We start from the raw sequence: 57671 nt of genomic DNA on the forward strand, positions 1-57671 counted from the left end.
TTAATAAAGTCAGGCTGTTTTTGAACCTTTATTTTTTCCATTTTTTTGCCTCCTTACTTAATAATTCTATAGAAATAGTGTTATCATTATAGCATTAAAAGTGTAATATTTTATAAAATTCACATAATTGAAATTAAAGTGTCTCCAAACTGTCATAAACCTTCTTTTGTGTCATTCAAGTAAACAGCCTATACTTTGTCAATTATATATCTAACTCTTCATGAAAACTCCTTCCTTAACTACAAATCAGTACTAGTATCCTGCTGGCTTTCAATGGAAAATTTAATTTCATTATTAACAAATTTTCCAGCGAGTTGAGTTTTGGCTGCATATAAAACCTATCGTTTATGAATAATCAGGAAAACACTCGATTCATCTACCTCATGAATTTGGTATTCATACCCTGATAAGCATCCAATCATTTTCAGATCTTCCGGAGTATGTGTAGTTGCTTTAAAGCCATCCTTACAAATTATAACCCCATCCTTTGTTTTATCTAAATCAAGCTCGCCCAGCAACCCCTTCTCAGCCTGCTCTTTAAACCACATTAGCCGATACTCCCAGAATTTTTTGCTGTAAGTACTGAAATAAACTTTTCCGCCACTCACGACCATTTCTAAAATCTTATCAATCAAATCAGATGATGTGACCTTCATTGCAGACAAGCCATTTTGCAGACAAAGTATTACATTAAACTTTTTTTCAAACGTAAGATTATGTATATCCATGGTGATAATTTCGGCATTGGGAGTATTCTTTAAATATTCCTTACCTAACGAAACACTTTCATCAGAAATATCAATACCAATAATTGATTTACAATTACCTGCCAGTTCCTTTACGATACGTCCATAGCCTGCACCTAATTCCAAGACACTTTCACTGCCTGATAAATTATCTCTAACAAAAGAGATTTCCGCATCCAAATACTGTTTTACTCTGGGAATTTTGGTTTCGTACACCTTAAACAGTTTCTGTGAATTCAATTTTTGTGCATAATAATTGTTCTCCATCATTAAGCCTCCTTATATTTTTTAATGGTATACTTATTATAACATCACGTGTAAATGGTTTCTTAAAATTCATAAAATTGAAATTAATGTGTCGCTAAACTGTCATAGTCTCTCTGCTTAGTAGTCTATTTAATTGGAAAACCTTTCTTAAACAGAATCTACATCATTACTATGTAGATATTATCATTCTTCTATGATAGGATAAATTAAGAAGAAAATTGTCTTAAGTAATTTGTTTAATCCATTAGCTAATAATCATCAATTTAAATAACTATGTTGTTTTTAAATTAGATGAAAGGAAGAGAGCAATGATATATAAAATTATGGTAGTAGATGATGATAAGAATATTGTTTACATGATCTCCCAGTTCATGAAAATTTATAATATTGAAGTGGTACCAGTCTTTAATGGGAAGGATGCTATTAAACTACTGGATGAATCCATTCAGCTTGTTATCTTAGATATTAATATGAGAACTCTTAATGGCATTGAAGTATGTAAAACCATTAGAATGAATTATAATATTCCTATACTTTTTCTCAGTGGAAACTCAGCTCAACATGATAAAGTACTTGGTTTAGGTGTAGGTGCCGATGATTATATCACCAAGCCCTTTGATCCTTTAGAGCTAGCCGCAAGAGTAAAAGCCCACATTAGGAGATGGCAGGAGTACAACGTCAACATAAATAATTCTAAGAATAAGATGATTACATTTGATGAATTTTCGATTAATAGAAATACACATAAGGTTATGAAAAATGGAGAAGAACTCTCTCTATCCTCAACTGAATTCAAGTTGCTGCTATATTTTATCGATAATACCAATACAGTACTTACTCGAAAAAAGATATTGTCTGAAGTATGGGAAAGTAACCATTATGATGAAAATACAGTAACTACCTATGTAAAAAGATTGCGGCAAAAACTAAAGATTGATGAAAATGAACAACGTTATATTAAATCTGTAAGAGGTGTAGGTTATGTTTTTGAAATGGAATTATAGAGACAGTTTGGAAAACTCGAAGAAATAAATTTCAATGTTTCTTAAATTAAATTTCACAAAGTGTTAAAGAATCAATCAAAGGGTATTATGCAATTTCCTCAATTTAAGTTGTTGATGAGACTTGCAGTTATAAAGTTATTTAGATCTAACTGCTTTTACCACTATTGGGAAAGTCTTCAGACACAAAAATGCCGTTACTTAGATATGCTTCTCAGTAACGGATTTTTCGTTGGCTTTTTAATATATTCTTAATCTAAATCACCCATGTGCTTACTTACAAAACAACTAACTTTCTTCCAGTACTTGTATATCCTCCGGGAAAAGGCCGCCATAGCAAGATAACAATGAAGTAATCCCTACCCAAATTAAATCAATTGTCACCTTTTTTATAATCTTAATGTTTTAACCATTTATTAAGTTACTTAGCTACAATTAATTGCTTTACAAAGTAATGCCGTTTACTGGTTAGTGGATATTCATCTAATGTGAGAACTTCTTTGTAGCCTGATTTTATATAAAAATCCCTAGCTTGAAAACTAAAGGTGTCAAGAAATGAATACTTACAACCTCTTTTTATTGCTTCTTCTTCAACATCTTGTAATAGCTTTAAGCCTATTTTCTGCCCTCTTAATTTCTCGTCCACCCATAAAAATGATATCTCCAACCAATTACCATGAGTTGTGGCTGAAATTCCTCCTATTTTATTGGCATTTTCATCATTAACGATGATAACTATAGGTTTAACATGTTTTAGCTCAATATGAGATAGATTGTATTTTATTAAGTTGTCCCGAATTTCTATAATATCTTGCTCTTTTGGATTATCTGTCATTATATATTTCATAAGTCCTCCATCAAAATTTTATTTTCTTATGTTAGTTTATAATACTTCGTTTCTTCATCGGTTTCTTTCGGTTTTATAGGTTTATAAACAAAAAAACCAAGTTCATCATCATCAACCTCATATATAGGTGCCTTCTCATAATTCCATTCAAAGCCATGGTTTAGTGGATTCCAACTTTTACTGGTGTTCCAAACAGATTTTATAACCTTATCATGCATTTCAGACCTGTACTTATAATGATGAAACACAACATACCTTGAAGAGTTAATGTTAATTATGTCTAAATCCTTTGGTATTTCACTACAATAATCATATTCAACTTCTATTCCAATAAGGTGTGAAAATACTGGGGCGGTAATTACACAACCAAACGGTCCAAATATTCCTTCCTTTATACTTGTAAGCCTACCAAAAGCTCCTGTTCTTTCGCACATATTATAAAATTCATGGATTTTTTGGGGACTAGGATTTACTTTAGCAATAATCTTACGGTGAGGTTTTTGTATGTAGTAAATTCTTAAATCCTTACATTCATCATAGTGCATATCATTTGTAGTTACATGAGTCAAAGGCTTGATTAAGTCAACCTTCAATAGCAAAGGCAACGGTTGCTTTGTTTTTCTGTATTTACCAGGCATTATAGAAAACATATCGGAAAAAGCCCTTGAAAAAGCTTCTTGTGAATTAAACCCATATTTTACTGCAATATCTATAATGGAATTATTGGTATCTCGCATCTCAATAGCGGCCATTGAAAGTCTTCTCAATCTAATATACTGTTTTATTGTTAATCCAGTTAGTGTGCTAAATACACGGTAAAAATGATATAATGAAAATTTACTAACGTTAGCAACTTCCTCTAGCACTATATCGTTATAAAGGTTATCTTCTATAAAATTTATAGCATTTTGGGTGTTTTTACAGTATTCACTCAATTAATCACCTCATAACTAAATATATCACACGTGCTTTTACTATTTTTGATTTTTTTTGTCATGTTATATAAGTTTTATACTAGGAAAAAAATAAACACATCTTTGTTTTACTTAGGTATGCCTTTGGGAACCTCATTGTCATGTAGGCAAGCAAGGAACTTTTTACAACATGTTGATAAATACTAATTTCATGTAAGCGAACTACTGACTACTATTTAAAGATTATCTGAAAATTATCCTTGGTATCTATTTTTCCCTTTAGCTTACTAACTGAAATAATGGTAATATTTATTCACTATACCACTGTGCATTAGTTAATAACTAGATTTTATCCTAGAATGCTCATTTAATCAACTTTATGTGAAATAACTAAATAAGTTAGAATTTAAATGATTTTAAACTAATACTGAATAATAAAATTCCCCCGGTTATAGGCAAAACTGCTGCTGGCAACAAATTTATCAACATTCCAGATATAATCAATGCTACAGGCAAAATTGCTTTTCCAATAGCTATTCCTATACTTAATACTCTTCCTCTATATTCATCCGGTATTATGGTTTGTAATTCATAGAAAAGCGGAATATCCACTAAAGAAATTGCAAAACCCATGACCACAGTAAGAATAGTATAGTAAATAAACAAAAGATTAGCTTGTAATTCTACTACTCCTAGCAATACAGGTACCCCAACCAGAATCATTGCTAAAGAAAGCAGTAAGCACATTCTATTTAAAAGCTTGTTATAGGTCATTTTTCCTCTTATTCTCTTAACCCCCAGTGCACCAATAATCATTCCTATGGGAAATCCACCTTGTATTATACCGTAGTAGTTAGATTCTAACTTCAATACATTGTTAATAATAAATGGTAGTGGTATAGTAATGGATAGTCCGATAAAAAAATTCAAGTATACAAAGGTGCCCATTAATTTTGTTAACCCTTCTGTATCTCTTATATATTCAAGGCCTGCTTTAATATCCTCAAGAAAGCTTAGACTTTTATTCTCTTGCATTTTTAATGTATTATTATAGTTAAAGTTTATAAACAACTCCGACACACCTGAAAAAAGAAATGATACTCCATTAAGAAAAATAAATAGCCTTATATCTACTAATACAAATACTACTCCTCCCACCATAGGTCCTAATATGGCAGAAATAGAGTCTATTATCTTGCTTATTGAATTTATGTTCATTAAATTGTTCTGTTTCACAATATTGGGCTTTGCCGTCTCTAAGCTTATACCGAATATCGCCGTAAAAATCGACATCAAGAAGGTGCTTATATAAATCATTGCCAAATGCATACCAAATATAAGACTAAGAAAATAAACCCCCAATAGCAGTATTCCATTCAATATATCCATTGCTACTACTAATTTTTTCTTGGCTACTCTATCAGCTAAAACTCCTGCAACAGGGTTAATCATAACCATAGGAATAGTACCTAATACTAAAGTCATGGCAAAATTCAAACCTGAACCTGTAAGCTGTAATACGTATAGCCCTATGGCAAAGGTGTATATTGAGCTGCCAAATACAGAAACCAGCTTTCCCATTGAAAACAATATTATATTTGAGAGTTCTACTTTATCATACCTGCCAATGTTGAGGACTTGTAATAATGCTGTCATTTTAATCACTCCTCTTGTATAATTTATAATTAACTTAATTTTACAAAGTGGTCTAATGACAACATCAATAACATTATTGAAGAATTTTAACGAAAAAAATAAAAAAAGATAGGGTTAACCCTACCTTTCGCCATAGTATATATAAGAAAATACCTTTTCGCCCTTTACAAAATAATTTTCATATTTACCGCCCTTTTCTATATAATCTGATATGCTTTCATCTATTAATTTATATTTTAGCTTTGAAATTGAGTCCTTGATATTTTCTAAATGGAAATTTTTCCTATAGCATTCATCTATTAAGCTATTCCTGCTGAAGTTTTTAAATAATATATATGAACCAATAAGATATGCATTATCTTTAATATAGTTATCAGTTAGCTTTAATAAAAAATCACTATTTTCAAAGCTATAATTACTTGTACCTGAAATATCTAGTAGGATATCTATTGATTTATTCCTTATAGGGATTTTTAAAAAATCTGAACTTATAAAAAATATGTTTTTTCTGCACCCTGACTTTTCTAGAATACTCTTTAAAAATCTTTGTTTATTGATATTATGGTCAACAGCTATATATAAACAATCATCTGGTAAATCATTATATATATACCTCAAAAAATATCCAAACCCTGTACCTAACTCGAGTAGTATTTTACCCCTAAAGCTACTTAACCCTATTTTTTTATATGTCCACTCTAAACCTTTATTAAGATTATCTATGAAGGTTGAATCTGTCAAATAAATATACTCACTTAAATGCTTAGTATACTCCTCTTCATAGTCAAAATCCTTGTCTAATTTCTCCTTGCACCAGCATAAGATTCCAGACTCTATAATATATTCTTCACCGCAATTACATTTTAGCTTTCCATTAATGATTTGATTATTATCAATACTGCCGTCTACAAGAATTAAATGGCCGGAGCATATATGGCAGCATAATATATCTAAAGCCTTTAAGTTAACTCCCATTCTATAATTTTCAAATTTACTAATAGATGTTATATCCTTCAGCTTCACCTCAATGTTTGCCTTATACCTACTTAATATTTCTATATCTCTACTCAAGCTATCCAATTTATTAGTAAACAAACTTACATAGTATTCATCCTCTTTATAGTGAGTAAGCTTTCCTAATCGTTTATATTTGAATATGGTTTTTATCTCATTTAGAGTAAAGCCCATATCCTTCAAACTAAAAATATCCTCTAAATCCCGTTGGCATCTATCATCAAAATCGTAGTGGCCCCCCTGTTTTTCAGGTAAAATTAAGCTCAACTCCATATAATGGCGTATTGAGTCAATTGTAAGATTATTCTGTTTCGAAAATGTACCAATTTTCATTTTATCACCCTATTTTTTCGATATTACTTTATTATATCATGTGGATGTAATTTATTTAATCCTCTATAGCTAAGATTCTCTGACATGATGTTAACACCGTAACATAATAAGGTATATTAATAAACCAGCCGGGTTTCACCGCCTGGTTAAACAACTAAGTATTTAGGATTTTCTTCACAAAAATGACAATGCTGTGGAGCTAGCCAGTCGGTAAAGGTAGTTTTATCTAGCTCATATAGATCCGGTGGTTGTTCATAGACTTCGACGAATTCATCTATAGCCTCTTCTAGGTGCTTATTACATACAACATACATATTACTCACTCCAATTGTAAAGAAAAATATAAATATGATTAATGTTATTATTTGTTTCTTTTCCTCATTCATACCCTAATTACAGTTTTTTCAAAGTAATACAGTTTATACCATATATGCTATACACTAATTAAAAACTATCTGCACATTTTCTTCTCTACCATTTCTTAAAATAGTTACAGTCACCTCATCGCCTGGTCTATATCGATAAAGCTCCCTCTGCAAGCTTCCCATTGCCCTTACTTCAATGCCTTGAATTTTTATTATTACATCACCGGTTCTTAGGTCAGCTGCTTCTGCAGGTGAATCTGCCAAAACTTCAGCTATATAAACTCCGTTGTCTGCCTGCAGGCTTGTACCAGTAGCCCTTTCAAAGACATCAATATTAACACCTCTAATACCTATATAAACCCTAGTGAATTCACCTTGTTCTATAATTTGATCAACTATTGGTTTCGCTGTATTAATTGGAATTGCAAACCCTAAACCCTCACCGGTTCTAATTTTTGCTGTGTTAATTCCGATAACCTGGCCCTGCCCATTTAATAATGGACCACCACTATTGCCAGGATTAATTGATGCATCTGTTTGAATAAGATTTTCTATTGTTTCCTCTCCCTCTAATGGAATAACTCTATTAAGACCGCTTATTACTCCTTGTGTTAAAGTCCTTTCGAAATTTAACCCTAATGGATTTCCTATTGCAATAGCTATCTCCCCTACCTCTAAATTATCACTATCTCCCAGCTCAGCAACAGGTAATCCAATTGCCTCTACCTTTATAACCGCTAAGTCTAGACTTCTTTCATTCCAGACTACTTTAGCAGGAACCTTTTCTCCATCATAAAGAATAACGATAATCTCTTCTACATTTCCATCGCCAACAACATGAGAATTGGTTAAAATATATCCCCTCTCATCAACAATAACTCCAGTTCCAAGGCCGGTTGACCTTCTCTGGGTACCAAAAAAAGCATCCCTTTCCAAAGCAACTGTTGTTATACCAACTACAGATGGCATTGCCTTTCTTGCAACTGCTGAGTATACTGTTAAATCCTGTTGGGGCTCTATAACAATAGATTGACCCTCAAAATTTCTAACCCCTCTTAATGCCATAATTTCAGGCAAATAATAGTAAGTAATTGCAGAGCTTATTGCTCCTCCTAATAAGGCTCCTATAAGTACCAACTTAAAGTATCTAAAGGGCTTTGGCTTTTCTGGCTTGTTATCATCATATCTAGAGACATTATAAAGGGTTTGTTGATCAGATTCCGTTGATGGAGTTTTTATTGGATGCTTTTCTTCCTCCTCAAAGGAATTATCTTCATGCTTATCATTTTCTTGATAATTCATAATCTCCCTCCATTCTTTATTCTTAGCTATTATTTACTAAATTCATATAAATTACTTACCCTGTCCCTATGGGCCAAAACAATTTCTACATCCTCACCAACAATCATTTTATTAAGGGCTAATATATTATTAACTGTTGCGATGGCCAATTCCGGGAAATTATTTTCTTTACTTAGATGGGCCAGCATAACTTTTTTAACGTTCTTTCTAACCAAGTCTACAATCGCCAGGCCAGCAGCATCGTTGGATAGATGTCCTAAATTTGATAAAATTCTTCTTTTTAAATAATATGGATAGCTACCTACCTTAAGCATTTCTTCATCATGGTTAGATTCCAGTACAACTAAATTGGAATCTCTCACATGCTCTATTATTTCATCATTTATATATCCTAAATCTGTCGTTATACTTATTTTAACTCCATTATTAATTAAACTGAATCCGACTGGGTCGTTGGCGTCATGTGAGGTTGAGTAGGGTGTTACTATGAAGTCTCCTACTTCAAAAATTTTCCCGGTTTCGAAAATTTTAATGTGTTCCTCCTTTAACTTACCAAGCTTCTCCTCCATACCCCTCCAGGTTCCTACATTTGCATATATTGGTATATTAAATCTTCTTGATAGAATTCCGGCACTATGGATATGATCATTATGCTCATGGCTAATTAGTATACCTGTAAGCCTACATGGATCTATACCAATTTCTAATAGTTTACTTTGAATTTTTTTGCCGCTTAATCCTGCATCTACCAACAAATTTTCGCTGTCATCGGTAATAAAATGACAATTTCCACTACTTCCACTTGCTAAAGAACAAAACCGTACTGTCATTAAAATGCCTCCAATACCATGATATAAATATTACTAATGCACACCCTCCGGTGTGCATTATATTATTCTTCTATTCGCTTAATTTTTGCACCCAGACTTAGAAGCTTTTCGGCTAGATTATCATAGCCTCTATCTATAAAGTGTATATTTTCAATTTCAGTAACTCCGTCGGCGATAAGCCCTGCCACCACTAATGCGGCACCTGCCCTCAGATCTCCAGCGCAAACCTTAGCCCCCGACAATCTATCTACTCCATAAATTACAGCGGCTCTACCTTCAACCTTAATGTTTGCACCCATTCTTTTTAACTCATCAACATATTTAAATCTTCCATCATAAATAGTTTCTGTTACAATACTATTTCCATTTGCCCTTGTTAGTAAACTTGTCATGGGTTGCTGTAAATCAGTAGGGAAACCTGGATAAACAAGAGTTTTAACGCTAACGCTTTTTAATGGTTTTGAAGCTGTAACACGAAGTGCTTCTCCGTTTTCAACAACCTCAACACCCATTTCCTTTAATTTAGCCGTTATTGCCTCAAGGTGCTTTGGAATTACATTGTTTATTACTACATCGCCATTGGTGGCAGCAGCAGCAATCATATAGGTACCAGCTTCTATTTGATCTGGTATTACTGTATGATTACATCCCTTTAATTCTTCCACACCTTTAATTTTTATTACATCAGTTCCTGCACCCTTTATATCTGCACCCATGCAGTTTAAAAAGTTTGCCACATCAACAATATGGGGTTCTTTTGCTGCATTTTCTATTATAGTATTTCCTTCAGCCATTGTTGCTGCCAGCATAATATTTATAGTAGCACCTACACTGACAACATCTAGATATATTTCTGCTCCTATTAATCTTTCTGCCTCTACGGAAACTAGTCCATGCTCTATTGATACCTTTGCTCCCATTGCCTCAAAGCCCTTTATGTGCTGATCTATTGGTCTACTACCTATCGAGCACCCACCAGGATACACGCCGGTTGCTTTTTTAAAGCGCCCCAACCCAGCTCCCAATAGATAATAGGAAGCTCTTATATCCTTTGCAATTTCGTGCTCAGCATAGGAGCATTCAGTTATGTTACGTGTATTAATCTCCAGTGTCTTTGGGCCTTTTTCCGTAACCGTTGCACCTAAACTTGTAAGAATGCCCGCCAATACCTTAACGTCACTAATTTCTGGCAAGTTATCTATAACACAAATGTCTCCTGCAAGTACCGCTGCAGGTATTATAGCTATCGCTGAATTCTTAAAACCGCTTATATCAACACTTCCCTGTAATTTGCTTCCACCTTCAATTACTAGTCTGTTCATACTGTTGGCCGACAATTGTCAGCTCTCCACCACCCTCTATAGTATTTTTCCTTTATAATAAACATTGTAGTAGATTTTAAATTCACATGAATTTATTATAGCATTTATACAATTATTTGTAATCAAGTTATTATTGGTAATAAATAACTAAAATTTGAATTTGCATTAAAAAAGAAAAAGTCCATTGTACTTTTTCTCCTTTTTTTATAAAAGTCCTGCATTATTTTTAAGATTTTTAATTTTTCAGTGCTTCTGCATAATATATCTTACCATTTTCTAATGTTATTTTCCAAGTTGGTACAGCAGTTCCTGATTCTATATCCTTCCAGTCTGATAGTTGAATGTCATATGGGTTAAGGTAGTAGCCCATCTCTATAGAAGTAATTACTATTTCTTGGTTTTCATTATCATTAACAATATCGTTCATTGTCTTTAATAATGCCTCTGAAGCGGGTATGGTTTTTTTACGATGGGTCTGAGTTTTTTCATGCTTTAGTAGCATTGCTTCAAGACCAATAACCCCCCGGTGGTTAACATATACATGGGCATAGCTCTCACCTAAAAATCTATTCCTATAGGTTTGATTATATACCAGCTTATATAAGGGTGCAGTATCATAGTCATTTATTGTTCCAAAATATACTTGTGTCAATGAGAGATCATCCTTTAGTAATCCTTTGCTGTTTAGAAATTCTTCACTAAGAGAGATAGCTTCCTTTTCATTAATAGCATAAGTTACAACCTCATTACTTAGTTTTTTAAATTTTAGCCTTTTATTACTCTCGAAGGATAGTTGTTTCTCATTCGCAGTATAAATGTTATTGTTCACTTCATAAGAAGTTCCAAGAAAACTCCTTATTATTTCATTGTTATGTAAATTCTCATATTTAAAATCAAGTAATGGCAGAGAGATAATTTCTCTTGGTATTTCTGTTTTAAGCTGTATTCCATTATCGTTAAGAAGCACCTCAACATTTTCTATATAATGGTCATTTATTAGCTGTAGGTCTTCCTTAATAAACAGATCTTTGCTAATATTAAACAGCAAAAATAAGTTGGTTATTATAAAAGCCACTATCAATATATTTTTTGCCTTTGCCCAATCCATCTGATTCCACCACCATTTATTCGAAAACACCACTATGAAGTAATTCTCCCTTATAACTATCAAAATAATATACTCGATTATTTACTTTTATTTGCCATGTCGGTAATACTGTTTGGGAACTTTTCTCTTCCATCGTATCAAAGTAGACCATTTGTATTGAACTGATATTTCTTAAAATATCGTTATTGCTATCAGCTTCTTCTAATTCACTATCTTTTTCAAAGTCAGTAATATCTGATTCGAAAAGCTTAATATTGTTCCCTATAACCTTATGGGGCGATATTATTGACTCAAGTCTAGTCATAGTTGGTAAAGACATGGGCCTTCTTACAAAGCTTCTATAATTTTTAATGGTACTTCCAAACACTTCCACTTCGATGGGGTATTTCATATTATTTGAAGAAAAAGCCATTGGATACCCATCTACAAAATAGTTGAATCCGAAAAAATAACCATTACTATGTTCAGTTTTAATTTGTCTTACCTCTGCCAAATATGCTGTTTCCGGTAATATACCATGCTTTTCTATAAACTCTATTGCTGTATCTAGAGCAGTCATTACATTAGTACTAGAAGAATTAGATACCTCTTCATTATACTCTAACCTACCTCTAGGGCTAATTCTAAGGGTTTTTTCACCATATCCATATAAATACACCACAGCTCCATTGGTTTCTCTGATAATTCTAACAAAATCTAGATTTTTATCGAAAAAAACCTCGGAATGGAAATCTAATATCCTCTCATCTTCCACGTCTATAACACTTTCCATTGTTATTTTAGGAAGTGGTGTAAAATTTAGTGGCATTAATGTATAGTTATCTTTGAAACTAACTAATAATAATCGATAATACTTGATGAAGTCTTGTTCTTCATATTGGTTCATGTATTCATTAATAATTCTATTCTCGGTATAATTTTGAAGTTTAATTTCGTATGTGTTATCATCCTTGCCAACTATATATATTGTTCCTCTATTTATAGCAGGAATTAATATCTTTTTTACTTCTCTTATGTTCCTTACAATTTTACTGTCAATGTTATTAAAAATAGAAGAAACTAAAACCGAAGAAATATTTTCCCCAAATTCTAGCTCTACATGCTTTAATCCCATATGCTTGATATAAGACTCACCAGATATTTGATTTATTTCAGGGTCAAGCATGAAAAAATCTTCTAAAACAAGCTTGCTGTATTCCCATACCTCCTGCGATTCAGCATAGGGTAATATAGTATAGTCGCTGCTCTGTATTCCTCCTCCAAAGCCTAAGGTAATCTTTTTTGGTGAAATTATATTTTCTCTTATGTTATGTGGATTAGCTCCTCTACTGAAAGCTTCAGATTGTAAAATCTCTACAGGTGAGTAAAACCATATTTGCTGGGTCAACAATGCACTCATTACAATTAATATTGATAAAACTATTGTTTTAAGTCTTTCCCTAGTCATTTAATTCACTCCATCAACTATTTTCGCCCTGTATTAATTAGATTTTCTAGAAGCTCTGTAGCCGGCTCGCTTATTTTCCTTTCAAAATTTTGTTTAACCTCTTCGATTCCCTTTACGTCTATTATTCTAACAACTACATCCTCTGACTCATCCTCATAAATAGCAGTTATCTCTACCTTGTTTTTACCTTTTCTTAAAGCTACTTCAATCCAATCTCTACGCAATGCTCCCATTTCAATATTGATAGCATCACCCTCTGCAACAAAGTTTTCTTTACCAATAACTATGCTATTATTATAGTACACTTGAATGATTACCTTTGTTCCTTCAGCTGCAGTAAGTTCAAAGACTAAATTGGTGCTATCTGTAGTAATATTTCTCTCGGGTGTAACCACCTGAATAGTTTGTTTTGGCTGATCCGTCTCATTTCCAAAGGCCGATACACTGGAAAATGCAATTATTAAAAGAATGAAAGCTGTATAATACATGAATTTTTTTATCATTTTAATTCCTCCCGATATTGCCTATTCATATGTCGATAATATTATTATAATGGATTAATATTACAGCAGTATTACAAGGAAATTAAAAATAAATTACACAACATTTTCCTGTAAAATAGGAAGAGTAATTACCACTAGTGTTCCCTCTCCTTCTTTACTTATTATTCTTATTTCTCCATCATGAACGTCAATTATCTCCTTTGCAATGGCTAGTCCAAGCCCCGTGCCACCCATTTCTCGAGATCGAGCCTTGTCAACACGATAAAACCTTTCAAATATCCTTGGCATGTCTGCTTCAGGAATACCTATCCCATTATCCTGAATTTCAAGAGTTATGTCATTACCCATTTTTATCAGATCAATAATAACCTCTCCATTATTGGGAGTATACTTTATAGAATTACTAAGAATGTTTAATAGTACCTGCTCTATTCGGTCTTCGTCTCCAAAAATATATACCGGTTCTTTAAGTAGCTTTAAGTTCATTCTCTGCTGTTTACCATGGGCATAAACCTCTAGCTTTGATGTTGCTTTCTTAACTATATAATTTATATCAATAGGCTTTTTATTCCATTTCGCCTGTTGAAAATCTAAATTTGAAAGTTGTAATAAATCCCTTACTAAACGAGACATTCTATCTGCTTCTGTATCAATAACATTCAAAAACCTAAATAACAGCTCCTGATTTTCAGCAGCTCCATCTAAAAGCGTCTCTGTATAGCTTTTAATTGTTGTTAGAGGGGTTTTAAGTTCATGGGAAACATTGGCCACGAACTCCCTTCTCATATGTTCAAGTCTCTCTTCTTCTGTAACATCTTGCAGCAGTACTATTATTCCGCCAAAATCACCTTTATCATTCCTATAGGGTGCATAATTAGCTCTTAGAGTTATTCCTTCACCCATAGATAGCATCTGACTCCCTGACCAATCGTTTCCACTATTCATAAGATTACATATTGTTAGCTGGTCATTTAGTTCAGCGAAAATTTCATCAAAGACTTTATCCTTTAAGCTTTCTTCATCCATCATTAACAATTCCATGGCTCTAGGATTTGCATGTATGATAGTTCCTTCAACAGTTGCTGCAATAATACCATCTGCCATATAGGTTATAATAGTATCCATTTTTTGCTTTTCACTGGACATTTCCTGTAAAACCGATTTCAATCTGGCTGTAAGAAAGTTGAACATGTTTGCTAATTGTCCAATTTCGTCATCTGACTTCACTTCCACCACCTGATCAAAATCACCCTTTGCCATTTTTTCCGCTTTAACTGTAACATCATTTATTGGTCCTGTAATGCTTTTGGCAATAAAATAACCCAGTACAACTGTAATAAACAAAGCTAGTATAGTTGCTCTTATCAAGATATCCTTAGAATCGTCAAGGGTCTTATAAATATCTGATAAATCACTCCTAAGATAAATAGCCCCTATTATTCGACTATGCTCATCATATAATGGATAAACAATATTTTTCGAGCTTCTTAATCCAGATTTAGGTAAAATATCCTTCTCTGAAAATTCTGCTCCACTAAATGCATTTGTAATTAAGTCCGTCTCTAAAATATCTAATGCATTGTGATTTAGATAGTATGGATTTGTACTGGAGATAATCGTAAAGTTTGTATCCTTATCAATAATATAAATCTCCATTCCCATACGCTCATAGGCTTTAATATTCTCTTGAATATCCTGTTTATTATTCTGCCAGTTATTCTCCCTCAACGTAGCCATAACTGTACTGGCTGTAGAAGTAAGATTGTTTCGGACAACTTCCAGGTGATATTGTTCAAATTGCTGAATTAAAAATACACCTATAATTATCATCGCTATAAAAACCAGCAAAAAATAGATGATTATAAATTTCCATCTTATACTTTTAAACATCCCTATGCCCTCCTAAAGTAGTATCCGACTCCCCTCTTTGTCATAATAAATTTCGGACTACTGGAGTTGTCTTCAATTTTTTCTCTTAATCTTCTAATGGTAACATCTACCGTACGAATATCTCCATAATATTCATATCCCCAAACCTCTTTTAATAATTGTTCTCGCGTAAATACCTGCTCCGCCTGAGTAGCCAGAAACCTCAACAGTTCAAATTCTCTTGATGTTAGCTCTACTACATCTTTATCTTTTTTTACCTCATACTTGTTGAAGTCAATAGAAAGTAACCCTGAGGTAATAATATCGCCTTTTTTGCTGCCATCAGAAATATTTGTTCTTCTTAAATTTGCCTTAACCCTCGCAAGAAGCTCACGCATCCCAAATGGCTTAGTAATATAATCATCCGCTCCCATTTCCAGTCCAAGCACTTTATCAAGCTCTTCTTCTTTAGCAGTTAACATCAGTATAGGCATTGAAAAGCTTTCTCTTATTTTTCTGCAAACTTGAAACCCGTCGATTTTAGGAAGCATAACATCCAAGAGTATTAAGTCGGGTGTATTTATACTAACTTTACTAAGGGCTTCTTCTCCATCGTATGCTACCTCAACCGTATATCCTTCCTTCTCTAAATTAAACTTAACAATTTCTGCAATCGGTTTTTCGTCTTCAACCAACAGAATTTTTTTATCCATGTTTAATACCACCTCAAATTGGGATTTATTAAATCTATGATTCTACTTTTTATATAAAAATCCTTCATTTACACAATATGAATTTAGTTAATTACTATATCAAAAAAAAAAAAGATACCGAATATTTATGTAATCAGGAGCCATAAAAAGAGTGACTCCTTAAAGTCCACATAAATTCTTAATTGTTCTTATTTAATAATTTTCTTACCTGCATAAATTTAATCATCTACTGTGTGAACAAATAATGATATTCCTTAATTTGGGTCCCTTGTCCTAAATCATTTATTAGCTGTATCAAGTCTTCAACTCCCTGTAGTTGAACATAGCTCTTAACCAATCGAAATGACTTTGTATAGGCTTTATATTGATTTAATCGATGAAAATCATAAGTTAGTTCATCAATAGTGAAATCTATCTCCTCATCTGTCAGCTCTTCTCCCCATTTATAACCATCAATCTCATATTCAAAGTACAGACTTACTCCTTCAGTAAACCAAATAGGAAAATTACCTTTAGCCAAACGATCGGTTAAAAGATGTACAAGCTCATGAAGTATTGGCCCCTCGTCATAATATCTTTCTCGGTATTCGGCTTCATTAAACCATATCAACGGGTTAGATATATGAATTGTATTTCCATAATATACTCCCATAGGGGGATTCCCTTTGTTCAGCATTGTAGCAGCCATCATTTGATCAAGGTCATCATAAATTACCATTCTCACCTTTTCTCGGGGATTATGGTTAAATACTTCTGTTGCTGCTTTATACTTATCCTCAGCTGTATCAATTATAAAGCTTAATAGATCTTCATCATAGCCTGGATGTCTAATTATATAGTTATCTGTTTCAATTGTTTCATAATCCCTTATATAATAAGAAACTATCTGATATTCTACTAACCTTAATGCAGGTCTATATAATCCAGCTACAGGCTTAATAGATAGGTGGGTATTAAGGATCAATAATACAAATACACCAACTGCAAATAGCTTCCACTTATTATCTTTAAATCCTCTCATATCTATCTCCTCCTTTAATTTGAGATATGTATGAGACAGAACAATAATATTATAGCACAATTTTATGTAAACTTCCATCTGTGAATTCCTAGCATTTTTTACAAAGGTTTTGTTATCTGCTGTCCCATCTTATTTCTAGCACTTTTTTTATTTTATAGCATAGTCTATATTAGAATGAAGATGAAGGAGGTCCCTTTTGTGTTTGGATATAGTAATATTATTGAAGACCTTGTTGCCGAAAGGCTAATGGTTATGAATACCGATGAAGAAGAGCTTCCTGTCATTATCTCGGCTAAAGACTGTGAGTGTGATGACCTTGAAGCGTTTGTTATTAAAATGGGAGGTAAAGTAAAGCATAAGCTGCATTTAATAAATGCAGTAGCTGCATATATGCCTTCAGTTGGAGTACGTTCAGTCGCTAGAGATAGATTTGTAGAAAAAATTCAATTAGATGATAAAGCCTATAAATTAATGGACATTGCTACAGTCACGGTTGGCTCTGATTATGCTAATGAATACGGTCTGACAGGGAAGGACGTTACTGTAGCAGTAATTGATACAGGTATCTATCCCCATAGTGATTTAGTACGTCCTACTAATAGAATTATTGGTTTTAAAGATTTTGTCGGAAACAAAAAAAACCCATATGATGATGATGGCCACGGAACTCATGTAGCTGGAATAATAGGAGGTAATGGTTTTGCTTCCAGAGGAAAGTACATGGGGATTGCTCCCGATGCCAATCTTGTAGGAGTAAAGGTTTTAGATCATGAGGGAGGAGGAAGCATTTCCGATGTTATTGCAGGGATTCAGTGGGTTATAGAAAATAAAAATAAGTATAATATAAAGGTAATAACCCTATCTCTAGGAACCAAGGCAAAGTCACCTTACCATGAAGACCCTCTATGCAAGGCCGTTGATGCCGCTGTTAGATCCGGTATAACTGTTGTAGGTGCAGCTGGTAATAATGGTCCAGAGAAGTCTACTATTAACTCCCCAGCTATTAGTCCTAATATTATTTCAGTAGGAGCATGTGATGATCGTAGCGGAAGTAATCCTTCATCAATAACTATTGCAGATTTCTCCAGCAGAGGTCCTACTCCTGATGGTATTATGAAGCCAGATATAATCGCACCTGGTGTTAAGATTAATTCTCTTGGTACTGAAAACAATAATTATGTTAGCTTAAGCGGTACTTCAATGGCTGCTCCCGTAGTTGCTGGTTGTTCAGCGTTGATTTATGAAAGCAATCCATCATATAGCCCTGCTCAGGTAAAGGCTCTTGTTACAAATAGTGCCGAATCATTAGGTTATCCCCACCAAGAGCAAGGTGCTGGTCTGTTGGATATAAGAAAAATCCTCAGCACCACAAATCCCAATCCAATTCCTCGTAAGCCCGATAATTCTACGCCTAAAGTAGATAACAGCTATAAGGATTTATACACAGGCTTTCATAGTTGGTACTTTGTTATATTCATAGTTTTCCTCGTTTTAATCTTATAGATAGGCTAATAATAAAAGCGTGACTTCTATAGTCACGCTTTAGTATTCTTAATAACTAACAAAACTTAATGGATTGACAGGGGTTCCATCTTTTCTTACCTCAAAATGCAAATGTGGACCTGTACTATTACCTGTACTCCCTACTGTGGCTATTTTTTCGCCTTTATACACCCTATCTCCTTCTTCTACAAGAAGTGTTTTACAATGAGCATAGTAGGTTTGGTAACCATTTTCGTGATCTATAATAACTAAATTTCCATAGCCACCATTCCAGCCAGCAAAACTAACCTTTCCTCCATCAGCAGCTTCAATATCTGTACCACTTGATGCTGAAATATCTATTCCCTCATGTCGTCTGCCCCATCTAGTCCCGAAACCAGATGAAAGCTTTCCACGAGTCGGATTGGAAAAGTTTCCCGTTGCCATTGTTTTAGGCCTTGGTTTAGTACCTTCGGCTATAACTCTGGTTTTAGGCTCAGACAAAATAATTTCTTCCAATACCTCTCTACCAACTTCTACTCCGTTTTCTTTTATAATATATGCCTTTACTTCTCTCATACCTTCTGTTCCTTGTACTATAATCTTTCGATCACCAGTATATAAGGAATCTGTACTTTCATAGTCAGTATCAAAGGCTATTGTTTCTACTAATTCTGCATATTCCATTGTGACTACAGAAATATATGGCTTTGGTACAATAAGGCTTATCTTTTGTCCAATTTGTAATTTGTCTGGATTTATACTTGGGTTAGCAGTGGCTATATCTTCTACCGAAAGATCATACTTTAATGCAATTGACCATGTGCTTTCACCCTTTTGAACTTCATGGGTTTTTTCTTCATCCGTACCCTTAACTATATAGTTAATTGCATCCTCTTTACTTCTAATTACTCCTGCTTTAGTGAATATTTCTACCAGCTCTACCTTCTCTTTAAAATCAATGGAGGTGTATTTATTTTCTTCCTCGTTAACATATGGTGCCTTTAATTCTTGTAATACAGATTCTGCTGTTCTTTTATCTCTAAGCTGTATTACTTCGTTACCATCAACATATATGGCTACTGAGTTAACCTTGATATCTAATCTATTTATAATATTTATAATGATATCTCCATGGGAGGTTATCATTTCATCATCGGCACTAATCCTTTTTACTTGAATCTCATCGGTAAAGTTTACATCTTGCTCATAGAATTGTTTTACCTGCTCCTTTGCATCTTCAAGGGCATCCCAGAAATCTTCTTGACTTCTTACGATAGCTAAGGAACTTCCTCCAAGCTCGATTTCAAAGGCTCTTAAGGAAGAATTGGCCACTTGATTAAGAAGTAATGCTCCCCCAAGCACTACAACCATTGCAATACATCCTATTATATAAATCAATTGCTTGTTCTTTTTTAAGTCAATTCTATTGAAGCTTTGTAATGCCTTTGTGTTTTTATAAAGCCTAAGCCTTTGAACTCCAATTCTCGAATAATAATCAAATACCTTCAGCATATGCTTTGCTTTCTTTTGGAAAAGCATCATAAATCTATGATTCATATCCTAATCTCCCCTCAAAGTATAGGCTTTTTATATGCTATAACGAATAATCTATATTTCAATATGATGTAAGCATCTAGTCATTTTAGATTTTTATAGGACTTTTGTAATATATTTGTAATAATTCTTTTTTCATTATATACTATTTTTTAACCTGGATACAAGTCCAAACTAATGTTTTTTTATATTTTTTTATTTTATACATGGTTTATAAAATTATTCAAATGTTATATTTAACCATTCATTAAATAATGGTTTAATATCCTTTTTTGTATTTGACTGCATTATTGTAAAAAAGTCAGATGTAGTAGCATTTTTAAATTGATAGGTTTCGAAATATTCCCTCAGACCTTCTATAAAGGCTTTATCCCCTATTTCATTTCTTATTTCCTCAATAAACATAGCTCCTTTGCTATATACTATACTGCTATACTCTAAATTGCTTTCAAACTCTCTTAAGCTTCTTAGTATTCCTTCTCCTCTATCAGGTTCTATTTCAATAAAGTTTTCATATTGAGCCTTAATCATCTTTTCAAAAATTTGCTCCTTTATATGTTCCCCATATTTTTCCTCAAAATACATTAATGTGGAATACTCTGTCAATGCCTCATCTAACCATGGCTCTCTCACCTCATTATTACCAACTATACCATACCACCATTGATGGGCTATTTCATGGGCTATTACATACTCTAGTGGGAAATCCTCCTTCATTTCATATAAATCTTTACTAATCATAACTAAATTTGGGTACTCCATACCGCCAAGAAAAAAATCGCATGCAACAATAGACACCTGTTTATAAGGGTACTTTCCAAATAAGCTGTTAAATATTTTAATAGAATCTATACCATATTGCAGTGCCTCTATCTTTTTCTCTTCTCCCAGTGTAAATGAGTTAACATTTATTCCATCTACTATTCCTTGATGAACTTCAAACCCTTTACTTAGAATTAAAGCAAAATCCCGAACATATTCACCTCTTATTTTATATGTATTATGCTCTTTTTTATTAATTGTCTCTATAATATCTCCCGTTGTAGCCATTTTAAATTCAAGTGGTATGGTTATTGTTACATCATAGATAGCTATGTCGCTATAGAAGGGATCTCCAATGGAATAGTAAGGATCTAAATTCCATCCCCTCTCATCATAAACCGATAGTATGGGGTACCAATTGCTTATGTTAACTGTGTCCTCACCATATCCCAGTCTAGAATTCACATTAGGGATCTTTACATCAAAATCAATAAGTATATCTACAACCTTTCCTACTCTTAAAGGTTCCTTCAGGGTTATTCTTAAAAGATTATCCTTCTCTCCCATTACTTTAAAATCTGCTTTTCTCCCATTTTCCTTAACTGATAATAAATCAATCCAGCCCGCACTAAATCCGTTGGGATATACTAAGTTAATTTCTTTTTTTTCGAAGGGTACAATATCTTTTCTTCGAAAGGTATTTGGATACAAGTGTAGATATATATTAGACAAGTCTTTATCTGTATTATTTCTATATTGCAATCGTTGGTTGGCTGTTATTTTCATACTTTCTTCATTAAACTCAGCATTAATTTCATAAAAGGGTAGGTTTTTTTCTTCATGTCTGCCAATAACCCATTCTTCCTCTATCCCTATGTAATAGCTATGTATAAAAAAGGTTGTAAGAATTATTCCCAAAACAAGTGATGTAGAAATTAATTTTCTCTTTATATTCACAATAGCCCTCCTTTTGTAACCATGTTACTATTAAAATAGTATTTAATATTTATTAAATTATTCCATAATTATTATGGACATAGTCTTTGCACCTTCATTTCTGTGCACTATCTCAGTTTACTTCTCTTCATTTACATAATGTCTACTTAGAAAGGTTAATCTCTTTAAGGTGATGCATGAAATGCTTTAATTCTTATGATATAATAAAGCATTAGAATCTTTATTTAACTGGAGTGATAGTAATGGGATTTATCAAAAGCACATCCTCAATAGACTTAGGGGATACCCCTATCGAAAATATTTTCATAGATGTTTATATGCCAATGTCAAATGGTACCTTTGTAAAAGTATATTTATTAGCTTATAAGTATGCTTGTGACCCCCAAAGGAGTATGGAAATAAGCAATATGACCATTTCAAAACAGCTAGGTATACCCTTATCTGATGTTCTTTCGGCATGGGATTTTTGGGAAGGTAAACAAATAATAAAGAAACACTTCGTTTCTGATAATGACGAAACTGATTATAATGTGGAGTTCGTTAATTTAAAGCAATTATTTATTGATAATAATTTTAAGCTTATTTCCAGTAGCAGAGAAACCCCCTCCGATGAGGACTATTCTCTTTCTACCAAGGAGCTAGTTGAAGCAAATCAAATTCCTCAGATTAAGGAAATGTTCACCGAGGTTAATAAGCTTATGGATCGTACTTTAGTTCCTAATGAAAAAAAACATATTTTAGAATGGTTTTATAATTATAATATTGATCCACCACTCATAATAAAGGCCTTCAGCTATTGTAAGCATAAAAAGAATATAAAAAACATTAAGTATGTTGGTGCTGTTATACGCAATTGGTATGATATGGGAATAAGCAATGTTGAAGCTTTGCAGGAGTACTTGCTTAAACAAGGAGAGCGTTATGGTCTATATGAAAGAGTTTACAAAGCACTTGGCTTTATATCAAGGGAGCCTGCTGAAGCAGACATGAAAATCATTGATACCTGGGTAGATGAATATAATTTTTCGTTAGAAATCATACTTAAAGCCTGTGAAAGCTCTAGTAGAACTTCAAATCCTAATATTAATTATATTAATAGTATTCTATCTAATTGGCATAAAAAAGGAGTAAAAGAGATTAGTGATATACAGTCCCTTGATAAGAAACCCTCTAAACCTTCTGCCAACAGCCTAAATCAAAATACCAGAATTAAAACAAAATTTCACCTTTCTGAAAGCCGCTTTGATGAATACTCTGCAGAAGAGCTTGAAGCTATCATACTTAAAAATCAAAAAAAGAAGTTTAAGGAATAGGAGTGGCATTGATGATTGAGGAAGTAATCAATAATATATTAAGAGAATATGAAAATAAAAGGAACGTTGCAAAAAAAAGGAAGGAACAACGCAGACAAGAGGTTTATAAAAAGGTTCCTCGAATTAAGGAAATCGATGATTCCATTAGTAAATCAGGTATTTCTATAGCTAAAGCTATTATAAGTCAAAAAGATAACCCTGAGGAATTAGTGAATACCCTAAAGCAGAAACTAGATAAGCTAAAGCAAGAAAAGGCCTTTCTACTTACAGAAAATAATATTCCCTTACAATATCTAGAAGAGGAGTATTACTGTCAGTATTGTAATGATACTGGCTTTATATCCAGTGGTGAAAAATGTAGCTGCTTTAAGCAGCAATTAATTAACAAAGCATACTCCATGTCAAATCTTGACAATATATTACAAAATGAGAATTTCAAAAAATTTAATATATCATTATTTTCCGATAGCCCCTTTGAAGGACAAGAGTTGTCTCCTAGGGACAATATGATGCACATTTTACAGGTTTGTGAAGGCTTCGTTATTAATTTTGAAAAAAGGAATGAAGATAACCTCTTGTTTTTTGGTCCTACAGGGCTTGGAAAGACATTCCTTGCCAATTGTATTGCAAAAGCTCTGTTGGATAGAGGAAAAATTGTAATTTATCAAACCGCCTTTAAAATATTTGAGATATTAGAAGATATTCGCTTTCATAATCAACATGACAAAGAAAAGTATAATCTGTTATTTTCTGCAGACCTTTTAATAATTGATGATTTGGGTACAGAGGTAACAAACTCCTTTACCAACAGCGAGCTTTTTAATATTATTAACAGTCGTTTACATTCAGGGAAGAAATCAATAATTTCTACAAATTTAACGCCAAAGGACTTTGGGCTAAGATACGATGATAGAATAGCTTCAAGACTATTTTCCAAATATACGTTATTGAAGTTTTTTGGTAGAGATTTGAGATGGCAAACAGAGTAGAATACTAAAATTCTTTAAAAAAAAGCTTACCATCTGTTATAAAGAAGGTAAGCTTTTATAAATGGTGACCCCTAGGGGAATCGAACCCCTGTTACCGCCGTGAAAGGGCGGTGTCTTAACCGCTTGACCAAGGGGCCAGAGTTTTCAGCAACCCCCAGTTTCCTTTACCAAGAACCGCTGAAATAAAAATTAAATGGTGACCCATCCGCGACTCGAACGCGGGACACCCTGATTAAAAGTCAGGTGCTCTACCGACTGAGCTAATGGGTCAAGTTATTACCCACAGTTATATATATTAAAAGAAATTGGGTTAGAAGTCAACACTTTTTGTCGAAAAAGAACAATGCAAAAATAAAGCACTCCTATGAGTGCTAAAAAATTTCATCTCTAATAATTGTTTGACTTCTTTTGGGACCGACAGAAATGATTTTTACCGGTATATTTATATATTTTTCTATTTCCTCTATATACTTTTTTGTGTTTTGTGGTAAATCTTCATATTTAGTAACGTTGGTTATATCTTCATTCCATCCCTCTAACTCTTTATATATAGGTGTACAGTCTGCTAATACCTTTAAGCTGGCAGGAAAATTATGAATAACCTCCCCTTTATACCTGTAGCCTACGCACATCTTAATTTTCTCAAAGCCACTAAGCACATCTAATAGCATTAATGAAATTGAAGTTAGTCCGTTAATTCTGGAAGTATATCTAACCATAACCCCATCGAACCAACCACAGCGCCTTGCTCTTCCTGTTGTTGTACCAAACTCATTACCCTTAACTCTAATACTTTCACCAACCTCATTATCTAGCTCTGTAGGGAAGGGGCCTCTACCCACGCGTGTTGTATAAGACTTTACAACCCCAATAATTTCGTTCAGCATATTAGGCCCTACTCCAGCCCCAACACAGAAGCCGCCAGAGGTTGGATGTGATGAAGTAACATATGGGTAGGTACCTAAATCTATGTCAAGGAGTGTTCCTTGTGCTCCTTCAAAAAGTACTTTTTTACCTGCAACCAACGCTTCATGTAATAGTATAGTTGTATCAGTGACATGGGGCCTTAGTTTATCTGCCAACTGGCAATAGCTATCATATATTTCTTCTCTGTTAAAGCCTTCATCATTGTATATTCTTTCTATCACCCTATTTTTACGTTCTACCTGTTTGAATAATCTCTCTTTGAATAAATCTTTATCTAGCATTTCACCAATTCGTATTCCTGATCGTTCAATTTTATCCATGTAGCAGGGGCCAATCCCTTTTTTTGTAGTGCCAATTTCCTCTTCTCCTCTTGCTAATTCCTCCAGTGCATCTATTTTTTTATGATATGGAAAAATTACATGTACCCTTTCATCAATCTTTACATTTTCTATGCTTATCCCTTGCTTAGTTAGTGTGTCAACTTCCTTCATAAACCCTTCTGGATCAAAAACTACACCATTTCCAATAATATTTAAGGTTTCCATGTTTAGAACACCTGAAGGCATTAAGTGGAAAGCATATTTTTTATCATCAACGATAACGGTATGTCCTGCATTATTTCCCCCTTGGGCCCTTACAACCACATCTGCTTTATTTGCTAAGTAATCAATTATCTTACCCTTTCCTTCGTCGCCCCATTGGGCTCCAATAATAACAACTGATGGCATTTACTCATCCCCTTGTCTATAATGTGCCTTATATTTCCGAACACTACACAAAAATACTATCACAATATACGTGTTTAGTCAATTAATTAGTTGTGTCTAATGTTTTTCAATAAATAATATTCGTATATTGTTGCTGTTACTTGTTAGTTTTCCCTAAATATGTAACTTAATGATTTAATTTATTTCTTTATTTATGTAAAAAAGAGTTGTATGTCATAGGACATTCAACTCTTTCAATTGCTTTACTTATTTTCAAAATGCTTATTTAGGTCTTCAACCAGCTTACTAACGTCAATTCCATGTACTTTCCCAGCATCAGCGATGCTTTCCATTGTGGCACCAGGACAACCTAGGCAATGTAGTCCATACTTCATAAAAACCGCCGCTGCCTCTCGATCCATTCTTAAAACATCCATAATAGTCATATCTTCAGTAATTTTCGCCATTTTTATCCTCCTTCTATACAACTTTAATATTAATATTACCATTTTTTATTAAACTAATCAAATCTGAATGTGTAAAAGTTATCCACATAGGACCTTTACAAATTCATAGGTATATACTCCCATACTGTATGATTTTTATACCCTTATAACAATGGAATAATCAGACTTTTTATCTTTATCTGATATTTTTTATATATTGTTATCCACACAGACCACAGAACTATGCACAGGTGTTCGGTGGATTATGTGGATAAATATGCCTTTGTTGTAGATACATTTCCCTAGTAATATACATGTGAATAAATTTGCATTTTAATACTCCTCTTTCATATCGAAAAAAAACCTCTGCCCTTCTAAGTTTATCATCTTTGAAGATGGGAAGATTCTGATCTTCAAACTCATTGAATTCCACTTTGGATATTTTAAATCCACAGTTTTGATAACAGCGTTGTGCCCTATAATTAAAATCTGCCACCCTTAAAATTAACTTTTTCATCCTCATCTTTTCAAAGTAATAGGAAATAAAGCTTTTTAAGCTGTCTGTTCCTAATCCTTGATCAATAAAATTAGGATCAAAAACAATGCCAAACTCACTACTCCGTCGCAACCACTTAATTTCTCTTAATGCTATGTACCCAACCAACCTATGCTGTTGGTTATAAATAACAAAACATTTTCTTGATAATGTATAGGATTTCTTACAATACCAGTAGTCTCTTTCGTGCCTATTCATTTTAGGAAAGGTATAGCTATAAAATAATGGATCCTGATGTGCTCCCCAGTTTTGCATTTCATCAACGTGTTTTCTTTCTAATTTCTTTATATAGGTGTTCTTTCCCCAAGCTACTAACATTATACCCTCCATGTAAAAGCTAAACTTAGTATTAATTTTTATGTACTATATATTTTTTGTTTTTCTTTATTATATTATGAATTTTATATATATAACATATTAAATTATATCAAAATTTCGCCTTTTATAAAATCCCTAGTAAGTACATTCTCTGGGTTTCTTATTACCTTTTCTTTAGATCCAATCTCTATCAATTCACCTCGATACATAAAGCCCACATCTTTACAAATTCTATTTGCCTGCTGAAGATTATGGGTCACAATAATTACCGTTGTCCCGTTTTCTTGGTTTGATTTTTTTATAATTTTTTCCATAATAGCTATTGATGAAGGGTCTATATTGGCAGTTGGCTCATCTAAAATTAATAGTGAGGGATTAAATATAATTGCCCTTGCCAAAGCAACTTTTTGTGCTTCTCCTCCTGATAAGGTCCATGATTTTTGGTTCCTTATTTCCACCAAATCCATTTCATCCAGTATCTTCTCTACTCTTCTAGAAATTTCTTCTTCTTCAACCTTTCTAATTCTTAAGGGGTAAGCTATATTGTAAAAGACTGATCCTCTTAATAGATACGGCTTTTGAAATACCATCGTCATGTTTTGATAAAGATTTGAATTAATTGGCTTCCCGTCAAACAACACCAGCCCCGAGGTTGAAGTTTCTATACCTCCTATTATTTTAACTAGGGTGCTTTTTCCTGCTCCGTTTGGACCAATGATCCCTAATAGAGATCCTTTTTCTATTTCAAGCTTTGGTATATTCAATACCTGTTTATTATTATACACTTTAGTTAAGCCACTAACTTTTATTTTCATCTATAATCACCCTGTTGATAATAAAGTAGTATAGAATTAAGAATAAAGGATATAAGAAGCAAAATTATGCCTAATGCTATAGCTATAGAATATTCTCCCATGCTTTGGAGCATAGCGATGGTTGTTGTCATAGTCCTGGTTTGCCCCCTAATATTTCCCCCAACCAGCATAACTGCTCCTACTTCAGAGATTCCCCTTCCATACCCTGTAATTATTGCCGTAAGTATATTCATTCTTAGTTCCTTAACTAGCAGGATCAATCGCTGTCTTCTATTTGCTCCTAGGGTTTTGCCTAAATTTTGGATAGTTTCTCCTTTTTCTTTTGTTGCGTTATAGACTAATCCTGTAATTATTGGAAATATCAGCACTGTTTGCGCAATGATCATTGCTGTAGGCGTATAGACTAATCCTAAAATGCCTAAAGGTCCTCTTCTAGAAATTAATAAAAAAACAATAAGTCCTGCAATTACAGGTGGAACACTCATCATCGTATATATGAAACGTACAGCCACCTTCTTTAGAGGAAACTCCTTTACCCCCATTAGTATGCCTATTGGTACTGCCATAATACTGGATAAAGCTGCTGCTGTTAAGGATACCATCAAGGAGAGTATGATGACATGATATAGCTCAGCATCTAGAGAAATCAATAGATATATGGCTTCTTTAAATCCATTAATAATGAACATAATTAACTCTCTCCTTAATAATTCCTTTAACTCTCTCTATATTTTTCATAGTCTAAAAACTTTTGAAACTGACCTAGCCATATTAATTCAATTGTTCCTGTTTCGCCATGTCTATGCTTGGCAATAATTACTTCGGCAAGGTTCTTTTTATCACTTTCTGGGTGATAGTATTCATCTCGATACAGAAACATAACTAAGTCAGCATCCTGTTCAATAGCACCAGATTCTCTTAAATCCGACAAAATCGGTCTATGGTCAGCCCTTAGCTCTGGTGCCCTTGATAGCTGGGATAAGGCAATTACAGGGCAATCCAATTCCTTTGCCATTATTTTTAAATTTCTTGAAATTGCAGAAATTTCCTGTTGTCTATTTTCCGTTCTTTTGTCTCCCTGCATCAACTGTAAATAATCCACCAATACAAGACTTAGTCCCTTTTCCATCTTTAATCTGCGGCATTTAGACCTCATTTCCGTTACTGTTATACCTGGTGAATCATCGAAGTAGATTTGTGCCCTCGAAAGGGGTATCATGGCTTGTACAATCTTTGACCACTCATCTTCATTTAAATTACCTGTTTGTATCTTATTTAATTCTACCATTGACTCTGAAGCAAGCATTCTTAGCATTAATTGTTCCTTAGACATCTCAAGACTGAATATTGCAGCTGCTGCTCCAGCCTTAACTGCAGCATTTTGTGCAAGATTTAGTGCAAATGCCGACTTGCCCATTGCAGGTCTAGCTGCAACAAGTATAAGGTCTGACTTATGAAATCCACCTAGCTTTCTATCTATATCTAAAAAACCAGTCGACATTCCGGTAATACCCTTTTTGTTCTCATAAAGCTTTTCTATTTGATCAAAAGTATAAGAAAGAAGCTCACTAATTGGTGTTAATCCCTCATTATATCTGTTTTGCGATAAATCATATATATTCTTCTGTGCTTGTTCTATAATCTCTGTTATTTCAACATCCGTACTATACCCTAGCTGAACAATTTCTTGTGAGGAATGTATTAAATTCCTTAAGGTAGCTTTTTTCTGAACTATATCAGCGTAATACTTAATATTAGTCGCAATTGGTACTCCAGAAGCCAGGCTGGTTAGATAGGGAATTCCACCTATAGCTTCTAATGTTCCTCTAGTTTTTAGCTCTTCAGTTAGCGTTATTAAATCTACGGGCTCACTTCTGTTAAACAAATTATAAATAGCCTCAAAAATCTCTTTATGGGCTTCCTTATAAAAGTCCTCTGACTTTAGTATTTCTAATGCCACTAGGATAGCTTCCCTGTCTAATAGCATCGAACCCAGTACCGATTGCTCTGCTTCAATACTATGGGGTGGTATCATATTAAACATATTAATTCCTTCCATACAGACCTCCTGATTTTAATAAAGGGTTGGAAATCAACTCCCAACCCCGTTTTCTATTCTTCAATAACATTAACTTTTAATTTAGCTATAACATTTGGATATACCTTTAATTCAACCTCTTTAATACCCAGCTCTCGAATTGGATCTGGTAATGTTACTTTCCTTTTATCTATTTTTATTTGATGCTTCTTTTCCAAAAGCTCCACAATTTCCTTTGCAGTTACAGAGCCAAAAAGCCTGCCACCTTCTCCAACCTTTGCTTTTATCTCTATGGTTATCTTTTCTATTCCATCTGCTAATTGTTTTGCTTCTTCCAGCTCTTTATCCTTTTTAATCTGCTGAGATTTTTTTTGCTGATCTAAAGACTTCATATTCCCCTCGCTAGCTTCCATAGCTAGGTTTTTAGGAAACAAAAAGTTACGTGCATAACCATCGCTGGCATTAGCAACTTGTCCTTTTTTTCCTAACCCTTTAACATCCTGTAGTAATATTACCTTCATTACTCTTCACCTTCCTCAAAGTATTCTTCAATAGCTTTTTCTAGTTGATTTTTCGCTTCTTCAAGGGTATATCCTTCAAGCTGAGCCCCTGCCACTGTTAAGTGGCCTCCCCCTCCAAGCTTTTCTAGAATAAGCTGAACGTTAACATCTCCCATTGACCTTCCACTTATAATTATACCATCACTTTTCTTTCCTAGCACAAAAGATACAGTTATCCCTCTTATACTTAATAGCTCATCTGCTGCCTGTGCAGCAACCAATTGTATGTTTTTAATATCGCTACAGGTAGATATAGCTACTGCATTTCTGGTAATTGTAGCGTTTTTTACTATTTCTGCCCTTGCAACAATTGTATCAAAATCGTCTTGAAATAACTGCTTTACAATAGTAGTATCTGCTCCTGCTCGTCGTAGTAGCGACGCTGCTTCAAATGTTCTTACCCCTGTTTTAAAGGTGAAATTTTTTGTATCTACAGATATACCAGCTAGTAATGCTTCTGCTTCTATTTGCTCTATATTTATCTTATCCTCCATATAGAACAGAATTTCTGTAACCAGCTCACAGGTAGAAGATACATAGGTTTCATGGTAATTTAAGACCGTGTTTTCTATAAATTCAGTTCCTCTTCTATGATGATCGATAACAACTATGTTTTCTGTTATATTTAGCAAATCGGGACATTCTGTAAAGTTGGGTCTGTGGGTATCTACCACTATCAACAAGGAATTTTTATCCATTCTCATCCTTGCTTCCTCGCAGGTAATTATGGATTTTCTATACTGATCTTGCTCCATAATTCTATCATATAAGACCTCGATTGATGGATTAGACCCACCCAATACTACATACACCTCTTTATTAAGGTTCCTGGCTGCTCTATATATACCCATGGCAGCGCCTAAAGCATCTAAATCTGATGTTTTATGTCCCATTACGTATATACTATCCGCTTGCTCCATAAGTTGTTTTAGAGCATAAGCAATAACCCTTGCTTTAACCTTTGTTCTTTTTTCTACTGCTTTTGTTTTTCCACCATAAAAACTAATTTTATCACTTCTTTTTACTGCTGTTTGATCTCCACCTCTTCCAAGAGCAAGATCTTTAGCAGCGTTGGCATAATCTCCAGATTGTTGAGGGTTCTCTCCATCTAAACCAATGCCTATGCTTAATGTTATAGGGATTTTGTTTCCTAAATTTATTTCGCGAATTTCATCTAATATTTCAAATTTCTTATTTTCTAACTTTTCAAGGTGTTGGTTCTCGAATACAACTATAAACTTATCGGTGGCGTATTTTCGGATTAATCCATTTATCTTACTGGCCCATATAGTAAGCCTCTGATCTATTTCGGCAATTATCATAGGTCTAATTGCTTCCTCTGTGCTTTGCATTACTTCATCAAAATTGTCTACCTGTATCAGACCTATTACTGACTTTTCATCTTCATATTTGTCTCTAATAACTAGGTAGTCTGTTCTTTCTATCCAGTAAAGCATGATAATATAGTTTGAGTCATGATTTTTTGATAGCTTTATTATATTATATAAAACCTTATAATATCTTCCATTTATATTAACTTCATTAATATTCTCTTTTTTATTTTGAAGTACATCCTTTAAGTTAAACTGCTCAATTATGTCCTGAATATTTTTCTCAAGTAAATCCTTCTTCTCAACAATTTCTGGAAATTTTGAATTATACCATGTTATTGTTCCGTCGAATTCAATAATAGTAAGTGGTATAGGCAAATTCAGTATGGCCTGTTTAGTGGCAGAATCGATGTCTGAAGAAAGCCCTTCAATGTATCGAGTCCACTCTTCTCGTCTAATATTACTAATTCTAAGATTATAGTAAATTAAATAGGCCAAAACAAATACTCCGATAATAGCAATTATGTGATTATAATAGGCCATCGCTATTATAAAGGCAGAAATGATAATCATATAAATACGTGTATCTGGTATTAACATTTTAAAAAATCTTGTCCGTTTCATACGGCAGCCTCCTACATTATAACAACAAATCTATCTTTCTCGTAATTTTCTTATATCAAAAATCGAATCAATCAAGCCAATTAGAGAAATTAGTGTTAATAAAGGGCTTATAATAATAAGCATTAAAATTATTATAATTCTTGCAAATTCTGGCAATCTAGTTTTTCCAAGTATGTATCTCATAAAAGCAATTCCTTGTAGATAAAATACAAATAAAAATATTACTTTTACATTTTCATATAACGCTTCATAATGGATTCCTTCTATAAATCTTGTTAAATATGTTAAGATGAAAATAATGAATGCGCCAAATACAATATTAGAAGGCAATTTGAACTTTCCAAATTCAGGAAGCTCATATTTATCATATCTTAACCTTCTTAGTATAGCTACTGATATATAGTAGTTGATAAAAGCAGCTGCCATAGAATGTACTATTAATAACCCTGGTAAAACTATAATTAAATAGTTAATTATCTCGTAGAGGTTAGCAATACTTATATTCATAGCACTAAACATTTCAGATTGATGTTCTACAACATTCCTAAAGGTATCTCCCAACATATCTAAGAAATTAACCTCTACTATAGCAGAAATCGTTAATATGCTAATAAAAATTGTAAAAGCAGATACTGTAGTTCCTATTCCTATAGTCTTAAATGGGTCTTGTTTTCTCCTTATATAGTATCCCATTACTACTGCAACCGGACCAAATATAATTATTAAGAATAAAGTAAATACAATTTCTGTTAGTATACCAATAATTAAACTAGCAATTACCAAAGAAAATACGGTATACCTTGTTCCTTGCCTTGCGGCTAGAATTATTAATGGAACAGGTACCAAAAACAATAGAACTGTTAGTATAGGTATGTATATTACACTAATTGCAAAAAAAGATGAAATAGTTGCAATTAGAGCAGCTTCGAGTAGTGCTTTTTTATTATTCTGAAATTCCAATTTTAATTCACTCCTATTATCTATTTGCCATGACCCTTAATGTAATGATTAAGGCTTGTTAGCTCTCCATACCATTTCTCTAGATGGTGTTCTTCTATCATATGAAGCTTTGCCTTTTCTTGCACTTTTTTATCAATATCTGAGTAATCAATTCCTATTCTTTTGCCTAAAGAGTATGCCACTAATATTATATTTGCTAATATCTCTAAAAGTTCCTCTTGTCCAGACTTGACACCCTTATTCATTGTCTCAAACAACATAGCTATACTATTGAGTAATTCACATTTTAGAAAATCAATCATTTTAATATTTTTGCCAATATCAATATGATTTTTATTATCCAATTTTCTCACTCCCCCTGTGTAAAAAGGTCACCATCTTTCATGTATATCTATCTTTGAATGATTCTGACTCTTAGTATTATATCAGAAATACTAGATTAGAACAAAGTGTTCCTTATTGTGTACTCTTCTATCATTATTCCTACCCACCTAGTTTCAAATTTCATCACTATTTGTTTGGAAGGAAATCATTTAAAAGGTTGAGCTTTGACAGAAGTTCCTCTAGGTTATATATAACTACCATCATCTTAATTACATCGTCTGCTGAGTACTGATTCACCCTTGGGTCATATTTAAACCTTTTTTTAACCTTTCGTATTAAGTTTATGGCAGGTTGTAGATTTACTAAATTCCTCTGTTTTAAAGATATAGGTTGATTATTCTCTTCTAACAATTCCTTAAGCTCTACAATGTCATCTATAATAAGATCAACCACCTCTCCTTTTACCCCTTTTTCTAGTACGCCATGCAAATTTTTTAGGTGTTGAAAGGTTTCCTTAATTAGCTTTATCCTCATTTGCATTTCGTTACAATTATATTGACCATATACTTTTACTTTTTCTTCCTTTATCTGTAGCTGCAAAAATTTTTCGGATTCATTTAGTTCAAGCTCTATCCCTTCAATTTCTTTTTCAATAAAAAGAAGTTGATTTTCATCACCAAGTATTGTATCAGTTACCTTATCTATACATTGCCACACATTATAAAAAACATTATTTATAACAGTGATAGCCTTTCTATCATAGGTCGGTGGAAAAATCAAATAGTTTACCCCCAGAGCAATACTAATACCAATGAAAGTATCCACTAGTCTATTAATAGCATATATTGTTTGACCACTATTATCACTTACAATTATAGCTAGAAACACAACTCCTGCTATATTAATTGATTCACTCCAGCCTAAACGGTTCATAATATGAATTAAAAGAATTAGACCAACACCCACTAATATAAAGTTAATAGGTGCTATAATTCCAAAAATCACACCTACAAATGCACCAATAAAAGTACCTATCATGCGATTTACGCCTGAATGCCATGAGTCAGATACCGTTGGTTGTATTGCTATTAAAGCAGCAACTAAAGCAAAAAATGGGTATTCAATCTTCAATAAATTTGCCACAAGCATAGTAATGCTTACAGCTATACCTGTTTTTATGGTTCTAAGTCCAATTTTCATTAGCTCACCCGCATTTATTATATTTCAATCTCAATAACATTTTACAATATCATAGTACAACTAGCTACAAAAATATACTCTATGTAACACAAATATGATTTTATTATCTATGTATTAAACCATTTTAGTGATACTCTCCTTATATGAACAAAAGCTCTTCCTGCGTTAAGTTCTATGGATAAAATGCATTTGTTTTCCAAAGGAACCCCTTAAATCCTTAGGATCCTTCGCTGTAACCTACTCATTGATTATAAGGGGGAGCACCTCCCGATGCCAACAGGGGATTTCATCCCCTACAACCACTTTTTTGTACTACAGCCAAATAGAGCTTTTGTATAATTAAAAGAAGCTTTAGGGTTTAATATTCATCCTAAAGCTCTATTTTAGTATTCTATATCATATTAATTATAATAAGTAGTATAACCCCAGGAATTCCTAGTAATCCAGCTATAAGAGCACTAATCGGGTTGATAGCAATATAAAAATGAAAGAAGCCGCCAATTATATTTATTAAGAATAAGAGTATACCACCCAAAATTCCATTCCATATTAGCTTTCCAATAATCTTTATTGGAACTAATAAAAACCAACCGATTATATATAGAAGTATAAGCCCAATTGCATAGGCAACAATAATGTTAATTTCCATACCTAAATTCACAATATCCCCCTCCAGTTTTTATCTTAAGATATTATACATACCTTATCAAAAAATTTGCTGTTTTTATTAAAGTCGCGTTTTATAAGTATAACAAAAAGAGTAGTAAACTACTACTCCCTATATTATATAATACTAATAACATCAATATGTCATCCTTAATGAAAATTAACTCGTATACCTTCTTCTTTTGCTTTTTTAATTAAGTAGGTATATCTGCTCTTTGCTGCTTCTACCTTATAAATTGCATGGTCAATTAAATCTGGGTCGGAAACATTGTCAAAAAAGGCCTCTGCACTTTTCCATTCCTCATGGGCTTTGTATATTATCTGTATAAAATCTTCATCCTCAGTCTTACTACCCTCTTGTATAAGCCCCACCCTCTGGTAAAAACTTTCCACAACATTTGAGATGTTTTCCTTTAGTTTATCTTTTTGATTAGCAATATAACCTTCCTTCAAGATGGATTCCCCCTCCTTAAATAATCTTTATCTAGTAGGTTATCCATATTTTACAAATTTATACTTGATTTTGTGTTTTGGGGCCTTTACTGGCACCCTTAACAATGTAGCTTGATATTGATGTTATATAGAAATAATGCTCTCTTATAATCTATGCAGTAAATTTGTTATCAATGTTTTTATTTTTCTAGTTAGAAATTCAAATAGTATTTCCCGGGAAATATTTTAGTATGCTTATATTTTAATATTTCCTAACCAAATAAAAGGAAAGACCTAGTTAAATGCTGGTCTTTCCCTTTAATAAGGTAATTAATTATTAAAAAATCCTTATACAGAATTAATACAATTCTATTAGCTTAAATATGCCCGGAGCATCCAAGATGTCTTCTCCAGGTTGGCTAAAGTCCCTACCATTAGATCAATTGACACTTGATCATCATTTTCTTCAGCTAATTTGATACCCTTCCTTAAATCTATTATAAGTGTGGAAAAATCCTCTAATAATGATTCTACAATCTCGTCTCCTTTAATACTTTTACTTTCTGCTTCCTTTAATGTAGCAAGTTCTAAATACTCTTTCATTGTAGCTGCTGGTCTAAAGCCTAGCATCAGGATTCTCTCAGCCACTTCATCAATTTCTTCAGCAGTATGATCATAAAGCTCTTCTAATTTTGAGTGTAGTTGAAAGAAGTTCTTTCCCTCTACATTCCAGTGATAATTGTGTAGCTTAGTATACAATACATGTAAGTTTGCTAAGTACTGGTTAAACACCTCTGAAACCTGCTCTCTACCTTTTAATTCTAATCCAATTCTTGCTTCCATAAATTATTCCTCCTCTAATTTTTCTTTTTTATATTTTAGACATTCATTACAAATGCCTTTGTAATATATGCTTTTCACATTAATTTTGAAATCTTTCAATTCCATAACATTTAGTTTATCTGTTTCAATGGTAAAATCAATAATATCACCACAGCTTTCACATTTAAAATGTCCATGCTCTTTCATATCTACATCATATCTAGTTTCATTTCCTTCAATTGTTAGTACTCTAGCCACACCTGCATTTATTAATATGTTTAATGTATTATATACTGTAGTTTTAGATAATGTAGGTATCTCCTTTACAAGTGTATTATAAATTTCATCTACGGTGGGATGGGAGTGATTTTCTTCTAGATACTGAAAAATTTTTATTCTAGGATATGAGGGCTTTATACTATTCTTAGTTAAATATTGGCTAACTTTATCTATGCTCTCTTTCATTAATATCAACTCCTTTCTCCACATAATTTGTAATGGTTTTATTTTTGTAATCATTACAAATTATCTATTTTATATATACCAAGGTTTATTTACTTTAAACATTATTTTAATTTTTATTTTAATAATACTCTTAATCCATTCTATTACCTAAAGAAGAAGGGCAGCGTATTATTCCCCTACAACCCCTTTTTATATAATTGGGTCATGGAACTTTCTTATTTATATAAAAAAGAGAAAAAGCAAACTCTTTGCCTTTCCTCCTAAGCATCACTTTATTTGCATATACTCAGTCATATTAATTGCTAATTGCATTAACCGGACATTTTTCTATTGCCTTATTAACATTTTCTGAATCATTAACATCATTTTCCTTGAATTTTGCTTTTTTATTTTTCATTTTGAAATTTTTTGGTGATATTCTGGTACAGATCCCGCATCCCATACAGTATTGTTCATTAATATTTATTTCTCCACCTTTCTTTTTATGGGTTAGCTCTGTCATAGGTATACTTTCTATTTTTACAATCATGGCTGTTAAGTATGCCATAATAAAGATTGCTATTGTTGTAAGAATCCATCGTACACCCATAAATTTGGGCCCTAAAAATTTAGCTTCATTAGCAAGCATTGGAACCTTAACCACTGCCCATGTACTTAAAATAATAACAATATTAGTAACACTTGCACCCTTTTTCAAAAGCATCTTTGATATAGGAAATGCTGCATAAATAGGTCCAGCTGATAAACTTCCTAAAATAAATGAAAATGCACTACCCTTTAAGCCTGCCCTTTCTCCAAACCCATTCATTATTACTTCTTTGGGAACCCAAGCTTCTAAAATAGCCGTAAGTAGAAAAACAACTGGCATAATTTGCAGCATTTCAACTATATAGTAAATACTATTTTTAACTGCCAGCCCTGCTTTAGCAGGGGTTATTAAAAAAAGCACAGCATAGATTAATAGGACTATTGTCAATAACTTATTCTTATTAAAGTATTGTATTACCTTCATATCAGTACCCCCATTAACAGAGCTATTATTATAGCAAATGCAAAACTCATGCTGTTTCGAGTCAATGCAAATTTTAATCCAAATTCTCGCTTCTCAAGTGGAAAGGTAACAACACCTACCATTGTAAGGGTTGTTAAAAAGGCCACCGATGGGACGATGCTTGCCCCAACATCAACAAACGATCCCACTAATGGAAATGCAACAAAAGCAGGTATTAGTGTAATACTACCTACTATAGCAGACACTATGGTTGAAGCAATGTAATTTGACTGTCCTAAAATATTTTTTATGTTCTCTGGTGGAATAAAAGTCAGTAATAACCCTATTAGTAAGAGGATGCCGAAAATATCTCCAATCATGCTACCCATCATGCTTCTTGCCATTTTCATAGAGCTTACCGTCTTCTCCTTGTTTTTTACCAAAGACAAGAAAAGAGCAGTAAAAGTTAACACCCATAATGAAACTGTAAATATATCCATAATTATTCCTCCCTATAGTGCTGAGGATTTGGTGCCTTCACTACAAAAAATTCCAATATCTCATTATTTCTGTTTCTAACATTCATTTTAGTGTTATATGGTATATTAATTATGTCACCAGTGCCATAGTTCCTTTCTTTTTCATCCTGTAGCTTGATTGACATAATTCCTCTTGTTATAATCATATATACATTTGAGTTAGAAAAGTGCTCTGGTAATCCTGTTCCATTGGATAGAACCATATGATTTAGATTAATACTTTTATCATCAATGATCCTTTCTATGGTCTTTTCATCTGTAACAGTATACTTATATCTTTTTTCTACCATTGTTTTACCTCCTTTAAATTTCTTTAACTCTATAATATAATAAACTTATATTATATGAAGTTACCGTGGTAACTAATTAGAAAAAGGTGATAAAAAAATGGATATTAAAAAGTATGTTGCTTTGATAAAAGCTACAGATTTATTTAAAGACATCCCTTATGAGGAACTCTTAACTCGCTTTACTTTCGATTCTTATTCAATATCTAATTATAAAAAGAGTAGTATTATACATTTTGAAGGCGAGAAGTGCCTGTTTTTAGATATCATATTGGAGGGCCACGTAATTATACAACGTATTGACGAGAACGGAAATGCCTTAACTATAGTAGATTTTCATTCAGGAGATAGTATTGGCGGTAATCTATTGTTTTCAAAGTATCCTTATTATCCAATGACTATTATGGCAAAAACAGCCACAAAAATACTTCACGTAAAAAAGAGTCTTGTTTTAGAGCTATGTCAATTAAATAGTACCTTTTTAATTGAATATTTGTCCTCGATTTCAGATAAAACAGCTATATTAACAAATAAAATTAAAGTCATATCGCTGAAATCAATTAGAGATTCTATTATAGACTTTTTAAAATATGAGTCTTTTTTACAAAACACTACCAATATAAAATTAAATATTACAAAAAAAGAGTTAGCAGAAAGATTAGGCCTACAAAGAACCTCCTTATCCCGAGAATTAAAGAAAATGAAAAATGATGGATTAGTTGATTTTAATGCCAATTATATTTCGATAATTGATGAGACCATCATTAAATAAACTTCTTCATTTAATAAAAGAGCTATTAAAGCTTTTACCATCTGCTTAATGTACATCTTGGTATAAATAGGTTATGAATTTTTATTGCAGCAAAAAAGATGTTCCAAGGCTTATTAATAAGTATTAAATTGCGATAAAAAACTAATAAACGCAGATTACAAAGTTCAGCATATCAATTTTATATTTATCTAATTGCTTACCCTGCTTATTAAATACGGCTTCTAATTTTTCTATATCAGAATAGTATTCGTCATTAATCTCATCTATTTGTTCCTTTGAAAGCTTTTTCATTAATTTTGATTTTTCTAGACTATTCTCAAACATCATATCACCAATAATAATTCTTCCATTATCTTTCAATACTCTCATCATTTCATCAATGGCAAGTTCCTTCTCTTCATCATTCAAATGATGAAATGCATAGGTGGTAACAATAATATCAAACTCATTTCTATCGAATGGAATGTTTAGAAATTCTCCTAATCTTACTTTTAAATTAGGAAACTTTTGCTTTGCTACATTTAGCATTTTTCTTGATTGATCTATTCCAACAATATCATATCCTTCGACTAAAAACTTTTCCGATAGATTGCCTGTTCCTACGCCTATATCCAGTATCCTTACATTATGTTTTTCTATATTAATACCTTTAATAGCCTCCTCATATACCGTACTTAAAACATCATTATAGTTTTCATAAATTTTTAGCTCCCCAGAGTCATTCTTTACCGATATATCATAAGTTTTTGCCCAATCATCAAAGTCCCATCTGTCCTTCCAGCTTGCTTTAATCTTTCTTATTTGGCTTATCCTTTTAGCCGATTCCATTATTTTATTAAGCTTATTCTCACCTTTTGAATCATATATATCATCCATAATCCCTTCAATAGAGTCTCTCATTAGTCTTAGTCTATGTATTTCATCATTTATCACCTCCCATTGCTTATAAAAGTGATCAATAATATTATCCTTAATAACCTCGTCTAGAATATTCTTTATGTCATCTAACGGGAGGCCTAGCACTCTGTACATAAGTATTGTTTGTATTCTGATTAAATCATCATTGGTATAGTATCGATAGTTGTTGATAGTATCTCTTTTAGGTTTTAGAATTCCTTTCTTTTCATAGAATCTTAGTTTATTTGTAGTAATACCGAAAATTTCAGCTGCTTCATTAATTGAGTATCTTTCATTCATATTGTTACCTCCTTAAATTCCTATTTGATTTAAGTATAAACCTTAGCCCAAAGCTAAAGTCAATACTTTGTTTTCAGTAAAAAAAAATGGCGTAAGAATGGGTCATTCCCTCTTACTGGCCATGATTTTTATAGGCTTTATCCTTTTTTTATAGGTTTATATATTACTTATCTCCATTTTTAATCTGGCAAAATACTCTTCCATAAATTTTAATCTTTCTATAGCCAGCTCTTTTGCTTTTTTTGTATATAGCTTTTGGGGAATTTTCTTAAACTTAACCTCATACTCAATAAATGGTGTATGCTTTGATAAATTCTTCAATCTCCCGTTTTCAACTACATTTTCTTTTTCATATTTATCCATTGATTCATTTCCAACTAATCTTTGTCCAAATTGCCCTGCTAGCATAAAAGAACGGGCAATTCCAGTGGCGCCGATTGCATCTAATTTATCAGCATCAAAAAGAATTTTTGCGTCTATTGTTTCTGGTTCATTTCCTGTTCTAAATCTATGTGCTATAATACAGTGCTTTATCTTCATAATCTTCTCTTCATCATATTTTAGGTCTCTTAATATATCCTCTGCCATTTCACTCCCTAACACTGCATGGTCTATTTTTCCTGTTTCATCTTGACTTTCTTTTACCCTTGCAATATCATGCAATAATGCAGAAGGAATAAGCACATCTAAATCAACTTTTTTTTCGTGCTTTGCCAGTAATACGCAAAGATTATATACTCTAAGTACATGGTCTAAATTATGTGCTGAGCAGCTTAATTGACAATTAACGATTTCCAAAATCCTTTTATGTTTTCTATCAATTTTCATCGTATTACCTCCATTATTAGCTTTCTTATTTGGAAAACTGCAACATGAGTTTTCAAATATCATTTTTTTTATTGTTTAAGAGAATAAGGTTATGAAAAGATTGTACAATTAGTAAAAAAACACGGACCAAGGAAGCTACACCTTCCTTGAACCATGTTCTTATAATTTATTATTTTTGTTAGAGTTTTCTAATAGCACATTTGTGCATATACTTTTAAAGCTCTCTACGTCCTTCCAGTGCTTTGGCTAAGGTTACTTCATCAGCATATTCTAAATCTCCACCAACTGGTATGCCGTGGGCTATTCTAGTTACCTTAATACCTAGGGGTTTCAATAGCCTTGTAACATACATAGCAGTGGCTTCACCCTCTATATTGGGGTTTGTTGCCAGAATAACCTCTTTGACATTATCTCCTTGAAGTCTAACCAAAAGCTCCTTTATTCTTATATCATCTGGTCCTATCCCATCTAAAGGAGAAATTGCTCCATGTAAAACATGATAAAACCCTTTAAATTCTTTAGTTCTTTCCATTGCTACAACGTCTCTTGGGTCTTCTACAACACAGATAACCGATTGATCTCTTTTTTTATCTCTGCAAATTAAGCAGGTATCTTGATCCGTTAAATTAGTACATATATTACAATATCTTATGCTCTTTTTAGCCTCTATTATGGCCCTAGACAACTTTACTGCATCCTCTTCGGATAAGCTAATTACATAAAAAGCCAACCTTTGGGCAGTTTTTCTACCAATACCTGGTAGCTTTGAAAATTCCTCAATTAACCTGGCTATCGGTGCTGAATAGTAATTCATTTTTCCCCCTCATTTCTTATAGCTCTAAAACAGACCTCCAGGTAGGTTCATGTTACCTGTCACTTTTGACATTTCTTTTGATACCATTTCTTCGGCAGATCTAATTGCCTCGTTTATTGCCGCCATCATAAGATCCTGTAACATTTCAGCATCATCTGGATCTATTACTTCAGGCTTGATATTAATAGCCAATATTTCCTTTTTTCCATTAATTCGTACTGTTACTGCCCCACCGCCAGCACTTGTTTCTAGCTCTCTTTGGTTAAGATCTTCCTGAAGCTCCTCCATTTGTTTTTGCATTTTTTGTACCTGCTTCATCATATTATTCATATTTGGCATTCCGCCCATACCCTGAAATCCTTTTTTTGCCATATTTTTCTCCTCCTTAACTTCATTTAATTTAGAACAAAAGTATTTCATTCCTTAAAATAACAAAAAAACACTTTTGTTTTTCCAAAGGAACCCCTCAGGTCCTTAGGACCCTTCGCTGTATCTTCCTCTTTGATCATAAGGGGGAACGCCCCCTTAACAACCCCGTACTACATAGGAAGTTCTGAAGGAACTTTCCTACGTAATAAATAAACCTATGTCAGAGCTATAATTCTCTGTATAAATTACCTAACCTATTAAAAATTATAGCATAAACATCTTAATATATAACTATTCTTCTACAATTTTAAGTATTTCATTCGGAACAGCTTTCTTCAGTCTCTCCAATGAATAGTCTACCTTATCTACTACCTTAGCTGCTTCATTTTCCATAACAAATGATAGAGTAACTCCTTGTCCAGAAACCTGCTTAATTATATCCGATAAAAACTCCTTTGTTTTCTCTTTATCCAGCGCCTCCCGATGAAAACCATAGCCTTCTTTAAACCCAATAATGAGTTGCTTTCCCTTTAGGGAGATCAGGCTTCCCTCCATTAAAAAAGCTTTTATTTGAGCTTTTTTATTTTGTCTTATCTTTTCTAAAACATCATTCCATTTATCTTTAATAACGTTAAAGTCTGGAGGCAATCCGCCTGCGACTTCTGCCGAAGTCATTGTGCCACTATTCTCTTTTTCTATACCCCTACCCATTGTTGCATTTTCATTTTCTTCCATTTCAGCTGTCTTATATATCACATTAATATCTTCATTTATTTCCTTTGCGTGATTAATTCCTATACTTTCTCTATCTTTACGTACAGCAGCTATGGCGCTTCCATCAACAAGTCTTTCTAATTTTTCAATTCTTTCAAGCAGGTCATTCATTGTTGGCTCACTTCTTTTATGACACATATCAACAATTGTAACCTCGATAATAATTTGAGGCTGGGTTGCATACTTTATTTTTGCCTCTGCCTCTGACAGTTTATAAATCATTTCTATAATTTCTTTTTCCTTTAGTAATGCTTCTATGTCAGATAGTGCTATATTTATTTCCTGTGAGTCGATATGTATTTCTTCAATATCAACCTTCATCATAATCATTAATAGTTTTCTTAAGTAGCTTATGAGTTCTTTAATCAACTGTTGTAGATCTTTACCCTCCATAACCATCTGCTGTATAAGAGTCAAAGCCTCTGACGATTTTTTCATAGCAATTGCCATCATAAGCTTTATTAAAAAGTCATCACTTGCTATCCCCAATGTTTCTGTTACCTTCTCATAGGAAAGCTCCCCCTGGGTAAATGAAATGCATTGCTCAAGTATGCTTAATGAATCCCTTAAGGATCCTCTTCCATTGGTTGCTATTACTCGTAATGCCTTCTCGTCATAGCTAATGCTTTCCGATTGACATATAACAATCAGTCTATTTTCAATGTCTTTTATTTTAACTGGTTTAAAGTCAAATCGTTGACATCTAGAAAGAATAGTGGCCGGGAGTTTTTGTGGCTCAGTTGTAGCCAATATAAATATAACATGCTTAGGAGGCTCTTCTAATGTTTTCAACAAAGCATTAAAGGCTCCTGTGCTAAGCATATGTACTTCATCTACAATATACACCTTATATTTCCCCTTTGATGGAGGATACTTAACATTCTCTCTTATTTCTCTAATATGATCGACTCCATTGTTTGAGGCAGCATCAATCTCAATGACATCCATAATGCTTTCTGTGGTTATCCCCCTACAAATTTCGCATAGGTTGCAAGGGTTTTCTTCAATAGGACTTATACAGTTTACAGCTCGAGCAAAAATTTTTGCTGTTGATGTTTTTCCTGTTCCTCTAGTACCTGAAAACAAGTAAGCATGAGATAGACTCTCTTTTCTAATTTGATTTTTTAATGTAGTAACTATATGCTGTTGTCCCACAATGTCCTCAAATATTTGTGGTCTCCATTTTCTGTATAGTGCTTTATATGACATAATATCACCTTCATTTAAGTAGTACTTACATTATAACACAGCTTTTATTAGCGCGCATTTATAAGGATGTAATCCTCTCAATAATTAATAATAACCAAACATTAAAGACTTTTTCTAAAACAATAGATCCCTCTATACCGCTTGCAATAGCTCCCATTGGATTTTTTATTGCCCATGGTATTAAAATCAATATAATAATTAAGACAATAAGAACTCCCCTTATAAGACCCACCAGCATGCCCCCCAGTCCATTTATTGGCTTAAGCAAAGGGAAATCAAAGGCGACATTAAGAAGACTTCCAATAAGCAAAATCACAAATCTTACTACAACAAAAATTATAACCAAAGATAAAACATTTATAAAAAAAGAAGCTATTGTTGTAACAATCTCAGTTTTTACTGTTTCCATAGCTTGATAAGCATAGCTTTCAATGCTGTTTTCATTTATGAGCTGTGCTTTAATTATGTCCAATGTTTTAATAGAACTTGCGATTCCTTCATCGGCAGGGGAGTTCCAATTACCACTCATAGCTTCATAATTATTGAATATTATGGATTCAATTCTACTAAATATGGTAGTATTGGCTTGTATCCATTCAGCTAGAGTTTTATAATACATCCTAGATAATATTATGGCAGCTAAATAGCTGGTGAAGCTTAGTAACGTTTTAATTAGCCCTTTTTTGTATCCCCAGCCTATGTTTAATAAAAGTATTGTAATAATAATAATATCAAAATAAGACATTTTATCACTCCATCATTTTTCTTGTGTTTTGAAGAAGGATATTTTTTCTTTTGTTACTATTGTAAAATAATTTTGGGGAAAGACATATGCCTGTTCAATGTCACTATTATACTTATACTCCATTTTTAGCTGCCCTCTATCATTTAGTATAAAAACAGTACGGTCAGTGTAATAAAGTATTTTTTCTTTTCCAACATCTATTCCCGCTATGTTTACCTTAATTCCTCTTTCTCCAATTATATTTCCATTATAATTTAATACTTTTATATTTTCGCTGCTTCTGCCCTGTATTAGTCCTGTTTTTTCATTATTCCCTTCAAAAATCACTATGTTTTCTTCCGACAGAACATTAATATTCTTTATCATTTGTGTGTTTACCGACCATAGTTCTTCACCATTTTTACCCCAACTAATAATAGAATCCTTTATTATTCCCACTAACTTATCATTGTTATAATGCATGCTAAGTAGGATATCCTCTATACTGTCAAGCCTAATGAGATTTCCCTTGAGATCATATATTAAAAGACTTTTAACAAGATTACCTGCTTGCAGCTCCAGCGTATGTAGAACAACTCTTGAGGCCTTCTGAGATATAGTAGTATTTATTATATCTCCGCTGTTTAGAGAAATCTCTCCTGTAATTTTCCCTTCCTCATTTAATATTAATAAATAATTAATGGGGGAGTTGTCAATCCTTTCATGATTAATTAGAACATAATTATTAGAACATACTTGTAAAGAGCTTAAGGGCTTTTCTATTACTGTCCTATACACTACCTCTCCTTTGTTATTTATTCTAATTAATTGGTTTTTAGATTGGTCAAAAACATATACATTATCCAAGTTTACTTTGATGATGGGATTAACAACCCCTAAATGGAGACTCCAATTCTGCTGTCCACTGCTACTATATGAGAAAAGGACTCCATCCCAATACTGAATTAATCCCTCTTGAAACTTTTTATAGTTTATTTGACTACTATGCGGTACTTCTATTTCCTTTAGCAAGATAATATCCTTGCTGGTACTACTTTCTTTTCCTTTGAAAACTCCCTTTGTTGCTGGGATTATAAGCATTAGAATGCTTAATGCCAGTATTACCACCCAAAGAGTTTTTTTGTTATGTGCCACAAATTTCCCCTCCTGTTTCACGTGAAACATTTTAAGTGCTTATCCCTTAGGATTAAGTAAGATTAAAGCTAAAAACCCAAATCCTAAATATCCAAAAAACGGGTAAATTATCGAGATTAACCCTTTGAACCCTAACAAAGTTAATGGGATCGTTATAATACAAACAAATGCTCCAATCATAGGCACTGAAGCTCCGGTCATCTCACATATATTACTAATTCCTCCATGTCCAGCTGCTATAGCTGTAGTAAACATTGCTAGAAGTAATAGAATACTATAAATATTTTTTGAAAATCCTCCTAGTGAATATGCTATTGCAACCATCGGTACCTCTAGTTTATATATATTTGGCCAGAAAATCAACAAAGAAGATAAAATTAGCATTGCCAGCACGCCTAATATAAGCCCTCCCACAAGGCCACCGCCAATGGCTGATCCCTTATCATAAATTAAAGGCCTAACAGAAGACATTACTGCAACTGATATAAGAATATTATAGGACACGTATATTATTGAGGACCACATAGCTCCAACTAATAGAACTATTATATCAGTAAAATTACTCTTTCTAAAGCCCGATATTACTTCCTCTATAATAACTTTTAATTTGAATTCGCCATTACTAATAAAACTACTTTGGTTAATTATTGCTACTATGGCTACTACAATTACAATAGCAGTCATAATAGGTACTAATATCTCGTTTGTCCTTGCGATACCTTTCGTTCCGAAAATGAATACAATGTAGCATATAATAGTCATTATAATTATTCCTTTAAAAGGATTTAGCTGGAAATGCTCCTTTAGTATAGCTCCACTTCCCGTTATCATTATTAAATAACTTGCAATAAGAAAAAGTATAAATACTAATTGTACTATCTTCAGATACCTTGGACTCAAATACTGAAGGGTAAACATGTCAAATTTCAATATATTTCTGTTGTATACCTTTGTTAGCACCATGATACCAATAATAGTAAATAGAATTGTTGCAAGCACTACACCAACTCCTCCATACACTCCATATCTTCCAAAAAAATGTAGTATCTCCTGTCCCGAAGCAAATCCTGCTCCAATTACTGTTCCAACATAAATACTAGCCAAAGTCCAAATAGACTTAATTCTTTGCATATCTTCTCTCCTTTATTGAAAATTTCGTTGCCTCTGAAATTATTTCAATATGTAACCAACTATTGCAGTTAGTCATTGATAAGAAGTATTGAAAAATTTTTTTGGGGCACACTGTTATAGAATACATATTTCATTTAATTCAATAATATGTTTCTATAAGCAAATATTCGGTGTCAACAAAGGAGGATTATTAATGTCAAAATTGCGTAACCCAAATGATTCAATAAATGTCCATGTTCCTATGGCTTATATAGATTTAAGTATGCTGATTATTGATAACTTAAAGCAATATTATTTGCCGCCCTATCAAGATATAATTATTTTATGTATCGGCACAGATAGATCGACAGGCGACTCACTTGGTCCATTAATAGGTTATAAATTATCTTCTCAACTAAATAGATACCCCGATGTATCTATTTACGGTACTTTAGAAGATCCTGTGCATGCAAAAAATTTAAACGAGAAGATTACTGATATTTATTCAAAGCATAATAACCCTTTTATTATTGCTATAGATGCATGCTTAGGTAAGATGGATAGAATAGGTTTTATTAAGGTTGGCAATGGTCCCCTTAAGCCAGGGGCAGGGGTAAATAAGGATTTACCAGCTGTGGGGGATCTACATATCACAGGTATTGTTAATCTCTGTGGCTATATGGAATACATAGTTTTGCAAAACACACGATTGAGCTTGGTAATGAAAATGGCAGAGATAATTGCAGAAGGTATAAAGTTTTCCTTATGGAAGCTTAATCACCATAAGCAAACAGTATAAATTTTCTTTTTGAAAGGTTATTTAATTTATGAGCTTGTTTATAGTATGGTTATATATATGAGTTAATTATTGAAATACAAAACTACAGCATCAAAACATACTAAATATGCTTTGATGCTGTAGTTTTTATAGCCAATTATGTTTATGTAAATAACCCACCATATCTTCTTTTTTCAATCATATATACTATTTCTTCTATTGTTTTATTATTAGCGTTAATCAACATTGCTCCGTAATCCTGAATTCCTGCCTCGTTGTTAAAGGCTTCAATTCCTGAGTAATCGTTACTATAAACTATTGCGTCTACAGACCCGCCCTTGTTAAAGTCAATAATCTCATATCCTCTAGCTTTTAATTCATCTTTAACCTGCTTCAAGCCTTCTTCAACTGCTATTTTTTTCAAAAAAACCACCTCCTAATGCTTATTCTTGCTTATTAGAGGTGGTTTCATTCAATTTCAATAAAATAATTCTAATTATAATTCCTTTAACATAAAACCTTTATTTTATGGTCAAAAATTTTAAAATCAATAAATTCATATTCTTCCTTTGAAATGGTAAAAATTTCTCCATCCAAATTGATTTTTAAAGGATCCTTTATAAATAATGTTATTTTTGAGGTTTTCATCATTTCTACCTCATTAAACCGTAGATGCTTACCCTTAAATATTGTTGGGAATAGTATCAGAAGCTTTAATTTGCTCATTTTTTTCACAATGCAAATATCCATTAAATCATCTGACATGTCCGCCTCTGGTGCTATCTTCATACCGCCTCCATAGCTTCTGCCATTACAGAAGGCCATCAGCATAGTATCAAGCACATATGTTTTATCACTGTTTTTAATTACCAGCTTCATATATCTAAAAGAGAATAGTACTTTTATCAGGGCTGCAATATATGCATATGTTCCGTTAAAATGTTTTTTAAGCGTATTCGCCTCACTAGCAATTTGTGCATCCAATCCTACTGATGCGATGTTAATAAAATAGTGTTCAAATACTTTTCCTATGTTTATTTCCTTTTCCTTACCCTTCAATATTATCTCAATAGCTTTGTCTGCCTCAACTGGTATATTGAGGTTCCGTATAAAATCATTACCAGTGCCAGAAGGTATAACTCCTAGGACTTTTTTCTTCTGGGCGATACCATTAACTACCTCATTTATTGTGCCATCTCCACCTACAGCGACTATAATATCTTCACTGGCATTCATAGCAATTTCTTTTGCATTTCCTTTTGCTTTTGTTACCTCAAGTCTATAGACAGTTTTCTTGTCCTTCATTACTTCATGTATTTTACCAACCATCCTACTTCCTTTTCCATTGCCAGATATCGGGTTTACTATAAACAAGTATGTCTTATCCTCCATCAGCTAACCTCTTTGCTACGTCTAGAACCCTTCATATCTCTTCCGTCAACAAGCTTACCCTTCGCTCTTTCCAAGGATTGTAGTTCTTCTACAGATAGACTATAATTAGATTTTCCATCTTTAATAGGCTTTGCATAAGAGATTGTTTCTGAACGTCCATGTATTCCTGTTAGTATTAAACCATCATTGTTTTCATCTAGCAATGTAATGGAAAAGCTTAGATCGCTGCCTGTATCATTAAAGGCGCTATATCTTATAATACCAATTTTTTGAACACAAAAACTAATACGGTTATCCAGTAGGTTTATTCTATTGTTTATTTTATCAAACTCCTTGTTGATGTCTTCTACCTTGTCCATGTGCTCCATTAAAAGACCCTCTATGTTTTTACCATTAGTTCCTTTAACTAGCTTTTTATACTTGTCCTTAAGGCTGGATGTCATTCCATAATTAATAGATAGTAATATAATTAGTAATAGGTTCATTACTAAGCTAGCAGCAATAACAAAAGAACTATAGGCATCAATAAAATCTAAGACCAACTGCATGAAAAAGCTCCTTTCGATTTATCCGTTGTTTTATTTGCTCAATATATTTTATCATGACTTAATGAATTCAGCTATTCATTTCATCAAATTGTAATAAAAAAACCTCATAGAAACATCTTTGTTAGTTCTGCGAAACTAAGCAGATGAACTTCCTGAGGTTCAATTTATTGATTGGTAGTATAGAAAACTAAAGCTGTTGGCAGATATCTTTTATAGCGGTTACTACTTTATCGATGTCTTCTTTAGTATTAAAATAACCTATGCTAAATCTGACTGTTCCCTGCTCAAAGGAACCAATAGTTTTATGTGCAACTGGAGCACAATGTAAGCCTGGCCTTACTGCAATGTCATAGGCTTTGTCTAATATATATGCAATCTCTGACGAATCCTCTTCACCAATATTCAATGAAACAACCGCAGCCTGCTTAGATGCGTCCTTTACTCCATATACCTTTACCTCTTTTATATGACTTAATTCATCGAGAAAGTACTTAGTTAGTTCTTCTTCGTGTCTTCGAATTTTATGAACACCCTCAGAAAGAATAAATTCTATACCCTTAGCTAAACCAGCAATTCCTGGTGTGTTGGGGGTTCCGCTTTCATATCTATCTGGCATCATTTCAGGTTGAGTCAACTCCTCCGATTTGCTTCCAGTTCCACCTTCTTTAAAATGCATAACGTCGATTCCTTCTCTAATGTAAAGAATCCCTGTTCCCTGTGGTCCCAATAGTCCCTTATGTCCTGGCAAAGCTAATATATCAATATTAAGCTTGTTAACATCTATATCATATACGCCTGCTGTTTGAGCAGCATCAACCAAAAATAGAATGTTATTATTTTTTGCAATTTGCCCAATTTCGCCAATTGGCATAAGGGTTCCTGTTACATTTGATGCATGAGTCATTACTATTAATTTAGTGTTTCTTTTTATTGCAGCTTCTATTTCTTTAACACTAATAGAGCCATCTGAGTAACATTCAACAATTGTATTTTCTACACCAATGCTTTCTAATGCTTTTATCGGCCTAAGTACAGAATTATGCTCCATACTGGTTGTAATAACATGATCTCCTGGCTTAAGAACTCCCTTTATTCCAAGATTCAATGACTCAGTGGCATTACTTGTAAATACAACCTGCATAGGGTTGTCAATGTTGAATAATTTACAAACCAGCTCACGACCTTTGAAAATAACCCTTCCAGCTTCGATAGCCAGCTTATGTCCTGATCTTCCTGGGTTAGCTCCAAACCCTCTCATATGATTTAATACAGCCTCATAGACTATTTCTGGTTTTGGATAAGTTGTTGCGGCGTTATCTAAATAAATCAAATTAATCCTCCTCACTTCTTAACAACTAAACTTTACCAACTAAATGCTACTACAGTAAAAGTTATCCGTTTTATTTTAATTTACTACTTTCTATATTTTCTTAAAGGCTTAATACTCCACTTATAAAAATCTTGGCTTGCCCTCCAACATAAATCTTTTTATGCAAATGATCTTTTATAATTGTAGCATGTATTCTGCTTGGTCTGTTCATAACAAAGCCCTGCTCGAATGTAAAGCTTCTAGAATTACTTAAAGGGTATATATTGTTCTCTATCAGATAATATGCAAGAGCTCCACTGGAAGTTCCTGTGGCAGCTTCCTCATTAATTCCAACAAGAGGGGCAAAGTTTCTGCAATGGGCATGAGCACCGCTGTCTAAGGTTTCAGTGGTAAAACAGTGGATTCCGATTATATCCAATTCCCTGCAGACATCCGCTAACTTATTCATGTTTGGTTTTATTTCTTTTAATACCTCTAGTTTTTTAACAGGGAAAATTATATCCTCTAGGCCAGTTGTTACTACTTGTGGTGTAAGATGAAACCCATCGATTCCAATATCTTTGATATCAATTCCTAGGATAGAACAAAGTTTGTCAGTATCTATATTTTTATTAACTATTCGAGGATCCCCTTGTAGCATCACTATTTTGCTAGTGTTTTCATCCTCTATCTCAATTTGAACTTCAAATTTTCCGGCCTTGGTTATTTGACTGCAGTTTGCATTTCTTCCCTCTATATCTATATACCCATTTTTATATAAAACCTCGAAGGTGGCTATAGTTGCATGTCCACATAAATCTACCTCCTGCAGAGGAGTAAAGAATCTAACGATAAAGTTGTTTTTTTCATTAGTGTCGATCTTTACAAAGGCAGTTTCTGAAAGTTTAAGCTGGCAAGCAATTTTTTGCATTTGGTGTGTGGATAGCTGAGCATCATCAATAACAACAGCTGCCGTGTTGCCACCAAAAATCTTATCAGAAAATGCCTCTACATAAAATATTTTCAGCTCCATAAATTTCTCCTTATCCACTAAATTGTTTCACGTGAAACAATTTAACTTTTGTTTAACAAATCTAAAATCCTTTGTAAATCGTCATCATTATAATACTCTATTTCTATTTTACCCTTCTTTTTCCCTTGTAGTATAGAAACCTTCGTGCCGAAAAAATTCTTTAAATTGTCTTCGATGTCTGTTAATATATAGTTCTTTTTCTCCTTTTTCCTTTTTATCTTCACTGGAGTACTTTCCTTTGCGACTAATTCCTCTGTCTTTCTTACATTCAAGCCTTCAGTAAGTATTCTATTGGCAAGAATGAACTGTTTATCTTTATTCTCTATTCTCAAAAGGGTTCGGCCATGGCCGCTGCTTAATACTCCTTTTTTTATCATATCAATAATTCTTTCATCTAGTTGAAGTAGCCTCAAGGTGTTTGCTATATAAGGCCTGCTCTTTCCAAGAGCATCTGCCAACTTCTCTTGTGTTACACTATACTCATCAATTATTTGTTTATAAGCGAATGCCTCTTCAATTGAATTCAAATCTTGTCGCTGAATGTTTTCTATTAATGCTACCTTAACAAGTTGTCCTTCTTCATATTCTCTTACAATACACGGCATTTCTGTAAGTTGAATACTTTTTGCAGCTCTCCATCTTCTTTCTCCTGCAATAATCATATAACCATCGTCTCTTTTTGTAACAATTATTGGTTGAATAATTCCGTGGGCCTTAATTGATTCAGCTAATTCATTAATGCTATCTATGTCAAAATCTTTTCTTGGCTGATGAATATTTGGATATATTTTATTAATATTAATTAGTAGTATTTTTTCCTCCTGCTTTAGCTCTTCTTCAATGGTAAAAGTCTTCATTTCAGGTATTAAAGCCTCTAGTCCCTTACCTAGTCCTCTCTTTTTGTTCATCTAAATCACATCCTCCTCTAAATCTAGAAATTCCTCGGCTAGTTCCCTATATGCCTCTGCACCTTTTGACTTTTCATCATAGTATATAACAGGCTGGCCATAACTAGGTGCCTCGGCTAATCTAACATTCCTTGGAATAATGGTGGCATAAACCTTCCCCTTAAAATATGCCTTAACTTCGTCCACCACCTGAATAGAAAGATTTGTTCTTCCATCAAACATACTTAGAACAACTCCTTGTATTTCAAGGTTTGGATTAAGGTTCTTTTTCACCAATTGAATGGTGTTCATTAACTGGCTTACACCCTCCAATGCATAGTATTCACACTGTATTGGTATAAGGACACTATCAACAGCAGCCAGTGAATTTATAGTCAATAGTCCTAAAGAAGGCGGGCAATCAACAAATACATAATCATATTTATCTCTTATAGTATTTATAGACTCCTTTAACTGAATTTCTCTATTTTCTATACTTGCTAGTTCAATTTCTGCACCTGCCAATTGAACACTAGAGGGTACTATGTCTAAATTGCTATACTCAGTTGGAATAATAACTTTTTCTAGTGCAATTTCATTTACTATCACATCATAGATACTATATTCTAGCGTGCTTTTATTAATTCCAAATCCACTTGTTGTATTCCCCTGCGGGTCAATATCTATAACGCATATCTTTTTGCCCATTTGAGCAATGCAGGCACTTAGATTAACATTAGTTGTTGTTTTTCCTACTCCTCCTTTTTGATTAAATATAGCAATTACTTTACTCAAAACAATCCACTCCCTCGTCAATTATATTATATCTATTAATTTCTATAAAACTAAAATTTCACCTTCTTTGAAATTGCATTCAATGTCGATAATTGAAGAATATTTTAATTAAATACACTCTTTTATTACATGTATTATGTAAACGAAGCTGCTATTTCAATTAAGAACCCTTGAAAACAGGTTAAAATCACTTTATTAATTAACATGAACTAAAGCCTAACAAAAATCACATCATCTTTAGTAAAGTCCATATAACTTACTTCTTATATGCGTCAAAAAAAATGACTAATTCTACCTTTTCCTTCATAGTTATATATAAACTAATTTTGAAGCTATCAAAATAACATATAGCATTTAATCTTTTTCGTTAATATTAATTTTAACACAAGCAAAGGGGAGGCAGTTTATGTTTAGAACAATTATAACAACTTTTTGTATAGTTTTTATTGCTGAATTAGGTGACAAAACTCAATTGCAGACAATGCTACTTGCTACCCAATCAAAATCTATATGGCCTGTATTTATTGGGTCTTCATTGGCTCTAATCTTGAGCTCTTTTATTGGTGTTTTTGCGGCAACTCATTTGAATAAATTTATAAATCCTAATATACTTCAAACTGCAGCTGGTATTATATTTATAGTTTTCGGCATATTGACTCTGTCTGGTAAAATGTAGCCTCCATAGTTATTTATAAACATATTGTTCAGACTGTTTAAAATCCTCCATCTTATTCGTTGCTGCAAAAAACCAGCACCCTTGCGTATTACGTATACGCTGCCTTCGCTGCTTTTTTTTGCGTCTCCAATCTGAATAATTTTCAACAGTCTGGATATTGTTGACTTTTTCAACAATTTCAACTTATTGTTTTAAGTTTTTTTATAAAACGCATAAAAAAGACCAGCATTTAATTTTACTGGTCTTTTAAATGGTTTTTTCTATAAACTTAAAGATAATCAATGTTAAGCAATCTTTATGTTTTAGGTATTTTTACTATCAATTCTATATATTCTCCACAATCGACTTGCTTTAACTCAGCATTTTCTTGTTTATCTTTAATGGCTTCAAAGGCTTGTTTAATAGTATTGATGTAAATTTTATAGTTCATGAAACTTCTAACCTTCTGTCTGCTCTTTGGTTCATCTTCCTTGCTTATCTCTTCAGCAATTGCTGTTATTGTTTCTTCAGTCTTTTTTACATTATAACCATTTTTAATGACTTTTTGTAAAACCAATTTCCTTAACTCATCATCCGGTAACTTCAGCAAAGCTCTTGCGTGTCGTTCAGATAAGTTGTTTTCTAGTAAAAGTGTTTTTATTTCTTCTCCTAATCTAAGAATTCTAAGCTTGTTAGCAATAGTAGATTGATTTTTTCCTATTTGAACAGCTAACTCCTGCTGTGTAAAATTGTGATCCATAATTAAGTTGTTATATGCCTCTGCTTCTTCAATAAAGTTCAAATCTTCTCTTTGTAGATTTTCAATTATAGCTATTACTGCTGAGTCTTTATCGTTATATTGATTATGTATTATAGCTGGAACCCTTTCTAGCTTGGCTAGCTTTGCAGCTTTTAATCTTCTTTCTCCTGCAATTAATTCATATTTATCATTACCAATCTTTCTTACACTAATAGGTTGAATTATGCCATAGGCTTCTATTGATTGACTTAATTCTTCTAAACTTATTTGAGAAAAAGACTTACGTGGTTGATAAGGGTTGGGAATTATTAAATTGATGGATATCTCCTCAATTTCCTTTTTTGCATTATTCATCCTATATCTCCCTCTCTTCTTTAGCAAATTCATAAGTAAGATTTCTATAAAAATTAGTTGAATCCTGCTTTTAAATCGTTGAGTTTCCAACTTTCGTTTTACAAAATACAACTTTTTTCATCTATCTTATGGGATTCTTGCTTGGTTTTCCTGCTTTTCTTGGATATTTTGTCGGAGTATGTTTAACTTTTTCAATTATAACTATTCTATGCTCAATATCACTAAAGGGTAATTTTACCACTTGTTCTTCTACAGGTTTTCCTCCTAAAAGATCAATTGCCTTTTTTGCTTCTTTTAGCTCTTCCTTAAGCTGAGGGCCTTTTTGACATATAAAAAAACCTCCCACCTTAACAAAGGGTAAACAGTATTCAACAAGGACATTTAGAGGAGCTACTGCTCTGGCTGCAGCATAATCATATTGCTCTCGATGTCCTTCTAGCTGCCCATAGTCCTCTGCTCTACCGTGGACAAATTCTACTTCTTTTAAATCTAATTGATCACAAACTTCTTTCAAAAAATCTAGCCTTTTGTTTAATGCATCTAGTAGTGTCAGTCTTATATCTGATCTCATCACCTTTATGGGGATGCCTGGAAAACCAGCCCCTGTACCTACATCTATTAATTTTCCTTTCGTTACATTCTTTACCTTAAGACATGAAATCGAATCAAGAAAGTGTTTAATTGCAACATCTTTTTCCTCTTCTATGGATGTAAGATTCATTTTTTTGTTCCAATCTATTAATATGTCCTTATACTTTATTAGTTTCTGTACTTGTTGATCATTAATTTCAATTTGAAATTCATGACACCCATCTTTTAGTATTTTGTTCATCAATGACATTTAATCTATCACCACTTTCTGACGTCTTTTTTGCTCTAAAT

General features: G+C 33.0%; 61 protein-coding genes and 2 tRNA genes (2 of these 63 cut by a window edge). 7 read left to right on the plus strand and 56 right to left on the minus strand.

The window, feature by feature from the left end:
* A protein-coding gene (locus tag BLP68_RS09415; protein ID WP_091542846.1) for a YjiH family protein crosses the window boundary here: on the minus strand, positions 1–41 show its start. 1282 nt of this gene lie to the left of the window's left edge; only the first 41 of its 1323 coding nucleotides appear in the window; its start codon is at positions 39–41; the stop codon falls past the left edge of the window.
* 297 nt (positions 42–338) lie between these two features.
* A complete protein-coding gene (locus BLP68_RS09420) occupies positions 339–1013 on the minus strand; it encodes a class I SAM-dependent methyltransferase (RefSeq protein WP_091542848.1) in 675 nt (224 codons plus the stop codon).
* Between the two features lie 308 nt (positions 1014–1321).
* On the opposite strand from BLP68_RS09420, the gene BLP68_RS09425 reads away from it, so the two are divergent.
* Positions 1322–2017 carry a response regulator transcription factor gene (locus BLP68_RS09425; RefSeq protein WP_091542850.1) on the plus strand — a complete coding sequence of 232 codons (696 nt, stop codon included), beginning with the start codon at positions 1322–1324 and terminating at the stop codon, positions 2015–2017.
* A gap of 418 nt (positions 2018–2435) precedes the next feature.
* Here the strand turns inward: BLP68_RS09425 and BLP68_RS09430 are convergent, their stop codons facing one another.
* From BLP68_RS09430 to BLP68_RS09495, 14 genes are all read right to left on the minus strand, one after another.
* Entirely contained in the window at positions 2436–2861 is a 426-nt protein-coding gene (locus BLP68_RS09430) for a GNAT family N-acetyltransferase (protein WP_091542852.1), read from the minus strand.
* A gap of 26 nt (positions 2862–2887) precedes the next feature.
* Positions 2888–3796: a helix-turn-helix domain-containing protein gene (locus tag BLP68_RS09435; protein WP_091542862.1), complete on the minus strand. Its 909-nt coding sequence runs from the start codon at positions 3794–3796 to the stop codon at positions 2888–2890.
* 378 nt (positions 3797–4174) lie between these two features.
* Positions 4175–5431 carry an MFS transporter gene (locus BLP68_RS09440; RefSeq protein WP_091542864.1) on the minus strand — a complete coding sequence of 419 codons (1257 nt, stop codon included), beginning with the start codon at positions 5429–5431 and terminating at the stop codon, positions 4175–4177.
* A 120-nt stretch (positions 5432–5551) separates the two neighbouring features.
* Positions 5552–6778 (minus strand): MerR family transcriptional regulator, encoded by a 1227-nt coding sequence (locus BLP68_RS09445; protein WP_091542865.1) that lies wholly within the window; start codon positions 6776–6778, stop codon positions 5552–5554.
* Positions 6779–6924: 146 nt separating this feature from the next.
* Positions 6925–7092, minus strand: coding sequence for a CxxH/CxxC protein (locus BLP68_RS09450; protein ID WP_091542866.1), 168 nt, complete (start codon positions 7090–7092; stop codon positions 6925–6927).
* A 126-nt stretch (positions 7093–7218) separates the two neighbouring features.
* Positions 7219–8445 carry a serine protease HtrA gene (gene htrA / locus BLP68_RS09455; RefSeq protein ID WP_091542868.1) on the minus strand — a complete coding sequence of 409 codons (1227 nt, stop codon included), beginning with the start codon at positions 8443–8445 and terminating at the stop codon, positions 7219–7221.
* Positions 8446–8474: 29 nt separating this feature from the next.
* Positions 8475–9275 (minus strand): MBL fold metallo-hydrolase, encoded by an 801-nt coding sequence (locus tag BLP68_RS09460; RefSeq protein WP_091542869.1) that lies wholly within the window; start codon positions 9273–9275, stop codon positions 8475–8477.
* 62 nt (positions 9276–9337) lie between these two features.
* A complete protein-coding gene (locus BLP68_RS09465) occupies positions 9338–10597 on the minus strand; it encodes a UDP-N-acetylglucosamine 1-carboxyvinyltransferase (RefSeq protein ID WP_091542986.1) in 1260 nt (419 codons plus the stop codon).
* 235 nt (positions 10598–10832) lie between these two features.
* Entirely contained in the window at positions 10833–11705 is an 873-nt protein-coding gene (gene yycI, locus BLP68_RS09470; RefSeq protein WP_091542871.1) for a two-component system regulatory protein YycI, read from the minus strand.
* Between the two features lie 16 nt (positions 11706–11721).
* On the minus strand, positions 11722–13152 hold the full coding sequence (locus BLP68_RS09475; protein WP_091542873.1) for a two-component system activity regulator YycH: 1431 nt from the start codon (positions 13150–13152) through the stop codon (positions 11722–11724).
* 17 nt (positions 13153–13169) lie between these two features.
* Entirely contained in the window at positions 13170–13655 is a 486-nt protein-coding gene (locus tag BLP68_RS09480; protein WP_091542875.1) for a hypothetical protein, read from the minus strand.
* Positions 13656–13748: 93 nt separating this feature from the next.
* On the minus strand, positions 13749–15545 hold the full coding sequence (locus tag BLP68_RS09485; protein ID WP_091542876.1) for a sensor histidine kinase: 1797 nt from the start codon (positions 15543–15545) through the stop codon (positions 13749–13751).
* A gap of 2 nt (positions 15546–15547) precedes the next feature.
* Positions 15548–16237, minus strand: coding sequence for a response regulator YycF (gene yycF, locus BLP68_RS09490; RefSeq protein ID WP_091542878.1), 690 nt, complete (start codon positions 16235–16237; stop codon positions 15548–15550).
* Positions 16238–16463: 226 nt separating this feature from the next.
* A complete protein-coding gene (locus tag BLP68_RS09495; protein ID WP_242876949.1) occupies positions 16464–17258 on the minus strand; it encodes a peptidase MA family metallohydrolase in 795 nt (264 codons plus the stop codon).
* A 198-nt stretch (positions 17259–17456) separates the two neighbouring features.
* Here BLP68_RS09495 and BLP68_RS09500 point away from each other — a divergent pair, with 198 nt between their 5' ends.
* Entirely contained in the window at positions 17457–18761 is a 1305-nt protein-coding gene (locus tag BLP68_RS09500; RefSeq protein WP_091542881.1) for a S8 family peptidase, read from the plus strand.
* A 48-nt stretch (positions 18762–18809) separates the two neighbouring features.
* Here BLP68_RS09500 and BLP68_RS09505 read toward each other — a convergent pair whose 3' ends face one another.
* Both BLP68_RS09505 and BLP68_RS09510 read right to left on the minus strand, forming a co-directional pair.
* Positions 18810–20300 (minus strand): peptidoglycan DD-metalloendopeptidase family protein, encoded by a 1491-nt coding sequence (locus tag BLP68_RS09505; RefSeq protein WP_242876950.1) that lies wholly within the window; start codon positions 20298–20300, stop codon positions 18810–18812.
* Between the two features lie 216 nt (positions 20301–20516).
* Positions 20517–22016 carry a M1 family metallopeptidase gene (locus BLP68_RS09510; protein WP_242876951.1) on the minus strand — a complete coding sequence of 500 codons (1500 nt, stop codon included), beginning with the start codon at positions 22014–22016 and terminating at the stop codon, positions 20517–20519.
* Between the two features lie 242 nt (positions 22017–22258).
* Between BLP68_RS09510 and BLP68_RS09515 the strand changes: the two genes are divergently transcribed.
* Positions 22259–23329, plus strand: a complete 1071-nt coding sequence (locus BLP68_RS09515) for a DnaD domain protein (protein WP_091542883.1) — start codon at positions 22259–22261, stop codon at positions 23327–23329.
* A gap of 11 nt (positions 23330–23340) precedes the next feature.
* A complete protein-coding gene (locus BLP68_RS09520; RefSeq protein WP_091542885.1) occupies positions 23341–24318 on the plus strand; it encodes an ATP-binding protein in 978 nt (325 codons plus the stop codon).
* A 62-nt stretch (positions 24319–24380) separates the two neighbouring features.
* On the opposite strand, the gene BLP68_RS09525 is transcribed toward BLP68_RS09520, so the two are convergent.
* From BLP68_RS09525 to BLP68_RS09620, 20 genes are all read right to left on the minus strand, one after another.
* A tRNA-Glu gene (locus tag BLP68_RS09525) sits at positions 24381–24455 on the minus strand.
* A gap of 57 nt (positions 24456–24512) precedes the next feature.
* A tRNA-Lys gene (locus tag BLP68_RS09530) sits at positions 24513–24588 on the minus strand.
* 101 nt (positions 24589–24689) lie between these two features.
* Positions 24690–25973 carry an adenylosuccinate synthase gene (locus BLP68_RS09535; protein ID WP_091542886.1) on the minus strand — a complete coding sequence of 428 codons (1284 nt, stop codon included), beginning with the start codon at positions 25971–25973 and terminating at the stop codon, positions 24690–24692.
* 242 nt (positions 25974–26215) lie between these two features.
* Positions 26216–26419, minus strand: coding sequence for a DUF1858 domain-containing protein (locus BLP68_RS09540; protein ID WP_091542888.1), 204 nt, complete (start codon positions 26417–26419; stop codon positions 26216–26218).
* A 220-nt stretch (positions 26420–26639) separates the two neighbouring features.
* The gene (locus BLP68_RS09545) at positions 26640–27272 is read right to left on the minus strand and encodes a GNAT family N-acetyltransferase (RefSeq protein ID WP_091542890.1); all 633 of its coding nucleotides are present in this window, start codon (positions 27270–27272) and stop codon (positions 26640–26642) included.
* Between the two features lie 104 nt (positions 27273–27376).
* A complete protein-coding gene (locus tag BLP68_RS09550) occupies positions 27377–28087 on the minus strand; it encodes an ABC transporter ATP-binding protein (RefSeq protein ID WP_091542891.1) in 711 nt (236 codons plus the stop codon).
* Positions 28084–28776, minus strand: a complete 693-nt coding sequence (locus BLP68_RS09555; RefSeq protein ID WP_330389126.1) for an ABC transporter permease — start codon at positions 28774–28776, stop codon at positions 28084–28086. The genes BLP68_RS09550 and BLP68_RS09555 overlap by 4 nt, the downstream gene beginning before the upstream one ends.
* A 26-nt stretch (positions 28777–28802) precedes the next feature.
* The gene (dnaB, locus tag BLP68_RS09560; RefSeq protein ID WP_091542892.1) at positions 28803–30146 is read right to left on the minus strand and encodes a replicative DNA helicase; all 1344 of its coding nucleotides are present in this window, start codon (positions 30144–30146) and stop codon (positions 28803–28805) included.
* A 53-nt stretch (positions 30147–30199) separates the two neighbouring features.
* On the minus strand, positions 30200–30646 hold the full coding sequence (gene rplI, locus BLP68_RS09565; protein WP_091542894.1) for a 50S ribosomal protein L9: 447 nt from the start codon (positions 30644–30646) through the stop codon (positions 30200–30202).
* Positions 30646–32640, minus strand: coding sequence for a DHH family phosphoesterase (locus tag BLP68_RS09570; protein ID WP_091542896.1), 1995 nt, complete (start codon positions 32638–32640; stop codon positions 30646–30648). The genes rplI and BLP68_RS09570 overlap by 1 nt, the downstream gene beginning before the upstream one ends.
* A 30-nt stretch (positions 32641–32670) precedes the next feature.
* Positions 32671–33600, minus strand: a complete 930-nt coding sequence (locus BLP68_RS09575; protein WP_176758956.1) for a YybS family protein — start codon at positions 33598–33600, stop codon at positions 32671–32673.
* A 20-nt stretch (positions 33601–33620) separates the two neighbouring features.
* The gene (locus BLP68_RS09580; RefSeq protein ID WP_091542899.1) at positions 33621–33944 is read right to left on the minus strand and encodes a MazG-like family protein; all 324 of its coding nucleotides are present in this window, start codon (positions 33942–33944) and stop codon (positions 33621–33623) included.
* 166 nt (positions 33945–34110) lie between these two features.
* Complete coding sequence (locus BLP68_RS09585; protein ID WP_091542900.1) at positions 34111–35124, minus strand: FUSC family protein; 1014 nt, start codon at positions 35122–35124, stop codon at positions 34111–34113.
* 391 nt (positions 35125–35515) lie between these two features.
* Positions 35516–35785: a pro-sigmaK processing inhibitor BofA family protein gene (locus tag BLP68_RS09590; RefSeq protein ID WP_091542902.1), complete on the minus strand. Its 270-nt coding sequence runs from the start codon at positions 35783–35785 to the stop codon at positions 35516–35518.
* A gap of 155 nt (positions 35786–35940) precedes the next feature.
* Positions 35941–36243: a YaaL family protein gene (locus tag BLP68_RS09595; protein ID WP_242876952.1), complete on the minus strand. Its 303-nt coding sequence runs from the start codon at positions 36241–36243 to the stop codon at positions 35941–35943.
* 351 nt (positions 36244–36594) lie between these two features.
* Positions 36595–37065, minus strand: coding sequence for a Dps family protein (locus BLP68_RS09600; RefSeq protein WP_091542904.1), 471 nt, complete (start codon positions 37063–37065; stop codon positions 36595–36597).
* Between the two features lie 3 nt (positions 37066–37068).
* Entirely contained in the window at positions 37069–37509 is a 441-nt protein-coding gene (locus tag BLP68_RS09605) for a Fur family transcriptional regulator (RefSeq protein WP_091542906.1), read from the minus strand.
* A 295-nt stretch (positions 37510–37804) separates the two neighbouring features.
* Positions 37805–38521, minus strand: a complete 717-nt coding sequence (locus BLP68_RS09610) for a permease (RefSeq protein ID WP_091542907.1) — start codon at positions 38519–38521, stop codon at positions 37805–37807.
* Positions 38518–39000 carry a permease gene (locus tag BLP68_RS09615; RefSeq protein ID WP_091542909.1) on the minus strand — a complete coding sequence of 161 codons (483 nt, stop codon included), beginning with the start codon at positions 38998–39000 and terminating at the stop codon, positions 38518–38520. The genes BLP68_RS09610 and BLP68_RS09615 overlap by 4 nt, the downstream gene beginning before the upstream one ends.
* 2 nt (positions 39001–39002) lie before the next feature.
* Entirely contained in the window at positions 39003–39329 is a 327-nt protein-coding gene (locus BLP68_RS09620; protein ID WP_091542910.1) for a cupin domain-containing protein, read from the minus strand.
* A 97-nt stretch (positions 39330–39426) separates the two neighbouring features.
* Between BLP68_RS09620 and BLP68_RS09625 the strand changes: the two genes are divergently transcribed.
* Positions 39427–40098, plus strand: a complete 672-nt coding sequence (locus BLP68_RS09625; RefSeq protein ID WP_091542912.1) for a Crp/Fnr family transcriptional regulator — start codon at positions 39427–39429, stop codon at positions 40096–40098.
* 141 nt (positions 40099–40239) lie between these two features.
* On the opposite strand, the gene BLP68_RS09630 is transcribed toward BLP68_RS09625, so the two are convergent.
* The 8 genes from BLP68_RS09630 to BLP68_RS09665 all read right to left on the minus strand — a co-directional run bounded on the left by BLP68_RS09630 (position 40240) and on the right by BLP68_RS09665 (position 48299).
* A complete protein-coding gene (locus BLP68_RS09630; RefSeq protein ID WP_091542914.1) occupies positions 40240–41295 on the minus strand; it encodes a MerR family transcriptional regulator in 1056 nt (351 codons plus the stop codon).
* Between the two features lie 156 nt (positions 41296–41451).
* Positions 41452–42123, minus strand: a complete 672-nt coding sequence (locus tag BLP68_RS09635; RefSeq protein WP_091542916.1) for an HD domain-containing protein — start codon at positions 42121–42123, stop codon at positions 41452–41454.
* A 214-nt stretch (positions 42124–42337) separates the two neighbouring features.
* Complete coding sequence (gene recR / locus BLP68_RS09640) at positions 42338–42937, minus strand: recombination mediator RecR (protein ID WP_091542918.1); 600 nt, start codon at positions 42935–42937, stop codon at positions 42338–42340.
* Positions 42938–42961: 24 nt separating this feature from the next.
* A complete protein-coding gene (locus BLP68_RS09645) occupies positions 42962–43309 on the minus strand; it encodes a YbaB/EbfC family nucleoid-associated protein (protein WP_091542921.1) in 348 nt (115 codons plus the stop codon).
* A 288-nt stretch (positions 43310–43597) separates the two neighbouring features.
* Positions 43598–45289 (minus strand): DNA polymerase III subunit gamma/tau, encoded by a 1692-nt coding sequence (dnaX, locus tag BLP68_RS09650; protein WP_091542923.1) that lies wholly within the window; start codon positions 45287–45289, stop codon positions 43598–43600.
* A 58-nt stretch (positions 45290–45347) separates the two neighbouring features.
* Entirely contained in the window at positions 45348–46034 is a 687-nt protein-coding gene (locus BLP68_RS09655) for a CvpA family protein (protein ID WP_091542924.1), read from the minus strand.
* 12 nt (positions 46035–46046) lie between these two features.
* Positions 46047–47168 carry a DUF5711 family protein gene (locus BLP68_RS09660; protein WP_091542926.1) on the minus strand — a complete coding sequence of 374 codons (1122 nt, stop codon included), beginning with the start codon at positions 47166–47168 and terminating at the stop codon, positions 46047–46049.
* A gap of 39 nt (positions 47169–47207) precedes the next feature.
* Positions 47208–48299: a YkvI family membrane protein gene (locus BLP68_RS09665; protein ID WP_091542928.1), complete on the minus strand. Its 1092-nt coding sequence runs from the start codon at positions 48297–48299 to the stop codon at positions 47208–47210.
* A 193-nt stretch (positions 48300–48492) separates the two neighbouring features.
* On the opposite strand from BLP68_RS09665, the gene yyaC reads away from it, so the two are divergent.
* Positions 48493–49077 carry a spore protease YyaC gene (gene yyaC / locus BLP68_RS09670; protein WP_091542929.1) on the plus strand — a complete coding sequence of 195 codons (585 nt, stop codon included), beginning with the start codon at positions 48493–48495 and terminating at the stop codon, positions 49075–49077.
* A gap of 142 nt (positions 49078–49219) precedes the next feature.
* Here the strand turns inward: yyaC and BLP68_RS09675 are convergent, their stop codons facing one another.
* From BLP68_RS09675 to BLP68_RS09705, 7 genes are all read right to left on the minus strand, one after another.
* Positions 49220–49480, minus strand: a complete 261-nt coding sequence (locus BLP68_RS09675) for a YkuS family protein (protein WP_091542931.1) — start codon at positions 49478–49480, stop codon at positions 49220–49222.
* Positions 49481–49563: 83 nt separating this feature from the next.
* Positions 49564–50448 (minus strand): diacylglycerol/lipid kinase family protein, encoded by an 885-nt coding sequence (locus tag BLP68_RS09680; protein ID WP_091542933.1) that lies wholly within the window; start codon positions 50446–50448, stop codon positions 49564–49566.
* Positions 50448–50996 (minus strand): DUF4446 family protein, encoded by a 549-nt coding sequence (locus tag BLP68_RS09685; RefSeq protein ID WP_091542935.1) that lies wholly within the window; start codon positions 50994–50996, stop codon positions 50448–50450. Before BLP68_RS09685 ends, BLP68_RS09680 begins: the two co-directional genes overlap by 1 nt.
* A gap of 187 nt (positions 50997–51183) precedes the next feature.
* Positions 51184–52326, minus strand: a complete 1143-nt coding sequence (locus BLP68_RS09690; RefSeq protein WP_091542938.1) for an aminotransferase class V-fold PLP-dependent enzyme — start codon at positions 52324–52326, stop codon at positions 51184–51186.
* 100 nt (positions 52327–52426) lie between these two features.
* Positions 52427–53338: a PhzF family phenazine biosynthesis protein gene (locus BLP68_RS09695; protein ID WP_091542939.1), complete on the minus strand. Its 912-nt coding sequence runs from the start codon at positions 53336–53338 to the stop codon at positions 52427–52429.
* A 41-nt stretch (positions 53339–53379) separates the two neighbouring features.
* A complete protein-coding gene (locus tag BLP68_RS09700) occupies positions 53380–54246 on the minus strand; it encodes a ParB/RepB/Spo0J family partition protein (protein ID WP_091542941.1) in 867 nt (288 codons plus the stop codon).
* Positions 54247–55020 (minus strand): ParA family protein, encoded by a 774-nt coding sequence (locus BLP68_RS09705; RefSeq protein ID WP_091542942.1) that lies wholly within the window; start codon positions 55018–55020, stop codon positions 54247–54249.
* A 406-nt stretch (positions 55021–55426) separates the two neighbouring features.
* Between BLP68_RS09705 and BLP68_RS09710 the strand changes: the two genes are divergently transcribed.
* Positions 55427–55696, plus strand: a complete 270-nt coding sequence (locus BLP68_RS09710) for a TMEM165/GDT1 family protein (RefSeq protein ID WP_091542944.1) — start codon at positions 55427–55429, stop codon at positions 55694–55696.
* A gap of 295 nt (positions 55697–55991) precedes the next feature.
* On the opposite strand, the gene noc is transcribed toward BLP68_RS09710, so the two are convergent.
* The 3 genes from noc to mnmG all read right to left on the minus strand — a co-directional run.
* Positions 55992–56789, minus strand: a complete 798-nt coding sequence (gene noc / locus BLP68_RS09715; RefSeq protein ID WP_091542946.1) for a nucleoid occlusion protein — start codon at positions 56787–56789, stop codon at positions 55992–55994.
* Positions 56790–56910: 121 nt separating this feature from the next.
* The gene (gene rsmG / locus BLP68_RS09720; protein ID WP_330389129.1) at positions 56911–57630 is read right to left on the minus strand and encodes a 16S rRNA (guanine(527)-N(7))-methyltransferase RsmG; all 720 of its coding nucleotides are present in this window, start codon (positions 57628–57630) and stop codon (positions 56911–56913) included.
* A protein-coding gene (mnmG, locus tag BLP68_RS09725) for a tRNA uridine-5-carboxymethylaminomethyl(34) synthesis enzyme MnmG (RefSeq protein WP_091542947.1) crosses the window boundary here: on the minus strand, positions 57631–57671 show its final stretch. Its footprint extends 1849 nt past the window's final position; 41 of the gene's 1890 nt are visible here — the last part of the coding sequence; the start codon falls outside the window, past its right edge; its stop codon occupies positions 57631–57633.

Source organism: Alkaliphilus peptidifermentans DSM 18978 (genome assembly GCF_900101495.1).
GTDB classification, from domain to species: domain Bacteria; phylum Bacillota; class Clostridia; order Peptostreptococcales; family Natronincolaceae; genus Alkaliphilus_C; species Alkaliphilus_C peptidifermentans.

Excerpts from the sequence above, each read along its gene's own strand:
- BLP68_RS09475 (WP_091542873.1), bottom strand. The coding sequence starts at position 13,152 with ATGACTAGGGAAAGACTTAAAACAATAGTTTTATCAATATTAATTGTA.
- yycF (WP_091542878.1), bottom strand. The coding sequence starts at position 16,237 with ATGGATAAAAAAATTCTGTTGGTTGAAGACGAAAAACCGATTGCAGAA.
- BLP68_RS09710 (WP_091542944.1), top strand. The coding sequence starts at position 55,427 with ATGTTTAGAACAATTATAACAACTTTTTGTATAGTTTTTATTGCTGAA.
- BLP68_RS09505 (WP_242876950.1), bottom strand. The coding sequence starts at position 20,300 with ATGAATCATAGATTTATGATGCTTTTCCAAAAGAAAGCAAAGCATATG.
- BLP68_RS09685 (WP_091542935.1), bottom strand. The coding sequence starts at position 50,996 with ATGCAGTTGGTCTTAGATTTTATTGATGCCTATAGTTCTTTTGTTATT.
- BLP68_RS09630 (WP_091542914.1), bottom strand. The coding sequence starts at position 41,295 with ATGAATGAAAGATACTCAATTAATGAAGCAGCTGAAATTTTCGGTATT.
- BLP68_RS09465 (WP_091542986.1), bottom strand. The coding sequence starts at position 10,597 with ATGAACAGACTAGTAATTGAAGGTGGAAGCAAATTACAGGGAAGTGTT.
- BLP68_RS09555 (WP_330389126.1), bottom strand. The coding sequence starts at position 28,776 with ATGTTCATTATTAATGGATTTAAAGAAGCCATATATCTATTGATTTCT.
- BLP68_RS09665 (WP_091542928.1), bottom strand. The coding sequence starts at position 48,299 with ATGCAAAGAATTAAGTCTATTTGGACTTTGGCTAGTATTTATGTTGGA.
- BLP68_RS09430 (WP_091542852.1), bottom strand. The coding sequence starts at position 2,861 with ATGAAATATATAATGACAGATAATCCAAAAGAGCAAGATATTATAGAA.
- yyaC (WP_091542929.1), top strand. The coding sequence starts at position 48,493 with ATGTCAAAATTGCGTAACCCAAATGATTCAATAAATGTCCATGTTCCT.
- BLP68_RS09460 (WP_091542869.1), bottom strand. The coding sequence starts at position 9,275 with ATGACAGTACGGTTTTGTTCTTTAGCAAGTGGAAGTAGTGGAAATTGT.
- BLP68_RS09645 (WP_091542921.1), bottom strand. The coding sequence starts at position 43,309 with ATGGCAAAAAAAGGATTTCAGGGTATGGGCGGAATGCCAAATATGAAT.
- BLP68_RS09545 (WP_091542890.1), bottom strand. The coding sequence starts at position 27,272 with ATGTTAGTAGCTTGGGGAAAGAACACCTATATAAAGAAATTAGAAAGA.
- BLP68_RS09515 (WP_091542883.1), top strand. The coding sequence starts at position 22,259 with ATGGGATTTATCAAAAGCACATCCTCAATAGACTTAGGGGATACCCCT.
- BLP68_RS09535 (WP_091542886.1), bottom strand. The coding sequence starts at position 25,973 with ATGCCATCAGTTGTTATTATTGGAGCCCAATGGGGCGACGAAGGAAAG.
- yycI (WP_091542871.1), bottom strand. The coding sequence starts at position 11,705 with ATGGATTGGGCAAAGGCAAAAAATATATTGATAGTGGCTTTTATAATA.
- BLP68_RS09655 (WP_091542924.1), bottom strand. The coding sequence starts at position 46,034 with ATGTCTTATTTTGATATTATTATTATTACAATACTTTTATTAAACATA.
- BLP68_RS09585 (WP_091542900.1), bottom strand. The coding sequence starts at position 35,124 with ATGAAAATTGGACTTAGAACCATAAAAACAGGTATAGCTGTAAGCATT.
- BLP68_RS09635 (WP_091542916.1), bottom strand. The coding sequence starts at position 42,123 with ATGAAAATTGATAGAAAACATAAAAGGATTTTGGAAATCGTTAATTGT.
- BLP68_RS09570 (WP_091542896.1), bottom strand. The coding sequence starts at position 32,640 with ATGAAACGGACAAGATTTTTTAAAATGTTAATACCAGATACACGTATT.
- BLP68_RS09600 (WP_091542904.1), bottom strand. The coding sequence starts at position 37,065 with ATGGAAGCAAGAATTGGATTAGAATTAAAAGGTAGAGAGCAGGTTTCA.
- BLP68_RS09480 (WP_091542875.1), bottom strand. The coding sequence starts at position 13,655 with ATGATAAAAAAATTCATGTATTATACAGCTTTCATTCTTTTAATAATT.
- BLP68_RS09425 (WP_091542850.1), top strand. The coding sequence starts at position 1,322 with ATGATATATAAAATTATGGTAGTAGATGATGATAAGAATATTGTTTAC.
- BLP68_RS09550 (WP_091542891.1), bottom strand. The coding sequence starts at position 28,087 with ATGAAAATAAAAGTTAGTGGCTTAACTAAAGTGTATAATAATAAACAG.
- BLP68_RS09680 (WP_091542933.1), bottom strand. The coding sequence starts at position 50,448 with ATGGAGGATAAGACATACTTGTTTATAGTAAACCCGATATCTGGCAAT.
- BLP68_RS09620 (WP_091542910.1), bottom strand. The coding sequence starts at position 39,329 with ATGGTAGAAAAAAGATATAAGTATACTGTTACAGATGAAAAGACCATA.
- BLP68_RS09540 (WP_091542888.1), bottom strand. The coding sequence starts at position 26,419 with ATGGCGAAAATTACTGAAGATATGACTATTATGGATGTTTTAAGAATG.
- BLP68_RS09485 (WP_091542876.1), bottom strand. The coding sequence starts at position 15,545 with ATGTTTAAAAGTATAAGATGGAAATTTATAATCATCTATTTTTTGCTG.
- recR (WP_091542918.1), bottom strand. The coding sequence starts at position 42,937 with ATGAATTACTATTCAGCACCGATAGCCAGGTTAATTGAGGAATTTTCA.
- BLP68_RS09610 (WP_091542907.1), bottom strand. The coding sequence starts at position 38,521 with ATGAAGGTAATACAATACTTTAATAAGAATAAGTTATTGACAATAGTC.
- htrA (WP_091542868.1), bottom strand. The coding sequence starts at position 8,445 with ATGAATTATCAAGAAAATGATAAGCATGAAGATAATTCCTTTGAGGAG.
- dnaB (WP_091542892.1), bottom strand. The coding sequence starts at position 30,146 with ATGGAAGGAATTAATATGTTTAATATGATACCACCCCATAGTATTGAA.
- BLP68_RS09440 (WP_091542864.1), bottom strand. The coding sequence starts at position 5,431 with ATGACAGCATTATTACAAGTCCTCAACATTGGCAGGTATGATAAAGTA.
- BLP68_RS09495 (WP_242876949.1), bottom strand. The coding sequence starts at position 17,258 with ATGAGAGGATTTAAAGATAATAAGTGGAAGCTATTTGCAGTTGGTGTA.
- BLP68_RS09605 (WP_091542906.1), bottom strand. The coding sequence starts at position 37,509 with ATGAAAGAGAGCATAGATAAAGTTAGCCAATATTTAACTAAGAATAGT.
- BLP68_RS09450 (WP_091542866.1), bottom strand. The coding sequence starts at position 7,092 with ATGTATGTTGTATGTAATAAGCACCTAGAAGAGGCTATAGATGAATTC.
- BLP68_RS09615 (WP_091542909.1), bottom strand. The coding sequence starts at position 39,000 with ATGGATATATTTACAGTTTCATTATGGGTGTTAACTTTTACTGCTCTT.
- noc (WP_091542946.1), bottom strand. The coding sequence starts at position 56,789 with ATGAATAATGCAAAAAAGGAAATTGAGGAGATATCCATCAATTTAATA.
- BLP68_RS09445 (WP_091542865.1), bottom strand. The coding sequence starts at position 6,778 with ATGAAAATTGGTACATTTTCGAAACAGAATAATCTTACAATTGACTCA.
- dnaX (WP_091542923.1), bottom strand. The coding sequence starts at position 45,289 with ATGTCATATAAAGCACTATACAGAAAATGGAGACCACAAATATTTGAG.
- BLP68_RS09700 (WP_091542941.1), bottom strand. The coding sequence starts at position 54,246 with ATGAACAAAAAGAGAGGACTAGGTAAGGGACTAGAGGCTTTAATACCT.
- BLP68_RS09420 (WP_091542848.1), bottom strand. The coding sequence starts at position 1,013 with ATGGAGAACAATTATTATGCACAAAAATTGAATTCACAGAAACTGTTT.
- BLP68_RS09695 (WP_091542939.1), bottom strand. The coding sequence starts at position 53,338 with ATGGAGCTGAAAATATTTTATGTAGAGGCATTTTCTGATAAGATTTTT.
- rsmG (WP_330389129.1), bottom strand. The coding sequence starts at position 57,630 with ATGTCATTGATGAACAAAATACTAAAAGATGGGTGTCATGAATTTCAA.
- rplI (WP_091542894.1), bottom strand. The coding sequence starts at position 30,646 with ATGAAGGTAATATTACTACAGGATGTTAAAGGGTTAGGAAAAAAAGGA.
- BLP68_RS09520 (WP_091542885.1), top strand. The coding sequence starts at position 23,341 with ATGATTGAGGAAGTAATCAATAATATATTAAGAGAATATGAAAATAAA.
- BLP68_RS09625 (WP_091542912.1), top strand. The coding sequence starts at position 39,427 with ATGGATATTAAAAAGTATGTTGCTTTGATAAAAGCTACAGATTTATTT.